The 56720-nt window shown below is 62.7% G+C and carries 51 protein-coding genes and 1 pseudogene (1 of these 52 running past the window's edge); 26 read left to right on the forward strand and 26 right to left on the reverse strand.

Translation table 11 applies throughout. The features are described 5' to 3' along the window. Positions 1–129: 129 nt before the first annotated feature. The gene (locus JJB74_RS33535; RefSeq protein ID WP_407672439.1) at positions 130–510 is read left to right on the forward strand and encodes a transposase; all 381 of its coding nucleotides are present in this window, start codon (positions 130–132) and stop codon (positions 508–510) included. 281 nt (positions 511–791) lie between these two features. On the opposite strand, the gene JJB74_RS28330 is transcribed toward JJB74_RS33535, so the two are convergent. After that, entirely contained in the window at positions 792–1598 is an 807-nt protein-coding gene (locus JJB74_RS28330) for a PulJ/GspJ family protein (RefSeq protein ID WP_234484942.1), read from the reverse strand. A 303-nt stretch (positions 1599–1901) separates the two neighbouring features. Between JJB74_RS28330 and JJB74_RS28335 the strand changes: the two genes are divergently transcribed. The 4 genes from JJB74_RS28335 (at position 1902) to JJB74_RS28350 (ending at position 5846) form a co-directional block, all read left to right on the forward strand. Beyond that, the gene (locus tag JJB74_RS28335) at positions 1902–3812 is read left to right on the forward strand and encodes a hypothetical protein (RefSeq protein ID WP_200597871.1); all 1911 of its coding nucleotides are present in this window, start codon (positions 1902–1904) and stop codon (positions 3810–3812) included. Between the two features lie 131 nt (positions 3813–3943). After that, positions 3944–5071: a methyltransferase gene (locus JJB74_RS28340; RefSeq protein WP_200597873.1), complete on the forward strand. Its 1128-nt coding sequence runs from the start codon at positions 3944–3946 to the stop codon at positions 5069–5071. Positions 5072–5136: 65 nt separating this feature from the next. Beyond that, the gene (locus JJB74_RS28345; RefSeq protein ID WP_200597975.1) at positions 5137–5355 is read left to right on the forward strand and encodes a hypothetical protein; all 219 of its coding nucleotides are present in this window, start codon (positions 5137–5139) and stop codon (positions 5353–5355) included. A 275-nt stretch (positions 5356–5630) separates the two neighbouring features. Further along, a complete protein-coding gene (locus JJB74_RS28350) occupies positions 5631–5846 on the forward strand; it encodes a hypothetical protein (protein ID WP_200597875.1) in 216 nt (71 codons plus the stop codon). Here JJB74_RS28350 and JJB74_RS28355 read toward each other — a convergent pair. Continuing rightward, a complete protein-coding gene (locus tag JJB74_RS28355; protein WP_200597877.1) occupies positions 5836–6792 on the reverse strand; it encodes a methyltransferase in 957 nt (318 codons plus the stop codon). The genes JJB74_RS28350 and JJB74_RS28355 overlap by 11 nt on opposite strands. Positions 6793–6875: 83 nt before the next feature. After that, positions 6876–7577: a DUF599 domain-containing protein gene (locus tag JJB74_RS28360; RefSeq protein WP_200597879.1), complete on the reverse strand. Its 702-nt coding sequence runs from the start codon at positions 7575–7577 to the stop codon at positions 6876–6878. A gap of 158 nt (positions 7578–7735) precedes the next feature. On the opposite strand from JJB74_RS28360, the gene JJB74_RS28365 reads away from it, so the two are divergent. Next, positions 7736–7930 carry a hypothetical protein gene (locus JJB74_RS28365; protein ID WP_200597881.1) on the forward strand — a complete coding sequence of 65 codons (195 nt, stop codon included), beginning with the start codon at positions 7736–7738 and terminating at the stop codon, positions 7928–7930. 63 nt (positions 7931–7993) lie between these two features. Here the strand turns inward: JJB74_RS28365 and serC are convergent, their stop codons facing one another. Continuing rightward, positions 7994–9073, reverse strand: coding sequence for a 3-phosphoserine/phosphohydroxythreonine transaminase (gene serC, locus JJB74_RS28370; protein WP_200597883.1), 1080 nt, complete (start codon positions 9071–9073; stop codon positions 7994–7996). Between the two features lie 138 nt (positions 9074–9211). Then, a complete protein-coding gene (locus JJB74_RS28375; protein WP_200597884.1) occupies positions 9212–9652 on the reverse strand; it encodes a hypothetical protein in 441 nt (146 codons plus the stop codon). Between the two features lie 331 nt (positions 9653–9983). Between JJB74_RS28375 and JJB74_RS28380 the strand changes: the two genes are divergently transcribed. Then, positions 9984–10922: a YihY/virulence factor BrkB family protein gene (locus tag JJB74_RS28380; RefSeq protein WP_200597886.1), complete on the forward strand. Its 939-nt coding sequence runs from the start codon at positions 9984–9986 to the stop codon at positions 10920–10922. On the opposite strand, the gene JJB74_RS28385 is transcribed toward JJB74_RS28380, so the two are convergent. The 9 genes from JJB74_RS28385 to JJB74_RS28425 all read right to left on the reverse strand — a co-directional run bounded on the left by JJB74_RS28385 (position 10917) and on the right by JJB74_RS28425 (position 17779). Beyond that, positions 10917–11513 carry a nucleotidyltransferase family protein gene (locus tag JJB74_RS28385; RefSeq protein WP_200597888.1) on the reverse strand — a complete coding sequence of 199 codons (597 nt, stop codon included), beginning with the start codon at positions 11511–11513 and terminating at the stop codon, positions 10917–10919. The genes JJB74_RS28380 and JJB74_RS28385 overlap by 6 nt on opposite strands. After that, positions 11513–11683: a hypothetical protein gene (locus JJB74_RS28390; RefSeq protein ID WP_200597977.1), complete on the reverse strand. Its 171-nt coding sequence runs from the start codon at positions 11681–11683 to the stop codon at positions 11513–11515. The genes JJB74_RS28385 and JJB74_RS28390 overlap by 1 nt, the downstream gene beginning before the upstream one ends. Before the next feature lie 205 nt (positions 11684–11888). After that, positions 11889–12632 carry an acetoacetyl-CoA reductase gene (phbB, locus tag JJB74_RS28395; protein WP_200597889.1) on the reverse strand — a complete coding sequence of 248 codons (744 nt, stop codon included), beginning with the start codon at positions 12630–12632 and terminating at the stop codon, positions 11889–11891. A gap of 64 nt (positions 12633–12696) precedes the next feature. Further along, complete coding sequence (locus tag JJB74_RS28400) at positions 12697–13872, reverse strand: acetyl-CoA C-acetyltransferase (protein ID WP_200597890.1); 1176 nt, start codon at positions 13870–13872, stop codon at positions 12697–12699. A 307-nt stretch (positions 13873–14179) separates the two neighbouring features. Beyond that, positions 14180–15058 (reverse strand): KPN_02809 family neutral zinc metallopeptidase, encoded by an 879-nt coding sequence (ypfJ, locus tag JJB74_RS28405; protein WP_200597891.1) that lies wholly within the window; start codon positions 15056–15058, stop codon positions 14180–14182. Positions 15059–15130: 72 nt separating this feature from the next. Continuing rightward, the gene (gene cuyB, locus JJB74_RS28410; protein WP_200597892.1) at positions 15131–15844 is read right to left on the reverse strand and encodes a cysteate racemase; all 714 of its coding nucleotides are present in this window, start codon (positions 15842–15844) and stop codon (positions 15131–15133) included. Continuing rightward, positions 15841–16839 (reverse strand): D-cysteate sulfo-lyase, encoded by a 999-nt coding sequence (gene cuyA, locus JJB74_RS28415; protein WP_200597893.1) that lies wholly within the window; start codon positions 16837–16839, stop codon positions 15841–15843. The genes cuyB and cuyA overlap by 4 nt, the downstream gene beginning before the upstream one ends. Positions 16840–16891: 52 nt before the next feature. Next, positions 16892–17518, reverse strand: coding sequence for an alpha-ketoglutarate-dependent dioxygenase AlkB family protein (locus JJB74_RS28420; protein WP_200597894.1), 627 nt, complete (start codon positions 17516–17518; stop codon positions 16892–16894). A 45-nt stretch (positions 17519–17563) separates the two neighbouring features. Continuing rightward, positions 17564–17779, reverse strand: coding sequence for an RNA-binding S4 domain-containing protein (locus tag JJB74_RS28425; protein WP_200597896.1), 216 nt, complete (start codon positions 17777–17779; stop codon positions 17564–17566). Between the two features lie 267 nt (positions 17780–18046). On the opposite strand from JJB74_RS28425, the gene JJB74_RS34040 reads away from it, so the two are divergent. From JJB74_RS34040 to msbA, 3 genes are all read left to right on the forward strand, one after another. Then, positions 18047–18442 (forward strand): hypothetical protein, encoded by a 396-nt coding sequence (locus JJB74_RS34040; protein WP_325170193.1) that lies wholly within the window; start codon positions 18047–18049, stop codon positions 18440–18442. Between the two features lie 164 nt (positions 18443–18606). Further along, a complete protein-coding gene (locus JJB74_RS28435) occupies positions 18607–19779 on the forward strand; it encodes a YbfB/YjiJ family MFS transporter (protein WP_200597898.1) in 1173 nt (390 codons plus the stop codon). A 159-nt stretch (positions 19780–19938) separates the two neighbouring features. Then, on the forward strand, positions 19939–21678 hold the full coding sequence (gene msbA, locus JJB74_RS28440; RefSeq protein ID WP_200597899.1) for a lipid A export permease/ATP-binding protein MsbA: 1740 nt from the start codon (positions 19939–19941) through the stop codon (positions 21676–21678). Positions 21679–21779: 101 nt separating this feature from the next. Here the strand turns inward: msbA and rng are convergent, their stop codons facing one another. The 8 genes from rng to JJB74_RS28480 form a co-directional block, all read right to left on the reverse strand. Beyond that, positions 21780–23243: a ribonuclease G gene (gene rng / locus JJB74_RS28445; RefSeq protein WP_200597900.1), complete on the reverse strand. Its 1464-nt coding sequence runs from the start codon at positions 23241–23243 to the stop codon at positions 21780–21782. Next, a complete protein-coding gene (locus JJB74_RS28450; protein ID WP_200597902.1) occupies positions 23240–23860 on the reverse strand; it encodes a Maf family protein in 621 nt (206 codons plus the stop codon). Before JJB74_RS28450 ends, rng begins: the two co-directional genes overlap by 4 nt. Before the next feature lie 71 nt (positions 23861–23931). Continuing rightward, on the reverse strand, positions 23932–24408 hold the full coding sequence (gene rlmH, locus JJB74_RS28455) for a 23S rRNA (pseudouridine(1915)-N(3))-methyltransferase RlmH (RefSeq protein WP_200597904.1): 477 nt from the start codon (positions 24406–24408) through the stop codon (positions 23932–23934). Between the two features lie 12 nt (positions 24409–24420). Further along, positions 24421–25029: a ribosome silencing factor gene (gene rsfS / locus JJB74_RS28460; protein WP_200597906.1), complete on the reverse strand. Its 609-nt coding sequence runs from the start codon at positions 25027–25029 to the stop codon at positions 24421–24423. Then, entirely contained in the window at positions 25029–25682 is a 654-nt protein-coding gene (locus tag JJB74_RS28465) for a nicotinate-nucleotide adenylyltransferase (protein WP_234484943.1), read from the reverse strand. Before JJB74_RS28465 ends, rsfS begins: the two co-directional genes overlap by 1 nt. Beyond that, complete coding sequence (gene hemF / locus JJB74_RS28470; RefSeq protein ID WP_200597910.1) at positions 25670–26584, reverse strand: oxygen-dependent coproporphyrinogen oxidase; 915 nt, start codon at positions 26582–26584, stop codon at positions 25670–25672. Before hemF ends, JJB74_RS28465 begins: the two co-directional genes overlap by 13 nt. Before the next feature lie 217 nt (positions 26585–26801). Further along, positions 26802–28076, reverse strand: a complete 1275-nt coding sequence (gene purD / locus JJB74_RS28475; protein ID WP_200597912.1) for a phosphoribosylamine--glycine ligase — start codon at positions 28074–28076, stop codon at positions 26802–26804. Between the two features lie 71 nt (positions 28077–28147). Then, on the reverse strand, positions 28148–28873 hold the full coding sequence (locus JJB74_RS28480) for a YebC/PmpR family DNA-binding transcriptional regulator (RefSeq protein WP_200597914.1): 726 nt from the start codon (positions 28871–28873) through the stop codon (positions 28148–28150). A 221-nt stretch (positions 28874–29094) separates the two neighbouring features. On the opposite strand from JJB74_RS28480, the gene JJB74_RS28485 reads away from it, so the two are divergent. The 4 genes from JJB74_RS28485 to JJB74_RS28500 all read left to right on the forward strand — a co-directional run bounded on the left by JJB74_RS28485 (position 29095) and on the right by JJB74_RS28500 (position 32112). Beyond that, positions 29095–30000 carry a DMT family transporter gene (locus JJB74_RS28485; RefSeq protein WP_200597916.1) on the forward strand — a complete coding sequence of 302 codons (906 nt, stop codon included), beginning with the start codon at positions 29095–29097 and terminating at the stop codon, positions 29998–30000. Between the two features lie 8 nt (positions 30001–30008). Next, on the forward strand, positions 30009–30788 hold the full coding sequence (locus tag JJB74_RS28490) for an SDR family oxidoreductase (RefSeq protein ID WP_200597917.1): 780 nt from the start codon (positions 30009–30011) through the stop codon (positions 30786–30788). A gap of 184 nt (positions 30789–30972) precedes the next feature. Beyond that, a complete protein-coding gene (locus JJB74_RS28495; protein ID WP_200597919.1) occupies positions 30973–31947 on the forward strand; it encodes a quinone oxidoreductase family protein in 975 nt (324 codons plus the stop codon). A 6-nt stretch (positions 31948–31953) separates the two neighbouring features. Beyond that, the gene (locus JJB74_RS28500) at positions 31954–32112 is read left to right on the forward strand and encodes a hypothetical protein (protein ID WP_234484944.1); all 159 of its coding nucleotides are present in this window, start codon (positions 31954–31956) and stop codon (positions 32110–32112) included. 119 nt (positions 32113–32231) lie between these two features. Here JJB74_RS28500 and JJB74_RS28505 read toward each other — a convergent pair whose 3' ends face one another. Together JJB74_RS28505 and JJB74_RS28510 are read right to left on the reverse strand one after the other, a co-directional pair. After that, on the reverse strand, positions 32232–33935 hold the full coding sequence (locus JJB74_RS28505) for a bifunctional protein-serine/threonine kinase/phosphatase (protein WP_200597921.1): 1704 nt from the start codon (positions 33933–33935) through the stop codon (positions 32232–32234). A 100-nt stretch (positions 33936–34035) separates the two neighbouring features. Further along, positions 34036–35250, reverse strand: coding sequence for a nitrate/nitrite transporter (locus JJB74_RS28510; RefSeq protein WP_200597923.1), 1215 nt, complete (start codon positions 35248–35250; stop codon positions 34036–34038). 366 nt (positions 35251–35616) lie between these two features. On the opposite strand from JJB74_RS28510, the pseudogene JJB74_RS34250 reads away from it, so the two are divergent. The 6 genes and pseudogenes from JJB74_RS34250 to JJB74_RS28540 form a co-directional block, all read left to right on the forward strand. After that, positions 35617–36822 (forward strand): annotated as a pseudogene (locus tag JJB74_RS34250) (NAD(P)/FAD-dependent oxidoreductase); the annotation flags it as partial. After that, a complete protein-coding gene (locus tag JJB74_RS28520; protein ID WP_200597927.1) occupies positions 36822–39620 on the forward strand; it encodes a nitrate reductase in 2799 nt (932 codons plus the stop codon). The pseudogene JJB74_RS34250 and the gene JJB74_RS28520, both read left to right, overlap by 1 nt. 472 nt (positions 39621–40092) lie before the next feature. Further along, positions 40093–42627 carry a nitrite reductase large subunit NirB gene (nirB, locus tag JJB74_RS28525; RefSeq protein WP_200597929.1) on the forward strand — a complete coding sequence of 845 codons (2535 nt, stop codon included), beginning with the start codon at positions 40093–40095 and terminating at the stop codon, positions 42625–42627. 18 nt (positions 42628–42645) lie between these two features. After that, the gene (nirD, locus tag JJB74_RS28530) at positions 42646–42987 is read left to right on the forward strand and encodes a nitrite reductase small subunit NirD (protein WP_200597931.1); all 342 of its coding nucleotides are present in this window, start codon (positions 42646–42648) and stop codon (positions 42985–42987) included. 73 nt (positions 42988–43060) lie between these two features. Further along, a complete protein-coding gene (locus JJB74_RS28535) occupies positions 43061–43873 on the forward strand; it encodes a formate/nitrite transporter family protein (RefSeq protein WP_200597933.1) in 813 nt (270 codons plus the stop codon). Beyond that, positions 43839–45647 (forward strand): bifunctional protein-serine/threonine kinase/phosphatase, encoded by a 1809-nt coding sequence (locus tag JJB74_RS28540; protein WP_200597935.1) that lies wholly within the window; start codon positions 43839–43841, stop codon positions 45645–45647. The genes JJB74_RS28535 and JJB74_RS28540 overlap by 35 nt, the downstream gene beginning before the upstream one ends. A 937-nt stretch (positions 45648–46584) precedes the next feature. Here JJB74_RS28540 and JJB74_RS28545 read toward each other — a convergent pair. Then, complete coding sequence (locus JJB74_RS28545; protein ID WP_200597936.1) at positions 46585–47667, reverse strand: extracellular catalytic domain type 2 short-chain-length polyhydroxyalkanoate depolymerase; 1083 nt, start codon at positions 47665–47667, stop codon at positions 46585–46587. A gap of 186 nt (positions 47668–47853) precedes the next feature. Between JJB74_RS28545 and JJB74_RS28550 the strand changes: the two genes are divergently transcribed. Continuing rightward, on the forward strand, positions 47854–49479 hold the full coding sequence (locus tag JJB74_RS28550) for a tannase/feruloyl esterase family alpha/beta hydrolase (RefSeq protein ID WP_200597938.1): 1626 nt from the start codon (positions 47854–47856) through the stop codon (positions 49477–49479). 236 nt (positions 49480–49715) lie between these two features. Here JJB74_RS28550 and JJB74_RS28555 read toward each other — a convergent pair whose 3' ends face one another. Further along, complete coding sequence (locus tag JJB74_RS28555) at positions 49716–50906, reverse strand: cyanophycinase (RefSeq protein ID WP_200597940.1); 1191 nt, start codon at positions 50904–50906, stop codon at positions 49716–49718. Positions 50907–51232: 326 nt separating this feature from the next. Between JJB74_RS28555 and JJB74_RS28560 the strand changes: the two genes are divergently transcribed. The 5 genes from JJB74_RS28560 to dctA all read left to right on the forward strand — a co-directional run. Next, positions 51233–52030, forward strand: a complete 798-nt coding sequence (locus JJB74_RS28560; protein ID WP_200597942.1) for a substrate-binding domain-containing protein — start codon at positions 51233–51235, stop codon at positions 52028–52030. A gap of 12 nt (positions 52031–52042) precedes the next feature. Then, positions 52043–53338: an MFS transporter gene (gene tcuC / locus JJB74_RS28565; RefSeq protein ID WP_200597944.1), complete on the forward strand. Its 1296-nt coding sequence runs from the start codon at positions 52043–52045 to the stop codon at positions 53336–53338. Between the two features lie 43 nt (positions 53339–53381). Beyond that, a complete protein-coding gene (locus tag JJB74_RS28570) occupies positions 53382–54365 on the forward strand; it encodes a porin (protein WP_200597946.1) in 984 nt (327 codons plus the stop codon). A 120-nt stretch (positions 54366–54485) separates the two neighbouring features. Further along, a complete protein-coding gene (locus JJB74_RS28575) occupies positions 54486–55412 on the forward strand; it encodes a LysR family transcriptional regulator (RefSeq protein WP_200597948.1) in 927 nt (308 codons plus the stop codon). 87 nt (positions 55413–55499) lie between these two features. Beyond that, positions 55500–56720, forward strand: the 5' portion of a protein-coding gene (gene dctA / locus JJB74_RS28580; protein WP_200597950.1) for a C4-dicarboxylate transporter DctA. Its footprint extends 42 nt past the window's final position; 1221 of the gene's 1263 nt are visible here — the first part of the coding sequence; its start codon is at positions 55500–55502; the stop codon falls past the right edge of the window.

Here is a 56720-nt window from a genome sequence, read left to right on the forward strand (position 1 = left end):
GTTGCTGGATGGCGTGCCGTTCAGGGATGGCATCCCGGTGCAAGACAATCCGCCGGAACAACAGAAACTCGCCGCCTGATATTCCTATGCTTCAGACCGGCCATACACCAGAATTGACATTAGCTCGCGCTGTCCTGTACCGGGCTCGATGCCGTCATGTCGGTGGATGGCGCCACCGATACGGCGGTGTTCCGGGCCTATGTGGAGCAGGTGCTGGTGCCCACGCTGGTGCCTGGCGATATCGTCATCATGGACAATCTCAGCACGCATAAGGTCAGCGGCATCCGGGAGGCCATTGAAGCTGCTGGAGCGACTCTGCTTTACTTGCCGCCATACTCGCCGGATTACTCGCCCATCGAAAGCTGTTGGTCCAAGCTCAAAGCCAGTCTGCGAAAAGCCAAAGCCCGCACGCGCACCGCCCTCGACGAGGCGCTCAAACAAGCTATTGACCACATTACCGAGTCCGATGCCAAAAGCTGGTTCCAGCTCTGCGGTTATACCCTACATTAATTCGACAACCGCGCTAGGCATGAAGGCGATGTCGTCTCGCTTTATCGTTTTCACGCTGCTCTCCCGCATGCCAATGCTTTGTGCGCTGCACGCCGTTGCCGCTCGCGGCACGGATTCCAGCTCGGCAGCTAACGTCGTGATGCTCTCGGCAATACACTTTAAGCTCTGATCACTAAGTCCTTCGATTTCCTCCAGCGCCTTTAGTATCATGCCAAGGCGGTTTTCTAGCTCGCGGCCAGCACGACATCGCCGCTGTGTCCGCCGGCCACAAGCCTCGTCTCTCAACTCGCGCCTAAAAGAAAAACCTTAACCATTCTTGCATCCGCCGCGCGCGCCATCTGCAGCGTAACCTCCAGCCCAGTAATCGGCTGGCTAGGATTGTTGAGGTTGCCGGGTGTAATCGCTTGCGTAACCTGTGCAGGAGGAGAGCTCGCTACTGATGGAAATATTTGTGGCGAGTTGATATCAACAGTTTGCCAAGCGTTAGCGTTGCTTTGCCAGAAACGCAAACTCATTTGACTGACGCCGTTTTCAAGTGCGACTTCCTGTTCGTTATTCGTTACTCCGCCTGCTTGCCATGCCAGATCAATCGTGGCGAGATCCCGAGTCGGAATCGATTCTCTTCGATAAAGTATTCCATTGCTTATTCGATAACTAACAACTTGTAGGCGCAGTGTCTGGTTTTCGGCGAACACTTTCCTGATAAACAGCAATCGCCCTCCGCCAGCACTCAGTGGTGGACGATTCGGCAGTAAGTCTTGCGACGCTAAATTCGCCGCATCCCTTTGCATCTGGGCGAAGGCGATTTGTATCCCGCGCGTGCGTTCCATCTCTTGAGTCAGTGCAACGCGGCTGCGGACGATGCCATCCAAGCCTCGCCAGCCAAGAACGGCGACGACTGCTAGCACGGTAATGGCCACAAGCAACTCGATCAAGGTAAGACCCGAGACGGTTTTGCTGCGGCGTGGCTTGAATGCTTTGGAAAACGAGGTCATGAGCGTGATCTGATAAGCGCGACGATGGACATGAAGTCCATGTCGAAATGTAGACGGCATTTTAGCTCGCATGGCATGGGAAGATGTCGTCATTGCCTTTCGGACGATGCGCTTGTCTTGACTAGCACGGATACGCCCCGCACCACCACTTCGCCAAAGGAACCTCATCCGGTCGATGTGTTTCACAAAAGGTAAAAGTTGGCACGAGAAAAGATGTTGCAATTAGCAAGTTCTTGGTGCGCCCGTTGACACATAGGAAGAACTTCCATGCCTTCAACATACTTCGATAGGCCAATCCGTTCGAATTTTTTCTGTGAAATCGAAAAGTTCTAAGCGGATCTGCAGGATTTTTTAGTCAACGCAAATTCGCAGGAGAAAAAGTATTCTCTCCGGGCAATGACGAAGCGGGAAATAGATGCCAATGGCAATGAATGTGTCACTTATTATTTATTTAAAAGAGATGGCACGGAAAGTTTTCTTCAGAAGATAATTAACTGGTATTACCAGGATGAGCAACGTAAAAATGCTCGAGAAGCAATTAAAGCTGGGTTCCATTTTTTGAACATAGATCAAAAAAAAGATTTTGATAGTGAAATAGATAGTCTACAGCACTTGCTTCCAGGAAAAGGCCTAGGGGAAATATTGTGTCGACGTCAGTTGAAACTCGATGACCCGGACTATCCTTACGGCACACCAGGCAAGTTGATTGAAGAGAAGAATGTGGATCGTAAGGATTCATCTTTATGTAAAAAAATACTGTTTGATTATAAATTGTCCTCGCCAGATAGAAGTGTTAAGTCGTACATGGAAAAAGGCACAATTTCGGAAAGTGTCGCCGTTGGAAACGTATCGACTGAAAAGGCCTGTAGAAAAGATAACTCATCCAACCATGCTGGTGAACCGGGCGACATTGTCGTAACTTATTCTTCAGTTGTGCCGTGCTCTGTATTTCCGAACGCGAGCCTTCACGAAAAGCAGAAGTCACTAGTAAATAAGTTCTCTTTGCAATCCATGTTCGAATCCATTGCGCCGTTCGCAAGGTCAAATCGAAATGGAGGAAAGCCCGCTCTTTCGAAGGCGGCTGGCACAGTAGCGAGATTTGTGGGGCAAGCAAAACAGCGGCAGACAAGCCGTGATACCAGTGCGGTGCCCAATAAGGCACTACCTGTTGCGGAGCCGAGCGGTAACTACCGTCCATCGAGAGCGCGGTCCATCAAGGCAATCGAAGTAAAGCATATGACAGATCTGGACGTACAGGACTTGCATCCTTCGGTCGCGGTACTGATGCGAAATACTGATGACCATTTCGCAATGACAAAGGAATGTCGCGCGTGGCTACAAAGAAGGGGAAGACAAATTCCTCAGGGTCCTCGAAGCATTCAGAACGGCAAGGTCACGGTTATAGAAAGCGGCGACAATATTGCTTATCTTGCTCCTCATGCTGAAAGTGATCCGAACAGGAAAAATTTCAGGAAACATCTTGCTGGAATCGCCTCCATTTATAAGCAGATCATTGATGATGCGGTGGCAAATGGGCGCCCGATTGTCTTGACGCCCTTGTTCCATTATGACGATAAGACGATCGATCAATATCTCAGCGCCATGCTGCGTCCGGTATATGCACATTTGAAAGCGAACAAGGACCTCAGGTTGGAAATAAGAACGACTTGCCAGCGAACCGCCGCCGCTCTCGAAAAATATCAGAGACAGTACCCGACTAGCCCACTCACTGAAAAAGGGAAGCCTGTTCCTCAATTCAGGAGTCGTTTGCATGAGGCAGACCTGGCATTGGAAGGAATGATCATGATGACGCCGGAAATTCTCGATCTGGCTGGCAAAAGGTCACGCAAGATTTTAAGTGAAGCAGGCGCACGTTTCAGCGCCGACCCAAATATGGAAAGAGTTCAACCACGAAAACGCCTCGCGCAGGATGCTTTCTCGAAGTGCTATTTTTTCTCGGACAACGTTTCCGAAGGTCCCGATCAAGAGAAAACGCGAGCTTCCAGGCAGGGAAATGCATCGAAATTGGAATCGGCGGACGCCGCTGCAATACAGGGAATCACAAATGACATCGCCGCGTCCTATCGCGCTGCATTTGTGGCTGCACGCGAAAATGATTGCCGGTTCCTTACATTGCCGTCGCTCGAAAAGCGCTTCGGTGCAATGCTAAGTGAAGAACTTGCCGCCGTGCAGCTCCTTGGTATTCTCAGGAAGCTTAAAGCAGAGTTTCCGGATGTCTGCGTTACTGTCTTGTCGAAAAATCCGCATATCAGGGCAAATTTCGCCTTGCTCGCAAGCGCGGGCTGACGCTCGCTGTGCAGGGCGCTGTGCTCAGGCGCCAATTCAAACAGGGCGTTCCAACATGTCGCGCCTCGCCAGAGCGGCTGCGACCGGCTACCATGGCGGTTTTCGCAGCGAGCGCGTTTTCATTCATATCGATGCAACAAGAGTTTCCCCTGGTCCGATGGACCGAAGCCGATGCCGAACATACTGCGCGCTGGCGTTCGCAGGCCGGTAATCCGCCGCCGAAGCGCATCGTGATTGCGGACGATCGCATGAAGGCTGACGCAGCTTTTCGCCTGGCTTCGGAAGGTACCGCGCTGCTCTGGCGCGGCGATTTTCAGAATGCCAGGCAATTGCTGCAGGCCATGGCACGCCGGACCGAGCGCCGGGTGCGCAAGCCGGCGGCGACAGCACGTGACGCTTTCAATCAGCATCGACAGGGGCAAGCGCAGCGTGCCCGAACGCTGGGCATGTTGCTGATTCCGTTCGAAGCCGGACACCGCATACCCTTGCGCCGCGCACCAGAAGTCAGCGGGGCCTGCGAAGAGGTTTATGGCACGGCGAACGAACCCTATATCACTTCCCTGCGCGAATTGCAGGGCTTGATCGGCGCCCATGAGTGGCGGCGCAAGGGCGTACCGATAGCAGCGCTCGGCGGCGAGCGCATTCATCCGCATTACGGCGTGTTTTCTCCTGTGCGCGGCGAGTATGTGCGCCTGGTTGCCGATGCGCCGCTGCCGTCAACCGCATTGGCTTTCGATGTTGGCGTTGGCACGGGTGTACTCAGCGCGGTACTGGCGCGGCGCGGCGTGGCGCATGTCGTTGCCACCGATCAGGATGCGCGCGCGCTCGTTTGCGCCCGGGAGAACATAGACCGACTGGGTTTGTCAGCGCGCATTGAACTGCGGCAAGCCGACCTGTTTCCTGAAGGACGAGCGCCTTTGATCGTCTGCAATCCGCCATGGTTGCCGGCGAAGCCCAGCTCTCCGCTCGAGCATGCGGTGTACGATCCGGATAGTCGCATGCTGCGCGGCTTTCTCGGCGGCGTGGCTGCACACCTTGAGCCGGGCGGAGAGGCCTGGCTCATTCTGTCCGACCTGGCCGAGCATCTTGAACTGCGCAGCCGTGATGATCTGCTGGAGTGGATCCGGAACGCCGGCTTGCGGATTGTCGCGCGCATGGACACCAAGCCCCATCACCCGAAAGCCGTCGATCCGGACGACCCGCTGCATGCAGCAAGAAGCCGGGAAACCACTTCCTTATGGCGACTCGCGCTTGCGTGAAGCGCCGCCGGTGTGCGGCAGGCTCGCGTATCATGCCTGCCTTTACCTTTCGCATAGATAAAAACATGGCTGCCAAACCCGCTCGCTTCCTGACCTTCAAATGCAAGCAGTGTGGAAAACCGGTGCAGGTTCGCTTGCAGCAGGTTTCCGCGTGCTCGCATATCCAGCCTTATCAAGGCATCTGCAAATGCGGCGAAGTCATGCGCCACGCTACTGGCGATAAGGAAGCAGTTGCTGCTTTCCTGGAATCGCCGCTTGGGTCCTGGACGCATCATCACCACTAAGTCAGGAAAATGTAAGCAGGCGTAATAAGCCGACACTTTTCAGCGTCAGCCCGCTCAAAGCATCATGGACTTTTGCGCGAGGACCGCAATGAAACGCCTGCTGCTGCCACTGGCAGTGTGCGCCGCGCTTAACGGATGCGCTGTTTATGACAGCGGCTATCCGTACTACGACGGCGCAGCTTATTCCGCTGCTCCGGTATATGGTGCGCCTGTCTACCCCGCGCCAGTTTATGCCGCACCGCCCGTCTATGCGCCTCCGGTTTTTGGACTTGGCTTTGGTTACAGTTCCGGTTGGGGGCATGGCCATGGAGGCGGTTGGCAAGGTCACGGTGGCGGAGGCGGTTGGCAAGGTCACGGTGGCGGAGGCGGCTGGCAAGGTCATGGTGGCGGAGGTGGATGGCAAGGTCATGGCAGCGGAGGCGGATGGGGCGGCGGCGCCATGCCGGCGCCGCGTCATGGGAGCGGCGGCTGGCGTGGGCGTTAGCCCATGACTGCGCAACGCTGCGCGCGGACGGCTTCCAGGCCCACCGCGGCGATGCGATCCGCATCGTGATACGCCGCTTGCTCCAGTTCCTCGCCAAATACATCCGGATCAATTTCCGTATAGCGCCATGCACAGCCGGCCTCGTCGAGCAGCATGCGCATCTCTTCCAGAAAACCATCCACGCCATCGACGATTGCCACGCCTGTGTAGAGCAGCAGGCGCCCGCCCGGCGCAAGGCGGCGCAGCGCCGATTCGGCGATGCGTACGCTGAGTTCACGCCCCAGCCGGCTGCCGCCATGCCGGTAAGTGCGTTCCGACGCGTCCACCAGGTACGGCGGATTGGCGATGATGCAATCGAATTCGCCACCACGATCGGCAGTGCCATCGCCCTCGAGAAATTCCGCCGCAATGCCCGCCGCGCGCGCATTCACCGCGGCCAGTCGCAAGGCCAGTGGATTGATATCGTTTAGTACCGGGCGGGCGCCATGCCTGGCCAAGGCCAAGCCGCCAGCGCCGCTGCCGCAGCCGATGTCCAGGATGCGCGCTTGCGGCGGCAGCGGATGCCTCTCCACCGCATCCTGCATGAAGCGCACGAAACGATAGGTATCGGGACCGAAAAAGACAGCGTCCTCGGCTTCGGTTGGATACCCCGAGTGCAACAGCAGCGCATCATCCAGACTCGATACCCGCAGCAGACTCTTCGCCAGGCCATCCCGTTCCAGCAGGATGCCGGCGCGTCGCATCACGGCCAGTATTTCCTCAGGCAACACTTGCGGCGCGAAAGTCATGTTCCAGCCAAAGACATCAGCCAGGCTGCGCGCATTGCTTCGCTGCGCCAGCACGCGCGCATGGGTCGCCGGCGTAACAGTAATGTGGCGATAGCCATGTTGCCTGAGCAGGATCAGCAGTTCGAGCAGGGCGTTGTCATCGAGATGGGATGCGGCTGGCGTCATGGAAATAGTCGTTGGAATAATGAAAACCGTAACTTACGCCAGCCGCCCGCACATCGCATGGCGCAAAAGCGAAAAGCTTGCGTTCAAGCGCCATCGGTCATGGCGCGCAGCGCGCTGGAATGGAATTCCCGAAAGTACAGGATCAGCACCACGACCGAAGTTGCCAGCATGTAAGCCAGCGGCTGCACGAACCAGGTCAATGCGGCAATGGCGAAGTAATAGCCGCGCAAGCCATCGTTGAAACTCTCGCCGGCCAGCGCGACCAGCTTGCCGGTGCGGTTGGCGAAATCAATGCGGGCCGATTCCGGCAGCTTCAGGAAATCCTGCATGTTGGGCGCCGAGCCGATCATGATCGAGCAGAAATTGAATTGCCTCAGCGCCCAGGTGAAACGGAAGAAGGTGAACACGAATATGCACACCATGACGATGATCTTCACGTTCCAGACTTCCTCCGGCACATCGACGGCGAATGGAATCTCCTGCACCACGTGCACCACCTTGCTGGTAGTGCCGAGCATGGCAAACAGGCCGCCGATGACAATCATCGTGGTGGAAGCGAAAAACGTTGGAGAGGAAGACAGATTCGCCATCAGCGCCACATCGGCAATGCGGTTTTCGCGGAAGGTCAGCTGATACATCCAGTCGCGCCGCGCCAGATTCACCCGGTGCAACATGCTCGGATGACTACGGGCGCGCAGTTCGGCGAAGCGGTCATAAGCGATCCACATCACGAGGAACCAGGCGAGGGCCAGCCAGTCGAGCGGGGAAAGGGTCATGGAGCGCATGCGGGTAGCCGGAATGCGCGTAGTGTAGCCGCAGAGTGGTCTTGCGGAGAAGCATGAAGCCGGGAACGTTTCAGGGGAGGGCGGTTACGCAGCGGCCGGGTGTACCGAAAAAAGGTTTGAGCCCATTCAATCATTGAATCAAGCAATGGAGCAAAGAAATGCGCAAATCCACACTGATCGCAAATCGGGATAATCGCCGCCTGGACGACGCCGAGCTGGCCGGCATCACCGGCGGCAAGCTTCTGGTCAGCGATATTGATTGCCTGGAGCAGGAAATCAATCGCTGGACCGAACTGATTCCCACCGAGGAGCGGATTCCGCTCGTACCGCTTGAGCCAGCCAGGCAGAAGTAAGCAGGCAAAATGAAAAGGCCAGGCATGATGCCTGGCCTTTTCACTTCCGCGCGGCTACCCGCTTCAACCGTGGCTGCGCTCGAATTCCTTCATGTATTCCACCAGCCGCTGCACACCTTCGATCGGCATCGCATTGTAGATCGATGCGCGCATGCCGCCGACCGAGCGATGGCCTTTCAATTGCACCATGCCGCGTTCCTGTGCGCCCTGCAGGAAGGCATCATCCAGGCTGGTATCAGCGAGGCGGAACGGGATGTTCATGCGCGAGCGGTCTGCCTTTGCCACCGGGTTACTGTAGAACGCGGTCTGGTCCAGATAGTCGTACAGCAGATTCGCCTTGGCGATGTTCTTCTGCTCCATCGAGGCCAGTCCGCCCTGTTCCAGCAGCCACTCGAACACCAGGCCGGCGATGTAAATGCCATAGGTCGGCGGCGTGTTGAGCATTGAATCGTTTTCCGCCTGCAGTTTCCAGTCGAAGGCAGAAGGCGTAATGGCCAGCGCGCGACCGAGCAAGTCTTCGCGCACGATCACCAGTGTCACGCCGGCCGGGCCGATGTTCTTCTGCGCGCCGCCATAGATCACGCCGTACTTCGACACATCCACCACCCGCGACAGGATATGCGAGGACATGTCCGCCACCAGCGGCACAGCGCCGGTGTCCGGCACCCAGTGGTATTCGACGCCGCCTATGGTTTCATTCGTGCAGATGTGCACATAGGCCGCGTTCGGATCGAGCTTCCATACAGACTGCGGCGGCACATAGGTGAAATCGCGGTCCTCGGCGCTGGCGGCGACATTGACCTTGCAATACTTCTTCGCTTCCTTGATCGACTTCTTCGACCACTCGCCGGTATTCACATAATCGGCGCCGGTCTTGTCCCCCAGCAGGTTCATCGGAATCAGCGCATTCTCGGCCATGGCGCCGCCCTGCAGGAACAGCACACGATAGTTGTCGGGAATGGCCATCAGCGTACGCAAATCGGCCTCGGTCTTCTGAGCGATGCTGATGAATTCCTTGCCGCGATGGCTCATTTCCATGACCGACATGCCGCTGCCGTGCCAATCCAGCATTTCATCCGCGGCGCGCCGCAATACCTGTTCCGGCAGCACCGCCGGTCCGGCGCTGAAATTGAATACTCGCATGGGTGATTCCAGAAGGGGAGGGTCGATGTGGGCGGACATTATGACGGAATGGACAAGCGCTGTGCAAGAACGCAAGATTCCGGCGCTGAAAGAGACCAATGCCGGCCGGCGCTAGCCGGCCTGCGCTGCAAGCCCCGCTCAGGAAGATTTGCCCTTGCCGCCTTTCTTCGCTTTGGCCTGCTCGATCTCCTTGTCCAGGGCCGGGCTCGATGCCTTGGTGTCCAGCGAGCGGTTCTGATGATCCTCATGCGCATTGATCGGCTCCGGCGCCTTTTCGATGCGGGTAATGCTGTTCGGATCCAGTGAGACCGGATCGCTCGCGGGGAAAGTCATTTCCACGGCGCTGTCGATCAGGCCTTCCTCGGCCTGCTCCTTCGCGGATACCTCTTCCTTGGGCATGCACTCGGCCACCGGATCGCTGGCCGGGAACGTCGCTTTCAATGCATGATCGAGCGTCTTTTCATCTTCCGCTTCACGCGCAGGACTCTGGCTTTCCTGCGAGTAGCGGTCATCGTGTCCGTATTTGCCGGTGTCCTGCGGATCCTTGGTGCCTTTGCTGCCTTTCTTGCTGGTAGTCATGCGCGAACTCCTCAATCTCATCGAACTCCAAGTCAGACAGCGACGTTGTGGAATCATTCCTTGCCGACGGTTTGCAAAGGAACGAAGCTTAGTCCGCGACAAGCCATGGCCATGCGCCTGCGTGCTGCGTGCGTTGCCGAACCGAAGCCGCTAGCGCGATCGCCTATGGTTGAGCCAGGCCAGAAGCCATCATCCCAGCCGGCATGCGGCGATGCCGCCATACTCTTCTTTCCACGGGAAGCAATCATGCAGACAAAGCAGATAGAGAAAGCGCAGCATGTGCATGCAATGGAATGAAGCGACCAGGGGAAGTTGCCGCGCCTAGCCTGCCATGCCACCTCAACCCAGCCCAGCCGACGGCCTGCGCCTGATTGCGCATCAGGCGCGTTATGTGCTCCGAAATCCGGGGCGCTTCATGCTGCAGACCATCAAGGCCTTCCGGGCCAACCAGGGGCTGCTCCTGGCCGGCGCAGTGGCCTACTATGCGCTGCTTTCCATCGTGCCCTTGCTGATTCTGTTCATGATCGCGCTGTCGCATGTGATCGACGAACGCGAACTGCTGACCACGCTCGGTCGCTACCTCGAGTGGCTGTTGCCCAGCCAATCGCATGCGATCCTGCAGGAATTGGCCGAGTTCATGGCGCATCGGGACGTGGTCGGCTGGCTGGTATTCGGCACCATGCTGTTCTTCAGTTCGCTTGCCTTCACTGTGCTCGAGAACGCGATGTCGGTAATCTTCGTGCATCGCGTCGCGATACGGCGCCGGCATTTCCTGGTATCGGCGCTCATGCCTTACTGCTACATCCTGTTTCTCGGCATGGGCCTGCTGATCGTGACCGTCGTGGCCGGCGCGCTGCAGAGCGTAGGGCAGGAGAACGTGGCAGTGTTCGGCTACGTGTTCTCGCTGCACGGCGTATCCGGCGTGCTGCTGTACCTGCTGGGCGTGCTCGGCGAGATCCTGCTGCTGACCTCCCTGTACATGGTGATGCCGGTCGGCCGTCTGTCATGGCCGCATGCGCTGCTGGGCGGCGTGACGGCGGCGCTGTTATGGGAAATCACGCGGCATCTGCTGTTCTGGTATCTGTCCACGCTGTCGCAGGTGGCCGTGGTTTATGGTTCGCTGACTACGGCGATCGTGGTGCTGCTGAGCCTGGAGCTGGGGGCGGCGCTGCTGCTGTTCGGCGGCCAGGTTATTGCCGAGTTTGAGCGCGTGGCCATCGATGGCGAACAATGCGAGCCGGAACCCATGCAAACAACCGAGCCCTTATAGATGCAGATCCTGCGGCGTATCGATATCGCGCAGCACTCCCGGATCATCGACTTCGATGGCCATCACCGGATGCGTGGCAAGCAGCGCGCGTGCCCCGGCATCGCCGGACAATGCGCGAAGGGCAGGGAGATGCACGCGGGAGAAGCCGACCGGATTGCCACGCCTGCCTTGATAAAACGGCGCGACGATTTGCGCGCCCGCCGCAAGTGCTGCGGCCAGACGCTGCACAGTGGCGAGGTGGATATGCGGCATGTCGGCCAGCGCGATGATCCAGGCATCGGCATGCGCTGCATACACGATGGCATGCGCAAGCGAGGCACCCATGCCTGATGCGGCTTCAGCACAGACGGTGATGTCGCAGCCGGCCGCTGTAAGCTGCTCGGCGAGGGAATCGCTGCGCGGCCGCAGGACCGCAATGACTTGGGGAAGCGCCGCGCACATCACCTCTGCGGCCTGGAGCGCTACCGGCTTGCCATGCGGTAGCGCCTGCAAAAGCTTGTTGCGCTTGCCGGTAGGATCGAAGCGCGTGCCACTGCCTGCGGCAAGCAGTATGCCGGCGCAATGAAAAGCCTGCGCCGCGTCTTCAGGCATCAGAACAGCTCTTGCTTATTGTTGCGCAGCTCGCGCGCATCCTCGAGCATGCGCCGCGCGCGGATGCGCTTGCGGTTGATTTCGGCGTGCCGTTCCGCCGTCATCGGCCTTGCGGTCATCAATTCCTTCAGCTGTGCATGGTTCTGGAGATCTTTTGTTTGCTTGCCCAAGATAACCCCTTTGTTTCGTTATTGATTGTTAATGGTAACCGGCATCGCCGATGCCGTGGCGTCCAGCTTGACGCATGAACGAGCGGCTGTCCATAAAGCATGGATCGCGACAGCCGTGTTGAGGCAACGCAGATAAAGCTTCTGTCCCTGAAAAAAAGCCGCGCCGGAACGATCCGGCGCGGCTCCTCTTCGCAAAGCGCTGCGTTCAGAACATGTGCTGACCGCCGTTGATGGCAATGTTGGCGCCGGTGAGGAAGGCAGCCTCGTCCGAGGCGAGATAGGCAACCAGGCCGGCCACTTCTTCCGGCTTGCCCAGGCGCGCCATCGGAATTTGCGGAATGATCTTCGACTCCAGCACCTCGCTCGGAATGGCCATGACCATGCGCGTGCCGATATAGCCCGGCGAAATCGTGTTCACCGTCACGCCGCGCCGCGCCACTTCCAGCGCCAGCGCCTTGGTAAAGCCATGCATGCCGGCCTTGGCCGCCGAATAGTTGGTCTGGCCGAACGCGCCTTTCTGCCCATTGACCGAAGAGATGTTGATGATGCGGCCCCAGCCGCGCTCGACCATGCCATCGCACAGCGGCTTGGTCATGTTGAACACCGAGTCCAGGTTGGTACGGATCACCGCATCCCAGGCGCTCTTGTCCATCTTCTTGAAGGTCATGTCGCGCGTGATGCCGGCATTGTTGACCAGCACGTCGACCGGGCCGAGGTCGGCTGTGATCTGCGCGATGCATGCCTGCGCTGAATCGTAATCGCCCACGTCGCACGGATAGGCGCGGAACTTGTATCCCTGGTCTTCCATGCTCTTGAGCCATTCCGCGGACTTGGTGTTGCCCGGCGAATAGGTCGTCACCACCTGATAACCCAGCGCCGCCATCTTGATGCAGATCGCTTCACCAAGTCCGCCCATGCCGCCGGTGATCAATGCAATTCGTGCTGCCATCTCTCTCTCCTCGTAGTGCGCCCGCGGCGCGCATGACACGCCGGGGCTCATTCGTTCGCGTTGATTACCGTTCCACTGCCAGCGCCACGCCCATGCCGCCGCCGATGCACAGGCTCGCCAGGCCGCGCTTGGCATCGCGGCGAACCATTTCATGCAGCAGGGTGACAAGGATGCGGCAGCCCGAAGCGCCGATCGGATGGCCAATGGCAATCGCGCCGCCATTCACATTGATCTTGCTGGTGTCCCAGCCCATCTGGCGATTGACTGCGATCGCCTGCGCGGCGAAGGCTTCGTTGATTTCCATCAGGTCCAGATCTTCATGGGTCCAGCCAGCCTTTTCCAGGCAGCGGCGCGTAGCCGACACCGGACCCATGCCCATGATCGACGGATCGAGGCCAGCCGAAGCATAGGCGCGGATGCGCGCCAGCGGTTTCAGGCCGAGCTGCTCGGCTCTTTTCGCGGACATCATCATGACTGCAGCCGCGCCGTCATTGATGCCCGATGCATTGCCGGCAGTCACGGTGCCGTCTTTCGCGAATGCCGGACGCAAACCGGAGAGCGATTCGAGCGTGGTGCCGTGCTTTGGATATTCGTCGGCATCGAAGGTGATGGAACCCTTCTTGTGCGGAATCTCGAGCGGAACGATCTCATCCTTGAACTTGCCTGCCTTCTGCGCCGCCTCGGCCTTGGCCTGCGATGCAAGCGCAAATTCGTCCTGCTCCTGGCGCGACACCTCATACTTCCTGGCGACGTTTTCGGCGGTCACGCCCATGTGATACTGGTTATAAACGTCCCAGAGGCCGTCGACGATCATCGTATCGACCAGCTTCGCGTCGCCCATGCGGAAGCCATCGCGCGAGTTGTTCAGCACATGCGGCGCGGCGCTCATGTTCTCCATGCCGCCAGCGATGATGATGTCGGCGTCACCGCACTTGATCGCCTGCGCGGCAAGATGAGTCGCTTTCAGTCCGCTGCCGCAGACCTTGTTGATGGTGAAGGCGGGAATCGCGTCGGGAAGTCCGCTCTTGATGACTGCCTGTCGCGCCGGATTCTGACCGACGCCGGCGGTCAGGACCTGACCGAGAATGGCTTCGTTGATGCTGGCTGGATCGACGCCGGTTTGCTGGATCAATGCCTTGATCACGCTGGCGCCGAGTTCGGCGGCGGGAATCTTGGAAAGCGTGCCGCCGAATTTGCCGACCGCTGTTCTCAATGCTGAAACAATAACGACATCGTCCATTTCAAGTCTCCATGGGGTACGGCAGAGAAAAGCCGCGCATCCGAAAAGCGGGCGCAACAGGCCTAGCGGCGGGCGCGGTTGTAACTATGATATCCCCAGCCTCAAGCCGTAGAGAAGCGATTTTTAATGAGGCAGGTCATAACCCGGAGTAACTTCTCGTGTATGTGCCGGGTGGCAAGGCGTGCCTTTGCGCGAGGCATCGACAAAGCGAGAAGATGTGAAGATGGCTGAAAATTACCATCCTGAAATTTGGAACGATCGTGCGGGAACGATGCGAACGACGGCGTGCGAGCCGTCTCCCTAGAAATCAGAGCGATGTCGCCTCGAAGGTATTGCAGGCATTGACCTGACCGCTTTCGAGACCGCGTCGGAACCAGCGGACCCGCTGGGCCGAGGTGCCGTGGGTGAACGAGTCCGGTACCACATAACCCTGCGCCTGCTTCTGCAGAGCGTCGTCGCCAATCGCGGTGGCGGCGTTGAGCGCGGTTTCCACATCGCCCTGCTCGAGTATGCTGCGGGCGCGGTCCGCATTCTTCGCCCAGACGCCTGCGAAGCAGTCGGCCTGCAATTCGACCCGCACCGACAGCGCATTGGCTTCGCGCTCGCTGGCACGCTGTCGCGTCGCGTCGACCCGGTTCATGATGCCCATCAGCGTCTGCACATGGTGTCCGACTTCATGCGCGATCACATAGGCTTGCGCGAATTCGCCGGATACATGAAAGCGCTGCTGCATCAGCCGGAAGAAGTTGAGATCGATATAGATCTTCTGATCGCCAGGGCAATAGAACGGGCCGGTCGCGGTCTGGCCGGTGCCGCAGGCGGTTGGCGTGCGGCCGGAGAAGATCACCAGCCTTGGCTTCACATAGTTTTGCCCCGCCTTCTGGAAGATCGCGCTCCAGGTGTCTTCGGTGTCGGCCAGCACGGTGCGCACGAAGCGGGTCTCGCGGTCTTCGGTTTGCGGATTGGGCGGTGGCGCGGTCTGCGTCGTTTGCGGCGCCGGGCCGCCGCCATTGAGCAGGCCGATCACGGTGCGCGGATCGACGCCGAAGAAATAGGAAGCGACCAGCGCGATGGCGATGGTGCCGATGCCGATCGAGCGGCCGCCGATGCCGAACCCGCCGCCACCGCCGTCAGCGCCGCGCCGATCTTCCACATTGTCGCTTTCGCGATTGCCTTCCCATTTCATGTCGACTCTCCAGCTCTCTCATCCTCGTACGCAAGTCTAGCCGGCCTTGGCCGCGCCGCTCGGTACGCCATGTCACATAGGCCCTTGATCATTCCAATGGGCGATGCAGGCGCGCGCCAGCTCCAGCGTCGGATCGATGCACAGCGGCAGCACCGCCGAGCCGATATGCTCGAGCCCGACCGGCACTTCGGTGCAGGCGAGGACCAGCCGTTTCGCGCCGCGCGCCATCAAAGCGTGCGCCGCGCGCTCGAGCAGCATGCCGCCTTCCTTGAGTTGGCCGCGCTTGATTGCATAGCAGCCGGGCACGAAGAGTCGGTCCGTTTCCTGCGCATCACTGACCAGGCACGGGATGCCCGCCGGCTCCAGCAAGTCCTGGTAGAGCCGCGCGGCGATGGTGCCATGCGTGCCGATCAACCCGACCGCTTCATCGATGCCGTCGCGCTGCAGCGCCGCCAGCGTCAGCCGGGCGATATGAAAGATCGGCGCGGCGCTGTCAGCCTGCAATTGCGCATGCCAGTGATGCGCAGTGTTGCAGGCGATCGCGATGCGCGTCGCACCGGCATGGTTCAGCTGCGCAATGCCTTCGCGCATTGCCGGCAGCGGCGAAGGACCGCTGCTGGCCAGCGCCTGTTGCCGGTCGGGCACCTGCGGCACATTCCATACCACCATCGGCACATGGTCCTGGTCGCGCGCGGCCGGCGTTTCCAGGATGATCTTGCGCATCAGGTCGGCGCAGGCCAGCGGGCCCATGCCGCCGAGAATGCCGATCAGGCGGCCCGCGCTCATGGCGCGAAAGTGCCGCGGTAGCCGAAGAGGCCGGCCGAGCCGCCGGTATGCACGAACACCAGGTTCTGGCCTTGCTTGAATTCGCCGCGACGAATCAGGTCGATCAGTCCCGCCATGCCCTTGCCGGAGTAGACCGGGTCGAGCAGGATGCCTTCCAGCCGCGCGAGTATTTCCACCGCTTCGATCATGCCCGGCGTCGGGATGCCGTAGCCATCGCCGACGTAATCGCAATTGGCGCGCACCGTTTCGCGCGCCGGCTCGCCGGGCAGGCCCAGATGCTCCCACGTCTGTTTCAGGAGCGCGTGCACATTCGCCTCCTGCTTTTCGCGCGGCGCGCGCACGCCTATGCCCAGGACCGGGATGCCGCTGTTCATGCCCAGAAGGCCGGCGAGCAGGCCGGCCTGGGTGCCGCAGCTGCCGGTGGCATGCACGACGTGATCGATGCGCAGCCTGCGCTCATTGGCCTGCATCAGCAGTTCCTGCGCGCAGGCGACATAGCCGAGCGCGCCGATCGCGTTCGAACCGCCGCCCGGAATCAGGTAAGGCGTCTCGCCGGCCGCCGACAGGCGCTCGCCGACGGCGACCAGTTCCTGGTTCATGTCCAGCCCGGCGGGCCGCGTCTCGAGCGCGCAATCGAAGAGGCGGTCGAGCAGCACATTGCCGTTTGCATAGTATTCCGGCGCCGCATCCGCGACCCGGGTCTCGAGCAGCGCGGTGCAGCGCAGGCCGAACTTCGCCGCGGCGGCCGCGGTCTGGCGCACATGGTTGGATTGCGTCGCGCCCTGCGTCACCAGATGCGTCGCGCCTTTCTCGAGCGCATCGCCGAGCAGGAATTCCAGCTTGCGTGTCTTGTTGCCGCCGCTGGCAAGGCCGGTGCAGTCATCACGCTTGATGAAAATTTCGGGGCCGCCCAGATGGCGCGACAAGCGCGGCAGGTGCTCCAGCGGCGTGGGTGCGTGGCACAGAGTGACGCGGGGAAAGCGGGACAGATGCATGATGTTCGAAGCCTCTCGTTGAATCGAATGAAAAAGGAATCGGCGCGGCCGATCAAGGCCGCGCCGCGATAAGCCGGAAAGTCAGGTTGATGCGCGGCCCGCGCTCGCCACGCTCCTTGGGCACTGTATGTTCCCAGTGGCGTTGAGTCGAGCCCGCCATCAGCAGCAGGCTGCCATCAGTGAGTTGAATATCCACCGGCGCATGCAGGCGGCGCTTGTGCCGCAGCCGGAACAGCCGCGTCTGACCCAGCGACAGCGACGCGATCGCTGGCGTTGGGCCAAGCAGCGCTTCATCGTCGGCGTGCCAACCAACGCTGTCATTGCCGTCGCGATACAGGTTGAGCAGCACCGAGTTGTACGCATGACCGGTCGCGGCTTCGATATCGCGCCGCATGCGCGACAGTGTCGGCGTCCATGGATGAGGATCGAGGCGGATGCCGGAATACGCGTAATCGGCGCCGAGGTCGCCATGCCAGGACGTGAGCCGCGGCTGCCAGCGCATCTCTCCGGCAATGCGGATGCGCTCCTGGCGCCATGGCGTCTCCTCGAGCAATGCCGCCATCAACGTGGCCGCTTCATCGCGTGTATAGAAGCCATGGGCAAAGCGCAGATCCGCATCGGGCACGGCAAGAGCCTGCAGTTCACGCGGCGAATCGAACAGATCAAGGTTCGCGCTCATGCGATGTGAGCCTCGTAATGGACCTTCGCATTGCCGCGCAGGCTACTACGCATGCACCCGGATGCGTACATCGCCAAGGCCCACTTGCTGACCCGCGCGTATCTTGCAGGTCTTGCGCAATTCGGTCTTGCCATCGACCTGCACTTCGCCGCTTGCTACCAGCATCTTGCCGGCGCCACCGCTGTCAACGATACCGACCAGCTTCAGCAACTGGTTCAGTTCCACATATTCGCCTTCGAGGCGGAAGTCTATTGTTTGCATCGCGCGATTATAAGCCCCTGCACGCGCGGGGCAGCGGCATGAAGAGACGCCACGGTGACGATGCGCAGTTGCACGATCGATATGGTTGTGTTCGGTATCGCACTGACGCTGCCGTGCCGCAAGACTATTCTGACAACTCGAGTTGGACGGTTGTTCATCACGCACTTCCGGATCAGCACGCCGCGTTCATCCCGCCTTCGCGATGTCGAAAGTCAACCGAAGACAAGGACGCGGCATCCTGCAAATCAATCAAAAAAGGAGTCTTCCATGAAGAACCTGCGCAACTTGCTGTTGGCCGCTTCGGTCGCCGTTATTTCTTCCGCCGCCATGGCTCAGGCCAACCAGGCGCCGAATCCGGTTGGCCCGCCGACCACCGGCACTGGCGCCACCACCACGCCGACGCGCGGCAATGGCGCGCCGCTGTCGGCCCCGAACGAAGTGAACCGCACCGCGGTGCAGAGCTCGGGCCAGTCCAACGATCCGTACGTGCAGAAGCGCCAGTCCGATTCGGAAGCCAAGGCTGAGTACAAGGCCGAAAAGAAGGCGATCAAGAAGCGCGCCAAGGCGGCAAAGAAGGAAGCCAAGGCTGACCTGAAGGCCGAGAAAGCGACATCTACCGCCGAGCGCAATGATGCGCTGGCGCCGGCCGCGACCGTGAAGTAATCCACGCATGCGCCAAGGGCCCCGCGCGGCCGCCATTTTTGGCGGCGGCGCGGGGCCTTGTCGTTTATGGATGCAGCACAGAGCTGAAGAACCCGATCAACGCGAAGAGTGCAGTCATGCCATGATGTCGTTCCCGCAAAGAACAAGAACCCGAGACATCCTTCATGCATGATGCAACCCCCCGGGCGCTGCGCGCCTGGCTGCCACTGGCCTTGGCCGGCTGGTGCGCCACCCTGGCCGGCATAGGCATCGGCCGCTTTTCCTATGTGCCGCTGTTGCCCCTGATGATCGACGCTGGCTGGACGAGCCCGGCTGGCGCTGCCGGGCTCGCTGCGGCCAATCTGCTCGGTTACCTCGCTGGCGCGCTGGCGGCGCATCCGCTGGCACTGCGTATTGGCGCAACGCGCGCGATACGCTTTTCACTCCTCGTGCTGCCGCTGTCCTTCCTGGCCTGCGCTCTGCAGCCAGCCTTCGCCTGGATGTGGTTCTCGCGCCTGGCTGCCGGCGTGGCCGGCGGCATGCTGATGATCATCGCCGCGCCCTATGTGCTCACGCGCGTGCCGGCGGCCTTGCGCGGCAAGGCGGTAGGCATCGTGTTCGCGGGCATCGGCGTGGGCATCATCGCGGCTGGCTTGGGTGTGCCCGCCGCCGGAGCGGTGCATCTGCGCGCGGCCTGGCTGGCGCTGGCCGCATGCGGTTTTCTTGCGCTGGCTTATGCCTGGCCGAAGTTTGCCGGCGACGACATCCACGTGGCTGCCGAAGCGGGGCCGCTGCTGCCGCGCGGCCCGATGCTCGCGCTGGCCTGCGCCTACGCACTCGATGCGATCGGCTATCTGCCGCACGCGGTGTTCTGGGTCGAATACCTGGTCCATGGCATCGGCTTGCCAATGTCCATAGGCGGCGTGTCCTGGGCCGTGTTCGGCGTTGGCGCCACGCTTGGTCCGCTGATTGCCGGTTACGCTGCCGACCGTTTCGGCTTTCGGCTTGCGCTGGTGGGTTCGCTGGCGGTGAAGGCGGCCGCGGTGGCGCTGCCGCTCGCCTCCTCTTCGGTTCCTGCGCTGCTGCTGTCAGCCTTCTTGGTCGGCGCGCTCACGCCGGGGCTGGTGGCGGTGACTTCGGGACGCGTGGTCGAGATCGCCGGCGCTGCCGCGCATCGGCGCAACTGGGCAATGCTGACCTTTCTCTGGGCGCTGCTGCAGGCAGCAGGGGGCTATGCGATGACGGCGCTGTATGCCGCCCTGCATTCCTTCAGCCTGCTGTTTGTGATCGGCGCCGCGGCGCTTTCACTGGCCGCCGTCATCGCAGCCGGCGCGACAAATGCCAAGCCATTGCGGTGATGTTGCTGTTGCAGGAAGGCACATGCACCGGGATGTGGCGCGCGCGATCCACTATAATCCCCGCTTCGCGCCGCGCCTCTTCCCGCCGGCATAGGCATTTCCTCACGCCTTCCCTCTTTCTGACCGAGCCTTCCTTCCCATGACCTGCCGAGTTTTTTCATGAAGCTGCCACCGCATTTCCGGCGCGCTCTCAGCATGTTTCATCCGTATCGCGGCCGCCTGGCGCTGGCCCTGATCGGCATGCTGTTTACCGCCGCCACCGAGCCGATGTTCCCGGCAGTGATGAAGCAATTGCTCGACCGTGGCTTCATCGGCAAACCGACGCTGCAGCTGTGGATGGTGCCCGTAGCCGTCATCGGCATCTTCGTGTTGCGCGGCATGTCGACCTTTCTCACCAATTACATGATGACCTGGGTGACGAGCACGCTATTGAACGAGATGCGCGGCAAGATCTTTTCCCGGGTGCTGGCGGTGCCGTCCTCGTTCTATGCCAACAGCACCGTGGGCAAGGTGATCAACTCGATGATGTTCGAGACGCAGATGATCATCGACATGGTGCGCAACGTGCTCACGTCCGCCATCCGCGACACGCTCACGGTAACCATGCTGCTCGGCTTCCTGTTCTGGCTGAACTGGAAGCTGACCTTCATTGCGCTGGTGCTGCTGCCGCTGACGGCTACCGTGATTCGCATCACCGGCAAGCGGGTGCGCAAGCTGAACCGGGATTATCTCGAAGTGAACGCCGAACTGACCCGCGTGATCGAGGAAACCGGCCGCGGCCAGGCAGTGATCAAGATCTTCGGCGCGCAGCACTACGAGCTCGACCGCTTCCAGCAGCGCGCCTCGGCGCTGCGCCGCTTCACGATGCGCATGAACATTTCCACCGCCGCCATGGTGCCGGTCACCCAGTTGATGGCGGCGACCGCGGTGGCGATCGTGATCGTGATCGCGCTGGTGCAATCCTCGCGCGGCGAATCCACCGTCGGCGACTTCGTTTCCTTCATCACCGCGATGCTGATGCTGCTTACGCCATTGAAGCATCTGGCGGAAATGGCCGGACCGATGCAGCGCGGCCTGGCTGCTTCCGAAGCAGTGTATGCATTGCTCGATACCGAACCTGAAAGAACGGGCGGCCGTACGCTGGAAAAGCGCGCCGTCGGCCGGCTCGAATTTCGTGATGTGAGTTTTGCGTATCCAGGGCACAAGGAGTTCGCGCTCACCGACATCAGGCTGTCGATCGCGCCGGGTGAAACCGTGGCTTTCGTCGGCATGTCTGGCGGCGGCAAGTCGACGCTGGTGTCGCTGGTGCCGAATTTCTACTCGGTCACCGAAGGGGACATCCTGCTCGATGGCGAGCCTATCGAGAACATTTCCCTGAAGAGCCTGCGCGCGCAGATGGCAATGGTGAGCCAGAACGTGGTGCTGTTCGACGACACCGTTGCCGCCAATATCGCCTATGGCGACAGCAATCCGGATCCGGAACGCATCGAGGCCGCGGCGCGTGCCGCGTACCTGGAGGACGTAATACGCGCGCTGCCGCAAGGCATGCAGACACGCATAGGCGACAACGGCAACCGGCTCTCCGGCGGCCAGCGCCAGCGCATGGCAATCGCGCGCGCCATTTACAAGGACGCGCCCATCCTGATCCTGGATGAAGCCACATCGGCGCTGGATACCGAGTCCGAGCGCGCAGTGCAATCAGCGCTCGAGGTGCTCATGCGCGGCCGCACTACGCTGGTCATTGCGCATCGCCTGTCCACCATCGAGCGCGCCGATCGTATCGTCGTGCTAGCCGGCGGCAAAATCGTGGAAGAGGGCTCGCACCAGGAACTGCTGGAGCGTAATGGCGCGTACGCCGGGCTGTATCACTTGCAGTACGGCGGGGAAATTCCGGCGTAGACCTGCTGGCGTTCTCGTAGGTTGGGCTGACAAGCCCAACGGAAGCCCGATCCCGAGCGGTCTCCCGTTGGGCTTCCTTCGTCAGCCCAACCTACCTACCATCACATCAGGATGATGTCGTACTGCTCCTGCTGATAGCCGCTATCCACCTGCAGCGAAATCGTCTTCTTGATGAAGTCGCCGAGCTGCGCCAGGTTGTGCGACTCCTCTTCGAGAAAGAGGTCGATCACCACTTGCGACGCAAGGATGCGGAATTCCCGTGGATCGAATTGCCGCGCCTCGCGCACCAGCTCGCGCACGATCTCGTAGCACACCGTGCGCGCCGTCTTTACCTGGCCCTTGCCGTGGCAGGCCGGGCAGGGCTCGCACAGCACATGGGCCAGCGATTCCCGGGTGCGCTTCCTTGTCATCTCCACCAGTCCCAGCGTGGAAAATCCCGACACCGATACCTTGGTGCGATCGCGCGCGAGCGCCTTGTGCAGCTCGGCCAGCACCGCGCTGCGATGCTCGGCATTGTCCATGTCGATGAAGTCGAGAATGATGATGCCGCCGAGATTGCGCAGCCGCAGCTGGCGCGCAATCGCCTGCGCCGCTTCCAGGTTGGTCTTGAAGATGGTGTCGTCGAAATTGCGGCCGTGCACATAGCTGCCGGTGTTGACGTCGATCGTCGTCATCGCCTCGGTCTGATCGATGATCAGGTAACCGCCAGACTTCAGGTCCACGCGGCGACCGAGCGCCCGCTCGATTTCTTCTTCCACGCCATACAGGTCGAACAGGGGACGCTCGCCGCTGTAATGCACCAGCTTCGATGACACCGAGGGCGTATAGGTCGCCGCGAATTCCTGCAGCTTGACGAAGTTTTCGCGCGAGTCGACCTGTATCGTCGTCGTGTCGTCGCCGGCGAAGTCGCGCAGCACCCGCTGCGCCAGGTTCAAGTCCTGGTACAGCAGCGTCGGCGCCGGGTTGCCCTTGGCTCGACTGGTCACCGTGGCCCAGGTGGTGCGCAGATAGTCGACATCCATCTGCAGATCGGTTTCGGAAGCATCCTCGGCCATGGTGCGGATAATGAAGCCGCCGCGTTCTTCCGGCGGCAGCAGCCGCTGCACCGTTTGCCGCAGCGCGTCGCGCTCGGCGCTGTTCTCGATCTTTTGCGAAATGCCGATGTGCGGGTCCTGCGGCAGATACACCAGCATGCGGCCAGCGATAGAGATCTGCGTCGACAGCCGCGCGCCCTTGGTGCCAATCGGGTCCTTCACCACCTGGACCATGATCGACTGGCCATCGAAGAGCAGGCGCTCGATCGGCTTGGGTGGCGCATTGCCGCCGTCATGCGGCCGCGCTTCCCAGATGTCGGCCACGTGCAGAAAGGCCGCGCGTTCCAGGCCGATGTCGATGAAGGCCGACTGCATGCCTGGCAGCACGCGCACTACGCGGCCGAGATAGACATTGCCGGCATAGCCGCGCGCCACCGTGCGCTCGATGTGGAGTTCCTGCACTGCGCCCTGCATGATCAGCGCGACCCGCGTTTCCTGGGGGGTGATGTTGATGAGGATTTCGCTGCTCATAAGGTCCGGATCCCGGCCTGTTGCAGCAGTTGCGCGGTTTCGAACAGCGGCAAGCCCATGATGCCCGAGTAGCTGCCCGCGATATGGCGGATGAACTGCGCTGCATGGCCCTGGATCGCATAGCCGCCGGCCTTGTCATAAGGCTCGGACAGCCCGCAATACGCGCGTATCGTGTCGTCCGACAGCGGCGCGAAGCTGACGTCGGAAGTTTGCGTGGCCTGCCAGTGCTCGTGCTGGCTCATCACCACTACCGAAGTCATCACCTGGTGGGTTCGGCCCGAGAGCGACCGCATCATCGCGATCGCTTCATTGACGTTTTCCGGCTTGCCGAGGATGCGAGTATCGATGGTCACCGTGGTGTCCGCAGTCAGCACCAGCCGCTGCGGCAGGCGGCGCGACAGCATCGTCTGCACCGCCGCCTCGGCCTTTTCGCGTGTAACGCGCTCGACATAGGTCAGCGCGGATTCGCCGGGCTGCACCAGCTCCGGCACATCGGGGCCGCGCGCGGTGTTTTCGCGCAGCAGCATCAATTCGAATTCAATGCCGATCTGGCGCAGCAGCTCGCGCCGGCGCGGGCTCTTGGATGCCAGATAGATTTTCTGGTCGGAGGCTTTCATTGGCGTTTGCGCTTTCGATTCCGGGCCATTTGGTGCATGGCTCCACTGGTCCATTAGTCCATACAGGCTCGCTACAGCGACGCCCGGTGATAAGGATGATTCTGCGTGATCGACCAGGCGCGATACAGCTGCTCGGCCAACAGCACGCGGACCATGCCGTGCGGCAGCGTCAGGCTGGACACGCGCAGCAGCAAGCTCGATCGGCGCTTGAACTCGGCGTCCAGCCCATCCGCGCCGCCGATGACGAATGTTACATCAGTCCCGCCTTGTTGCCAGCCGGTTAATTGTCGAGCCAGATCCATCGTGGTCAGGTCGCGGCCATGCTCATCCAGCGCTACCACCTTCGAGCCTTTCGGGATCACCGCTTCGATGCGCTCGCGCTCCATCGCCATCACGGTTTCGGCGCTGCGGCTGCCGGAGCGGTCGACCGGCTTGATTTCCTTGAGCACGAGCCGGCATTCCGGCGGCATGCGCTTGGCGTATTCGGCATAGCCGGTTTCGATCCAGCCCGGCATTTTGTGTCCGACCGCGGCAATGACGAGCTGCATCCGGCGTCGCGCTTACGCTGCCTTGGCGCGCTTGGCCGCGGTCTTCTTCGAAGCCGTCGCGCTCTTGCTCGATGCGACCTTGACTGTCTTGCCTACGGGCGTCTTTGCGGCGGCGGTCTTCTTCGCGGCGACCTTCCTGGCGGGGCTCTTCTTGGCCGCGACCTTTTTTGCCGCCGGCGCTTCGGCGTCCGCGCCGCTCTTCAGTGTGCCGCGGCGCGCAGTCTTCTTCGGCGCTTCTTCGTCGGCAGCAGCGGCCTTTTTCGCCGCTGTCTTCCTGACCGCAGCGCCGAACTTCACCTGCTTGTCGCCCCAGATTTCTTCCAGGCGGTAGTAGGCGCGGATCGCGGGCTGCATGATGTGCACGATCATGTCGCCCAGATCGACCAGCACCCATTCGCCGGTGTCTTCGCCTTCCAGGCTCAGGATCTCGCCGCCGTTTTGCTTGACTTTGTCGCGCACCGAAGCGGCGAGCGCCTTGGTCTGGCGGTTCGAGGTGCCGGACGCGATCGCGATGCGGTCGAACAGGCTGGTCAGGTGCGTGGTGTCATAGACCACGATGTCCTGGCCCTTCACGTCTTCGAGAGCGTCGACGACCACGGCTTGCAGTTTCTTGATATCCATTAGGTTCCGTACAGGTGATGTTGTTCAATAAAGTCTAGCACTGGCTCTGGCAGATCCCGCAACGGCCGCTGTCCATGCGCGAGCGCATCCCGTATCCCGGTAGCTGAGACATCGATGGCAAGATTCAGTGCCAGCAACATGAGGCCACAGGGCGACTCGCGCAATTGCGCGGCGCTCGCCTGCCGACGCTGCAGCTCGCGCGCGACGGCGCTCGGCAGCGCGGTGATGTCAAAGCCTGGCCGTGATACCGCCAGGATATGGGTCAGGCCGAACAGGTCCTGCCAGCGGTGCCAGGTGTCGAGTTTCAGCAATTGGTCGGCGCCGATCACAAACACCAGCGAGACCTCCGGCCCAAGCTCGTCGCGCAGCTCGCGCAGCGTGTCAACGGTATAGCTGGCGTCGTTGCGATGCACTTCGCGCTCATCGATGACTACGGGCACCGGCTGATGCGCAAATGCCAGCCGCAGCATCGCAACCCGATCCGCGCCCGAGGCCACCAGGCCGCCTTTCTGCCAGGGATTGCCAGCGGGCAGGATACGCAATTCTTCGGGTCCAAGCAGCTTGACCGCATGGCCCGCCAGCGCCAGGTGCGCATTGTGGACCGGGTCGAAGCTGCCGCCAAGAAGCGCGATGCAATGCCTCACGCGGTCCAATCCTTGTGCACCAGAAAATCGCTATAAAGCCGGGCTTCCGGCGTGCCGTCTTCGGGATGCCAGTTGTAGCGCCATTTCACGACCGGTGGCAGCGACATCAGGATCGATTCGGTGCGCCCGCCCGACTGCAGGCCGAAATGCGTGCCGCGGTCGAACACCAGGTTGAATTCGACATAGCGGCCGCGCCGGTAAGCCTGGAAGTCGCGCTCGCGCTCGCCATGCGGCATGTCCTTGCGACGCGTGAGGATGGGCAGATAGGCGTCGAGGAAATGATCGCCGACGCTTTGCATCATGCCGAAGCTGTGCGTGAAGTCGCGCTCGTTGAAGTCGTCGAAGAAGATGCCGCCGACGCCGCGCGGCTCCTGCCGGTGCTTCAGGTAAAAGTATTCATCGCACCAGCGCTTAAAGCGCGGATGCAGGTCGTCGCCAAAAGGCGCAAGCGCCTCACGGCAGGTGAGATGGAAATGCCTAGCATCCTCTTCGAAGCCGTAATAGGGCGTGAGATCCATGCCGCCGCCGAACCACCACACCGGCTCCAGGCCTTCGGCCAGCGCGGTGAAGAAGCGCACGTTCATGTGCACTGTCGGCGCATAAGGGTTGCGCGGATGCAGCACCAGCGACACGCCCATCGCTTCCCAGCGCCGCCCGGCGAGCTCGGGCCGGTTGGCCGCGGCCGACGGCGGCAGATTGCGGCCAGTGACATGCGAGAAGCCGACGCCGCCGCGCTCGAGCACATTGCCTTCTTCGATCAGCCGCGAAATGCCGCCACCGCCTTCCGGGCGCTGCCATACATCCTTGATGAATGGCTTGCCGTCGATGGCTGCGAGCGCCTCGACGATGCGCGACTGCAGGTCGAGCAGATAGGTCTTGACGTCGCTGAGGGAGGAATCGGGCTTGGACACGGCGGGCTTGGCGAGAATGGCAAGCCGCGATTGTACCTTGCCGGGTGGGCATAGGGAAAAGCGCGCCGCGGTGGCGGGCGAGTGGCATTTGATTTCTTGTATTGCACCTGCGGCGCCGCCATGTGTATCGCAAGATACGAAACGCGAGCCCAAAAGCATCGCGCCCGTGCTGCGGGATCGCCGCAGCACGGGCGCGAACGGAAAGAAAAAAGGAAACTCAGCCGTGCCGCTTGATCGCGCGCCAGCCGATATCGCGCCGGAACTGCGCGCCATCGAAATGAATGCGTTCCACCGCGGCATACGCGGCCTTCTGCGCCATCTTCACGCTGTCGCCCAGGCCAACGACGCACAGCACGCGGCCGCCGCTGGTGGTGAGCGTGTTGCCGTTGAGCGCGGTGCCTGCATGGAAGGTCACGCATTCGGCACTCTCTTCCGGAATGCCGGCGATCACATCACCCTTGCGCGGCGCGTCCGGATAACCGGCCGCGGCCATTACCACGCCGAGTGCTGTGCGGCGGTCCCATTCGAGCTTGACCGTGTCCAGCGTGCCGTTGACCGCATGCTCCATGACCGAGACCAGATCGGTCTTCAGCCGCGCCATGATCGGCTGGGTCTCGGGGTCGCCCATGCGGCAGTTGAATTCCAGGGTTCTTGGATTGCCTTCCTTGTCGATCATTAGGCCGGCGTACAGGAAGCCGGTGAACGGGATGCCGTCATGCGCCATGCCCTGCACCGTGGGCACGATGATCTCGCGCATCACGCGGCCATGCAGTTCGGGCGTGATGATCGGCGCCGGGGAGTAAGCGCCCATGCCGCCGGTGTTGGGGCCGGCGTCGTGATCGAGCAGGCGCTTGTGGTCCTGGCTGGTGGCCAGCGGCAGGATGTTCTTGCCGTCGACCATCACGATGAAGCTGGCTTCCTCGCCATCGAGGAATTCCTCGATCACCACGCGCGCGCCGGCGTCGCCCAGGCGATTGTCCGACAGCATCATGTCGACCGCGGCATGCGCTTCTTCCAGCGTCATCGCCACCACCACGCCCTTGCCGGCGGCCAGGCCGTCGGCCTTGATCACGATGGGCGCGCCGCGCTCGGTGATGTAGGCGTGGGCGGCATCCAATTCGGAGAAGGTTTGATAGGCGGCGGTAGGAATGCCGTGGCGCTGCATGAATGCCTTGGCGAAATCCTTCGAGCTCTCCAACTGCGCGGCTTCGGCGGTCGGTCCGAAGATCTTCAGGCCGCGCTCGCGGAACACATTGACGATGCCCGCGGCCAGCGGCACTTCGGGCCCGACCACGGTCAGCGCCACATGCTCCTTCTGCGCAAAGTCGGCCAGCTGGGACGGATCGGTCAGCGGCACGTTCCTCAAGCGCGTATCGAGCGCGGTGCCGCCATTGCCGGGCGCGACATACACCAGCTGGATACGTTCGGACTGGGCCAGTTTCCAGGCCAGCGCATGTTCACGGCCGCCGGAGCCTACGACAAGAATTTTCATGAAAGCTGTCTTTTGGTTGATGCGCAATGGCGGCATGCCGGTTGGCGCCGCCGGGTTCAGGCCGGTCTTGCTTATTCCTCGATGACCGCGTTCGTATAGACTTCCTGCGTGTCATCAAGGTTCTCGAGCGCATCAAGCAGTTTCTGCATCTTCACTGCATCTTCGCCGGTGAACACGGTCTCGGTGGAGGGCTTCATCGTGATCTCGGCCACCTCGGGCTTGAAGCCGGCCGCTTCCAGCGCATCCTTCACCGTGGCGAAATCGTTAGGCCCGGTCAGCACTTCGAAGCCGCCTTCCTCGTCGGCCACTACGTCTTCGGCGCCGGCTTCGAGCGCAGCTTCCATCAACTTGTCTTCGTCGGTGCCGGGCGCGAACAGCATCTGGCCGCAATGCGTGAACAGGAAAGCCACCGAGCCTTCGGTGCCCATGTTGCCGCCAAACTTGGAAAACGCATGGCGGACTTCGGCCACGGTGCGCACGCGGTTGTCGGTGAGGCAGTCGACGATGATGGCTGCGCCGTTCAGGCCATAACCTTCGTAACGGATCTCTTCATAGTTCGCGCCTTCCAGGCCGCCGGTGCCGCGCTGGATCGCGCGGTTGACGTTGTCCTTCGGCATGTTGGCGTCGGCCGCCTTTTCCACCGCCAGGCGCAGCCGCGGATTCGCATTGACGTCGCCGCCACCCATGCGCGCGGCGACCGTGATTTCCTTGATCAAACGCGTCCAGATCTTGCCGCGCTTGGCGTCAGTGGCGGCCTTCTTGTGCTTGATGTTGGCCCATTTGCTGTGTCCTGCCATGGTGCTTTCCAGATGAGGTTGGTGGATGGCGGTGCGCGGCGTCGCGCTGTGCTTGTGGTGGTTTTCAGCCCGTCCGTCCGGGGAAAAATGCCGGCGATTTTACCATACGGCCCACTTGCCAAAATCCCTGCCATGGGCGCTTGCCACATCCCGCTGCTTCTGCGGCAGAAGGCATTTCCATATTGAAAACAGAACGTTCGAAATTTCATTACAATCCGCCGATGACTTCTTCCGCATCGCCGCTGTCGCGCCAGGCCTATCTTTCCGGACTGGCGATCGCCATCGTCGGCGCCATCCTGTTTTCCGCCAAGGCCATCGTCGCCAAGCTGATCTATCGTTACCCGGTTGACGCGGTGACCCTGATCGGCTTCCGCATGCTGTTCGCGCTGCCGTTTTTCGCCGTCGTTGCGGTGTGGAAGATGCGCGGCGCCGCGCCCTTGTCCTGGCACGACCGCATGCGCGTAACGATTCTGGGCCTGCTCGGCTATTACCTGTCGAGCTTTCTCGATTTCCTCGGGCTGCAGTACATCACCGCCGGCCTGGAACGGCTGATCCTGTTCCTGACGCCATCCTTCGTGCTGCTAATCTCGGCGCTGTTTCTCGGCAAGCGCATCGCGCGCCTGGAATGGCTGGCGCTGTGCGTGTGCTATGCCGGCACGGTGCTGGTGCTGCTGCATGACGCGAAGACTGGCGGGTCGAATGTGCCGCTGGGCGGCGCCTTCGTGCTCGCCAGCGCGGTATCGTATGCGGTCTATCTGCTGATGTCGGGCGAGCTGGTGCGCCGCATCGGCGCGCTGCGGCTGGTGGCCTATGCCATGTGCGTTTCCAGCGCGGCGTGCATACTGCAGTTCCTGCTGCTGCGTCCGGAAGCGCTGGCGCAGCCGGGCGCGGTGTACGGGCTGTCGGTATTCAACGCGGTGGTATGCACCGTACTGCCGGTGTTCCTGACGATGATCGCGGTGGAGCGCATCGGCGCAGCCGGAGCATCGCTGTCCGGCATGGTCGGCCCGGTGTCGACGTTGTTCCTCGGCGCGCTGATCCTCGGCGAGCCGATCACCGCGATACAGCTCGCGGGCACGGGGCTGGTATTGGCCGGTATTTATTTGCTATCGAAAAAGAAAGGGTAGAGGACGACATGGATCTGGGAATACGTGGCAAGAACGCGCTGGTTTGCGGCGCGAGCAAGGGATTGGGGCGCGGCTGCGCCGAGGCGCTGGCCGCCGAGGGCGTGAACCTGACGCTGGTGGCGCGCAACGCCGAGCAGCTCAATGCGACCTGCGACGCGATTCGCGCGAAATACGGCGTGACGGTCAATGCAGTAGCGGCCGACATCACCACGCCCGAAGGCAGACAACAGGCGCTGGCCGCCTGCGGCGAGCCGGACATCCTGGTGACCAATGCCGGCGGACCGCCGCCCGGCGACTTCCGCGACTGGGGCCGCGAGCAATGGATCGCCGCGATCGACGCCAACATGCTGACGCCGATCGAGCTGATCAAGGCCACCGTAGACGGCATGATGGCGCGCGGCTTCGGCCGCATCGTCAACATCACCTCGAGCGCGGTGAAGGCGCCGATCGATATCCTTGGCCTGTCCAATGGCGCACGCTCGGGTCTGACCGGTTTCGTCGCCGGCATCGCGCGCAAGACCGTGGCAAAGAACGTGACCATCAACAATCTCCTGCCCGGTCCCTTCGACACCGACCGCCTGGCCGCGACCATGGTCGGCGCGGCGAAAGCCTCCGGCAAGAGCCTGGAAGAAGTGATGGATGCGCGCCGGCGCCAGAACCCGGCGCAACGCTTCGGCACCCCGGCCGAATTCGGCGCGGCCTGCGCATTCCTGTGCAGCGCGCATGCCGGCTACATGACCGGGCAGAATGTGCTGCTCGACGGCGGCGCGTATCCGGGGACGTTTTGATCGTAGGTTGGGCTGATAAGCCCAACGCGAAGGTCGAGTCACTGGCGGCCAAAGCGATGTTTCAAACCGGGGCAATTGCCGTTGGTTGATCGAGCTTCACGTTGGGCTTCCTTTCGTCAGCCCAACCTACGCCCCAAGCCATGTGATCACAAGAAGACTGCAACCCAACCACAGCGAGGCACTCATGAGCAAGGCAATCAGAATCTCCCGCACCGGCGGTCCGGAAGTACTGGAGTACGTGGATGTCGAAGTCGGCGAACCCGGCCCCGGCCAGGCGCGCGTCAAGCAGCATGCCTGCGGCATCAATTACATCGATGTGTATTTCCGCACCGGCCTGTATCCGCAGCAGCTTCCGGCCGGCATCGGCATGGAAGGCGCGGGCGTGGTCGAAGCGGTGGGCGAGGGCGTGACGCATGTGAAGCCGGGCGACCGCGTCGCTTATGCCGGCCATCCGCCGGGCGCGTATGCCGAGTCGCGCGTGATGCCGGCGGCGCCGCTGGTGAAGCTGCCGGACGACATCGACTTCGAGACCGGCGCAGCGATGATGCTGCAGGGCATGACCGTGCAATACCTGCTGCGCCGTACCCACGAAGTGAAAGCCGGCGACACCATCCTGTTCCATGCGGCCGCCGGCGGCGTCGGCCTGATCGCCTGTCAGTGGGCGCGGGCGCTGGGCGTGAACCTGATCGGCACCGTGGGTTCGGATGACAAGGCCGAACTGGCCAAAGCCCATGGCGCGGCGCACGTGATCAACTACAAGACGGAGAACTTCGTCGAACGCGTCAAGGAAATCACTGGCGGCAAAGGCGTTCCCGTGGTCTACGACTCGATCGGCAAGGACACCTTCACCGGCTCGCTCGACTGCCTGTCGCCGCTGGGCACGATGGTGTCCTTCGGCAGCGCGTCCGGCCCGGTGCCGCCGTTCTCGCTGCAGGAACTGGCCTCGCGCGGCTCGCTGTTCATCACGCGGCCGACGCTGTTTACCTACGTCGCCAAGCGCGAAGACCTGGAGTCCACCGCGAAGGACCTGTTCGACATGGTTTCGAGCGGCAAGGTCAAGATCGAAGTCAATCAGCGCTATGCGCTGAAGGATGCAGCCCAGGCCCATATCGATCTCGAGGCGCGCAAGACCACCGGCTCGAGCATTCTGCTTCCGTAGGAGGTGATGATGGACGCGCCGCATGGCAATCCGATGAACCATCCCGAAGAGCAGCCGACCGGCACCGACGGCACGCCGAAGTTCGGCCGGCTGCTGATCGTGCTGCTGCTGGTGGTTGTGTTCATCGCCCTGATCACCTGGGCTTCGGAGGCGTATTACAGCTGACGGGGCGCGTCACTGCACTTGCGCTGCCTGCGCAAGCGCGGCGACGACTCGTCGGTTCAGATGCTTGCTCACTGCTGACTGGGCGCGCGGTTTACTAGCATCGCCGCCCGGCCCATCTTTCACTTCACCACCAACACATAAACCAGCAGCAGATTCAACACCATCGACACCAGCGCCACCCCGCGCCACAGTAGCGCCGGATCGCGTTGCGCCAGCGGCAGCGGCGCCGGCGCTGCCAGCGGCCGGCTGGCGCCGCGTTCCAACGCGAGCAGGAATTCCTCGGCGGTTTCGAAACGCTGCGCCGGATCACGCGCCACCGCTTTCAACATAACGTTCTCCAGCCACAGCGGCAAATCGGGCCGATAGCGCGTTGGCGGCACTGGCTCGCCGAAGCGCGGCCGCTGGAAGGGCTCGATCTCGCCATACGGATAATGCCGGGTCAGCAGCAGATACAGCGTCACGCCGGCCGCATAGATATCGGTCTGGCGCGACGGCGGCGCATGGCCGAACTGTTCCGGCGCCAGGAAGGAAGGCGTGCCGGCCTGCGGCGCATTGTTGCCATCCTCGGGATTGATGCCGGACTGGGCCACGCCGAAATCGAGCACGCGCAGCTCGCCATCGGCGCCCAGATGTACATTGGCCGGCTTGATGTCGCGATGCAGGATGCTGCGCCGGTGCAGCGCGCCGATGGCCCGCACCAGCCGCATGCCTTCAGCAACCGCTTCCGGCGCCGTGAAGTGGCGGCCGGCATCGAGATGCTGTTGCAGCGTCGCGCCTTCATGCCAGGTCGTCAGCAGATAAAGCCAGTTGCGCTGCGCCGGCGTGAGCACCTGCGGAAAGAAGCGCGCCACCGCGCGCCGCGCCAGCCACTCCTCGTGCGCAAAGGCAGAGCGCTCGGCTTCATCATTGCCACGCTCCGGCTGCAGCGTCTTCAATACCAGTTGCCGGCCGCTCTCGGCATCCTTTACCCGGTACAGCACCGTAGCGGCCGACGCATGCAGCTGCGCTTCGACTTCGAAGCCGTCCAGCGTTTGCCCGGGTTTGAGCAGCGGCGGCAGCGGCAGATGCTGCAAACCCGATACCGCGTCGCGCAAACTGGTGTCCGGCAAGGCGTCGATTCTGAGCGTCAGCGCGCTGGCATTGTCGGCGCTGCCGGCCGCCAGCGCCGCTTCGGCCAGGGCTGTTGCGCAATCGGCCGCGTCGCGCTGCCCCAGGGCCAGCTCGGACAACAGCCGGTTGATGTCGTACTCAGGCAGCGCCGCCCACACGCCATCGGATGCGAGCAGGAACACATCGCCTTCGCGCAGCTCGCCCATGCCATGGTCGAGATGCAGCCGCGTATCCAGGCCGATGGCGCGCGTGAGCACATGCTGCATCTCGGGCCGGTCCCATACATGGTCGCTGGTGAGCCGCGACAGCACGCCGGCGCGCAACAGGTAAAGCCGCGTGTCGCCAACATGCGCGAAGTGATAGAAGCGGCCGCGCAGCACCAGCGCCGTGAGCGTGGTCGCCATGCCCGCCAGCTCGGGACGCGCCGCGCCCTGGCGCTGCACCCAGCTGTTGATGGCCTGGATCACCCGCTCCAGACACTGCGTCATCGGCCAGGTGTCAGGCGTGGCGTAGTAATCGGCGAGCAGGCCGCGCACCGTGTATTCTGCCGCCTCGCGTCCGCCTTCATTACCGGAAACACCGTCGGCGATCGCGGCCAGCAAGCCCTTGGATGACAGCTCCGGCTCGTTTGGCGTGACCATGCCGACGAAGTCTTCGTTGCGTGCACGCTTGCCGGTCGCGCTTGCATGTCCGGTGGTGACGGTCAGTGGCATCCGTTGCCCATGGAAGAAAGATGAAAAACAGCCCGGCTGCGGCCGGGCTTGCGAAAGAAGGGGAGCATGGCATGCATCGCGCCGCCATGCAAAGCCGGCATCAGACCTTGGCGCTGGTCATCGCGGCGCTGCCCCAGGTGGTGCGCCAGCGGGTTTTCACCAGTGACAGGCCGATCAGGGCCAGCAGGGCCAGCGCGGCAAAGATCAGGAAGCCGGTCTGGTAGCTGCCGGTGGCCTGCTTGGAGAAGCCCAGGCTCGAAGCGAGATAAAAGCCGCCAACGCCGCCGGCCATGCCGACCAGGCCAGTCATCACGCCGATCTCGCGCTTGAAGCGCTGCGGCACCAGTTGGAACACCGCGCCATTGCCGCCGCCCAGCGCCAGCATCGCGGCCATGAACAGCAGCAGCGCCGTTACCGATGAGGCCGGGCCGAAACTGATCACGAACAGCAGCAACGCTGCGGCAAAGTACATCATCGACAGCGTACGGATGCCGCCGATGCGGTCGGCCAGGCGGCCGCCGAGCGGGCGCACCATGGAGCCGGCGAAGACGCACAGTGCGGTGAAGTAGCCGGCGGTAACCGGCGGCAGGCTGTACTGACCGTTGAAATAAATCACCAGCGAAGAGGCCAGGCCCGAGAAGCCGCCAAAGCTCACGCTGTAGAAGAACATGAACCACCAGGCATCCTTGTCCTTCAGCACCTTGAGGTACTCCATCGCCGATTTCGCCGGCGGTGCCGAAGGCGCGTCTTTAGCCAAGACCAGGTAGACCACGAAGGCCACGGCCAGCGGCACCAGGCACAAGCCGAAGACATTGTTCCAGCCGAAGGTGATGGCAAGCGTCGGCGCAAACAGCGAAGCCAGCACGGTGCCGGAATTGCCGGCGCCGGCGATGCCCAGCGCCGTGCCCTGATGCTCGGCCGGATACCAGCGCGAAGCCAGCGGCAGCGCGACGGCAAAAGCCGCGCCGGCCATGCCGAGGAAGATGCCCACGATCAGTAGCTGCGTATAGTTGTGCAGCCCACCGAGCCAGGCCCAGGCCAGGCCGGCCATCACGAACACCTGGCCGATGATGCCAGCCTTCTTCGGTTTCAAATGATCGACCAGCACGCCCATGACGATGCGCAGCATGGCGCCGGCCAGCAGCGGCGTGGCCACCATCAGGCCCTTCTGCGCAGCCGACAGGCCGATGTCCTTCGATATCTGCACTGCCAGCGGGCCGAGCAGCACCCAGACCATGAAGGAGAGGTCGAAATAGAAGAAGGCGGCGAACAGCGTCGGCTTATGGCCTGCCTTCCAGAATGAAGTCTTTTGCATGATGGCCCTAGGAAGTGAGTGTGCACGCCGGCAATGCAAGCGGCGTGCCACGGGCTGCGGGCAGTCGTGGAAGGTGGGCATATCGTAGGGTGGGCGCAGCCCACGCGGTCCATCGTCGGTCCGGGTATGACCGCGTGGGCGCAGCAGGCCCTACGAGGCGACGATGGGCCGCGCTGGTGCGAACAACCGTCACATGCACCGCAATGCGCAGTCCGGCGCACAGCCAGGGTGCGCTTCGCATGGGATGCGGTGTCGCATTGGTGAACCCGCCATTCTTCTCCGATGGCATCGCTCTTGCATAAAGCACTCGCATGTTGACAGGCGCGCTCGCAGGCACGAGCCGCCGGCAAGAGCAAAGGAGCAGGAATGAAGAAGCTGAAGCTGGTCGTGGTTGGCAATGGCATGGCGGGCGTGCGCACCATCGAGGAATTGCTGAAACTCGCGCCCGAAGCGTATGACATCACGGTCTTCGGCGCCGAGCCGTATGCGAATTACAACCGCATCCTGCTCTCGCCAGTGCTGGCAGGCGAACAGGGCATCAAGGACATCATGCTCAACGATGTCGACTGGTATGCACAGCATGGCATTACGCTGCATCTCGGCAAAAAGGTCGCGCGCATCGATCGGGTGCGCCGCATCGTCGTCACCGAAGACGGCATCGAAGCCGCATACGACCGCCTGCTGCTGGCCACCGGCTCGCAGCCTTTCATGCTGCCGGTGCCGGGGCGCCAGCTCGACGGCGTGCTGTCCTACCGCGATATCGGCGACACCAACGCCATGATCGAAGCGGCCAGCCGCTATACCGATGCAGTAGTGATCGGCGGCGGCCTGCTCGGCCTGGAGGCAGCCAATGGACTGAAGCTGCGCGGCATGCGGGTGACGGTGGTGCATCTGCCGCAATGGCTGATGGAGCGTCAGCTCGATCCGGTCGCTGGCGGCATGCTGCGTGAAACGCTGGAAGCGCGCGGACTGCACTTTGCCCTTGGCAGGAACACGAAGGCGCTGCTCGCCGATGATGCCGGCCGGGTGCGCGCGGTACAGTTCGAAGACGGCGGCGAGATCCCGGCGCAACTGGTGGTGATGGCCGTGGGCATACGACCCAACACGGCATTGGCCGAAGCCGCCGGCCTGTTCTGCCAGCGTGGCATCGTCGTCAACGACACGATGCAGACCTATGACCCGCGCATCTACGCGGTCGGCGAATGTGTGAACCATCGCGGTACGGCATATGGCCTGGTGGCGCCGCTGTTCGAGATGGCGCAGGTCGCGGCGAATCATCTCGCCAGCTTCGGCGTCAAGCGCTATCGCGGCTCGGTCACCTCGACCAAGCTGAAGGTCACCGGCATCGATCTGTTCTCCGCCGGCGAATTCATGGGCGGAGAGGGCGCCGAGGAAATCCTGCTATCCGACCCGGTCTCGGGCGTCTATAAGAAGCTGGTGATCAAGGACGACAAGCTCATCGGCGCCTGCCTGGTCGGCGACACCGTCGATGGCGCCTGGTATTTCCGCCTGCTGCGCGAGGGGCAAAGCATCGCCGATATCCGCGACAGCCTGATGTTCGGGGAGGCAGCATGAATACGGTCACGATTTCCCCCTTGCGGAAAAAGCCGATCGAGACGCGCGCCACCTGCTGCTATTGCGGCGTGGGCTGCGGCGTGATTATCGAGAGCGATGGCGCGCAGGTCACCGGCGTGCGCGGCGACCCGGAGCATCCGGCCAATCTCGGCCGCCTGTGCACCAAGGGCAGCACGCTGCATCTCGCCGCCGCGCCCGAGCTGCAGGCGCAGGCGCGCGCGCTTGTGCCCGAGCTGCGCGCGCGGCGCGACGAGGAAAGAAAACCGGTCTCGTGGGCCGAGGCGCAGGACCAGCTCGCGCGCCGCATTGCCGACACCATCCGGCGCCACGGTCCCGACAGCGTCGCCTTCTACATCTCGGGCCAGTTGCTGACCGAGGACTATTACGTCTTCAACAAGCTGGCCAAGGGCCTGATTGGCACCAACAACATCGATACCAATTCGCGGCTGTGCATGTCTTCCGCGGTGGCCGGCTACAAGCGCACGCTGGGCGCGGATGCGCCGCCAGCCTGTTATGAAGACCTGGAGCTGGCCGACGTGCTGTTCATCGCCGGCTCGAACACGGCCTATGCGCATCCGGTGCTGTACCGGCGCATCGAGGAAGCGCGCCGCCGCAATCCGGCCATGCGCATGATCGTCGCCGATCCGCGCGTGACCGATACCGCGCGCGACGCCGACCTGCATCTGCCCATCCTGCCCGGCACCGATGTCGCGCTGTTCAACGGCATGCTGCACCTGTGCATCGAGGAAGGCACCATCGACGCTGCCTATATCGATGCGCATACCGAGGGTTTCGACGCGGTGAAGCGCCGCGTGGCCGACTACACGCCGGCATTCGTTGCCGCAACCTGCGGTATCGCCGAGCGCGACCTGCTGCAGGCGGCGCGCTGGTTCGGCCAATCGCGCGCGGCGCTGTCGCTGTATTGCCAGGGCCTGAACCAATCTGCGTCCGGCACGGCGAAGAATGTCGCGCTGGTCAACCTGCATTTGGCCACCGGCCAGATCGGCAAGCCGGGCGCGGGGCCTTTCTCGCTGACCGGCCAGCCGAATGCAATGGGCGGACGCGAGGTCGGCGGGATGGCGAACCTGTTGTCGGGGCATCGCGACCTGGCCAATGCCGAGCATCGCGCCGAGGTGGCGCGGCTGTGGGGCGTGGACGCGGTGCCGGCCGCGCCGGGCAAGACCGCGCTGCCGATGTTCGAGGCGGTCGCGAAGGGCGAGATCAAGATCCTGTGGATTGCCTGCACCAACCCGGCCCAGTCGCTGCCGGACCAGAAGCTGGTGCGCGAAGCGCTGCAGCGCGCGGAACTGGTCATCGTGCAGGAAGCCTATCGCCATACCGCCACCGCCGACTATGCCGATGTGCTGCTGCCCGCAACGACCTGGGGCGAGAAGGAAGGCACGGTGACCAATTCCGAGCGCCGCATCACCCGCGTGCGCGCCGCGCTGCCCGCGCCTGGCGAGGCGCGTCATGACTGGCGCATCGTGGTCGAGGTGGCGCGCCGGCTGGAAAGCCTGCTGGGCCGCGAGCGCAGCCTGTTTCCGTATGAAGGGCCGGAAGCGATCTGGAACGAGCACCGGGAAACGACGCGCGGCCGTGATCTCGATATCACCGGGCTGTCGTGGCGCATCCTGGAACAACGCGGTCCGCAGCAATGGCCTTATCCGGAAGGCGCGCGGACCGGTCTCAAACGGCTCTATGAAGACGGCATATTCCCGACGCCGAGCGGCCGCGCGCGCTTCGTCGACGCTGCGTATGAGCCCGTGGCCGAGCCTACCGATGCGCGCTATCCGTTCCGGCTCAATACCGGAAGGCTGCGCGATCAGTGGCACGGCATGAGCCGCACCGGCACCGTTGCGCGGCTCTATGCGCATGCGCCCGAGCCCGCGGTGGCGATGGCGGCGGCGGACATGCAGCGTCATGGCCTGCGCCAGGGTGACCTGGTGCATGTGACCAGCCGGCGCGGCTCGCAGATAGTCCCGGCGCAGTCGAGCGAAGACATGAAGAGCGGGCAGGTGTTCATCGGCATGCACTGGGGCGAGGAATTTCTGTCCGGGCGTGGCCCCGGCGGCGCGGGCAGTCATGGCGTGAATGCGCTGACGCTGCCGGCGCTGGATCCATATTCCTTCCAGCCGGAGTTGAAACATGCGGCGGTGAAAATCCTGAAGGCCGAGCTGCCATGGCGTTTCCTCGTCTTTGGCTGGGTCGACGCCGCGCGCGCGCTGCAGCTGCAGGCGGCGCTGCGGCCATTCATGCGGCGTTTCGCCTATGCGTCATGCACGCTCTTTGGCCGCGAGCGCGTTGGCGTGCTGCTGCGCGCGGCCGACGACTACGCTGCCGATGCGCAGCTGCTGCATGATATCGAACTGCGCTTCGGTATCGATGGCGCGCAGGTGTTGCGCTATGACGATGCGAAGCGCGGCATTGCGCGCCACCTGCGCATCGAGGATGGCCGCCTGGCCGCAGTGTCCCTGGCCGGCGATATCGCGGCCGAAGCGTGGCTGCGCGATTACCTCGAGAACGAGCAGCCGGTCGCGTCGCTGGGGCGCATGCTGCTGTCGCCTTCGGCAAAGGCGCCGCAGGGTGTGAAGTCGCGCGGCCGCATTGTCTGCAACTGCCTGAACGTGGCGGCATCCGAGATCGATGCGGCGCTGGAGGCGATGCTGGCCTGCGAGCCGCGTGAAGCGCTGGCTGAGTTGCAGGGCAAGCTGCGCTGCGGCACGAGCTGCGGCTCCTGCGTGCCGGAGTTGAAGCAGATCGTGATGCGCATGGGGAATCGGGCGAAGGCGGCGTAGGTTGGGCTGACAAGCCCAACATCAGGCGCTTGCGGGCCGCGAACATGTTGGGCTTGCAGCCCAACCTACGAGCCCAAAAACCGCTGTTCCGTAGGGTGGGCGCAGCCCACGCGGGTGTTCAATAAACGCGTGGGCTGCGCCCACCCTATGAAGCCATTTGCAGATCAGGCCAAGTCGCTCTTGCACGCGCATCGCCGTGTCGGCTGCCTGGATGCATTCACCCTCCGCTTGCACGCCCCATCCTGGCGCACCTGCGCGGTGCGCCGCCTCATGATCGCCCCCCGCTGTGAGGCATTCGCCCTTTGCCGCGAAACCGGGCCCCGCTTTTCCGCCCAGCCATGGCGCTTTACGCGTCTTTCCAGTGCAAAACCCCTTGGCACGCCGATTGCAAAGCAGATGCATGAACAAACCGCATACACAGCGGCTCAGGATGATTCGAAACCCGCGCCTCAACTGACACCGGATAGCCCCAATGAAGATCGTCGTTATCGGCCATGGCATGGTCGGCCACAAATTCCTCGAAGGCCTCGATGAAGCCGGACTCTCCGGCGCACAGGTGACCGTGCTCTGCGAAGAGCCGCGCGCTGCCTATGACCGCGTGCATCTGTCCGAATACTTTTCCGGCAAGACCGCCGAAGACCTGTCGCTGGTCGCGCCTGGTTTCTTCGAGCGCGACAACCTGCTGTTGAAGCTCGACACCCGCGCCACCGCGATCGACCGCGCCGGCAAGACCGTCACCCTTGCCGATGGCGATGTCCTTGCCTACGACAAGCTCGTCATCGCCACCGGATCCTATCCGTTCGTGCCGCCGGTGCCCGGTCGCGATCGCAAGGACTGCTTTGTCTACCGGACCATTGAAGACCTGGAAGCCATGCTCGAATGCGGCAAGCGTTCCGAGAGCGGCGTCGTGGTCGGCGGCGGTCTGCTGGGCCTGGAATGCGCGAAGGCGCTGCATGACATGAAGCTGCAGACCCATGTGGTGGAATTCGCGCCGCGCTTGATGACGGTGCAGGTCGACGAAGCCGGCGGGCGCATGCTGAAGAAGAAGATCGAAGATCTCGGCGTGACCGTCCACACCGGCAAGAACACGCTGGAAATCGTCGACGGCCGCACCGCGCGCCATCGCATGGTCTTCGCCGATGGCAGCCATCTCGAAACCGACATGATCGTCTTCTCGGCCGGCATCCGTCCGCGCGACGAGCTGGCGCGGCAATGCCATCTGACGCTGGGTCCGCGCGGCGGCATCGCCATCGACGCGCAGTGCAAGACCTCGGATGCCGACATTTATGCGATCGGTGAATGCGCAGCCTTCAACGGCCAGGTGTTCGGCCTGGTCGCGCCGGGCTACGAGATGGCGCGCATCGTCGCACGGCAGCTCGCCGGCGAAGAGCAGGCGTTCAACGGCGCCGACATGAGCACCAAGCTCAAGCTCATGGGCGTGGACGTGGCCAGCATCGGCGATGCGATGGGCGCAACTGCCGGCAGCCGCTCGTATCAATTCACCGACGAGCGCAAGCAGGTCTACAAGAAGATCGTCGTTTCCGACTGCGGCAAGCGCCTGCTCGGCGCGGTGCTGGTCGGCGATGCCGCCGAATACGGCACGCTGCTGCAGATGATGCTGAATGCAATGGAGCTGCCGGCCGATCCGGAATTCCTGATCCTGCCGCAAGCCGATGGCAAGGCCAAACCGGGCCTGGGCGTGGACGCGCTGCCGGCATCGGCGCAGATCTGCTCGTGCAACAACGTCTCCAAGGGCCAGATCTGCGACGCGGTCGCGGGGGGCGTGACCAACATCGGCGAACTGAAATCCTGCACCAGGGCCGGCACCTCGTGCGGCGGCTGCGTGCCGCTGGTCACGCAGATCATGAAGGCTGAGATGAAGAAGCAGGGCATGGCGGTCAACAACCATCTCTGCGAGCACTTCCCGTATTCGCGCCAGGAGCTGTTCCATCTGGTGAAGGTCGGCAAAATCAAGACCTTCGATGCGCTGATCTCCGCGCATGGCAAGGGCATGGGCTGCGATATCTGCAAGCCGGTGGCGGCCAGCATCTTCGCCTCGGTCTGGAATGACTTCGTTCTGAAACGCGAACATGCCAGCCTGCAGGACTCGAACGACTATTTCCTCGGCAACATCCAGAAGGACGGCACCTATTCGGTGGTGCCGCGCATGGCCGGCGGCGAAGTCACGCCGGACGGGTTGATCGCGGTCGGTCAGATCGCGAAGAAATACGGCCTCTACACCAAGATCACCGGCGGCCAGCGCGTGGACATGTTCGGCGCGCGTGTCGAGCAGTTGCCGGCGATCTGGGAAGAACTGATCGCCGCCGGCTTCGAGTCCGGCCATGCGTATGGCAAGTCGCTGCGCACCGTGAAGTCCTGCGTCGGCTCGACCTGGTGCCGGTATGGTGTGGATGACAGCGTTGGCCTCGCGGTTGAATTGGAGAACCGCTACAAGGGCTTGCGCGCGCCGCACAAGATCAAGTTCGGCGTGTCCGGCTGCACCCGGGAATGCGCGGAAGCGCAGGGCAAGGATGTCGGCGTGATCGCCACCGAGAAGGGCTGGAACCTGTACGTTTGCGGCAACGGCGGCATGAAGCCGCGCCATGCCGAGCTGCTCGCGTCCGATCTGTCCAAGGCGGATCTGATCCGCTACATCGACCGCTTCCTGATGTTCTACGTGCGTACCGCCGACCGGCTGCAGCGCACCAGCGTCTGGCGCGACAACCTCGAAGGCGGCCTGGACTATCTGAAGGATGTCGTCGTCAATGACCGCCTCGGCGTTGCCGCCGAGCTCGAGGCCGATATGCAGCATGTGGTCGATACCTACGAATGCGAATGGAAGAACGCGGTCACCGATCCGGCCACGCGCAAGCGCTTCCGCCAGTTCGTCAACAGCGATGCGACCGATCCCAACGTCGTCTTCGTCGAGGAGCGCGGCCAGATCCGCCCGGCCAGCGTGGAAGAGAAGAAGTCCGTGATCCCGATCGCCATCGCCGAAACCGTCTGAACGCCAAAGGAGAGCAACATGAAAAACGACATCACCTGGTCCGCCGTCTGCGACATCGATGACATCCTGCCCAACACCGGCGTGTGCGCCCTGGTGAAGGACAGGCCCGTGGCGATATTCCACCTGGCCGGCGCCAACGAGGCGCTGTATGCGATCGATAACTTCGATCCGAATGCGAAGGCCAATGTGCTGTCGCGCGGCCTCATCGGCAATCTCGGCGAACGCATCGTCGTCGCCTCGCCGATCTACAAGCACCACTTCGATCTGAAGAGTGGCGAATGCCTGGAAGCGCCTGAGAACTCGGTCAATGCCTATCCGGTGCGCGTCGAAGGGCGACGGGTGCTGGTGGCGGTGCACTGAAGAAGAGTCAACGAGCGGCGCGGCAAGACGCCGCAGTCGCAACAGAATTCATAGCAATAACGAAGGGAGTAGCATGGCTTATCTCGCGCCCGCCGAATTCGTCACCAAGATGGTCGACGCCGGTGAATCCAAGATCTACATGTCGACCAGGGACACCCTGATCCGTGCCTACATGGCAGGCGCCATCCTCGCGCTGGCCGCGGTGTTCGCGGTCAGCATCAATGTGCAAACCGGCCAGCCGCTCCTCGGCGCGGTGCTGTTCCCCGTCGGCTTCTGCATGCTGTACCTGCTGGGCTTCGACCTTCTGACTGGCGTCTTTACCCTCACGCCGCTGGCCTATATCGACAAGCGCCGCGGCGTCACCATTCCCGCGATTCTCAAGAACTGGGGCCTGGTCTTCATCGGCAACTTCGCCGGCGCCCTGACCGTGGCGCTGCTCATGGCCATCATCTTCACCTACGGCTTTTCCACCGAGCCGAGCAAGGTCGGCCAGGTGATCGGCCAGATCGGCGAATCGCGCACCCTCGGTTATGCGAAATACGGCGCGGCCGGCATGCTCACGCTGTTCATCCGCGGCATGCTGTGCAACTGGATGGTGTCCACCGGCGTGGTGGGCGCGATGATCTCGACCCATGTCAGCGGCAAGGTCATCGCGATGTGGATGCCGATCATGCTGTTCTTCTACATGACCTTCGAGCATTCGGTGGTGAACATGTTCCTGTTCCCGTCGGGCCTGCTGCTGGGCGGCCATTTCTCGCTGATGGATTACCTGATCTGGAACGAGATCCCGACCGTGCTGGGCAACATGGTCGGCGGCCTGGCTTTCACCGGCCTGACCCTGTATGCCACCCATGTCCGCACCGCACCGAAGCGCAGCTTCAACTGAGGCGGCGCACCCCGGTGCGGCGCATCGCGCCGGGGATAATGCCGCTGCCCATTCCGGCCTGAGGGTCAGCCTCGGCCAGCATTCCGAGCGCGGCCGCAAGGACGTCAACCAGGACTTCCACGGCGCGCTGGTGCCCGGCGAACCGCAGCGCACGTCCAAGGGCATTGCGCTGGCGATCGCCGACGGCATCTCCAGCAGCGCCGTCAGCGATGTGGCCAGTGAGACTGCGGTGTCGGGGTTTCTCGCCGATTACTACTGCACCTCGGATGCCTGGTCGGTCAAGACATCGGTCGAGCGGGTGCTGGCCTCAATCAATTCCTGGCTGTATGCGCAGACCCGCGCCGGCGAAGGCCGCTTCGACCGCGATCGCGGCTATGTCTGCACCTTCAGCGCGCTGGTGCTCAAGTCCGCGAGCGCGCATCTGTTCCATGTCGGCGATGCGCGCATCTACCGCTTGCAGGGAAAGACCCTCGAACAGCTCACGCGCGACCATCGGGTATGGGTATCGCCGCAGACCAGCTTTCTCGGCCGCGCGCTGGGCATAGACACGCGACTCGACATCGACTACCGCGTGCTGCCGCTGGCCCTGGGCGACATCTTCCTGCTGGCCACCGATGGGGTGTATGAACACATCGATGGCGCACGCGTCGCCGCTGCGATCGATGCCTGCGACGGTGACCTCGATGCCGCGTCGCGCGCCCTGGTGCAGGAAGCCTTCACGCGCGGCAGCGCCGACAACCTCACCGCGCAGCTGCTGCGTATCGACGCGTTGCCGGCGCCGCAGGCCGGAGAGATGCGCCGGCGCTTCGCCGAGTTGCCGTTCGCGCCGCCGCTCGAGCCGCGCATGGACATCGATGGCTGGCGCATCGTCCGGGAAGTGCATGCAAGCAGCCGCAGCCATGTGCATCTGGCGATCGATGAAGCCAGCGGCAGGCCGGCGATCATCAAGACGCCCTCGGTCGATTTGCGCGAGGACCCAGCCTATCTCGAGCGCTTTCTGATGGAGGAATGGATTGCGCGGCGTATCGACAGTCCCTTCGTCGCCAAGGCCGGACCGGCGAACCGGCAGCCCAGTTGCATCTATACCGTCCTCGAATACATCGAAGGCCAGACGCTGGCGCAATGGATGCTTGACCATCCGAAGCCGGACCTGAGCGCGGTGCGCAAGCTTATCGAGCAGATCGCGAAGGGATTGCGCGCCTTTCACCGGCTGGAGATGCTCTATCAGGATTTGCGCCCGGAAAACATCCTCATCGATGCCACCGGCACGGTGAAGATCATCGACTTCGGCGCGGTGCGCGTGGCCGGCGTCGTGGAAGCCGGCGGCAGCGAAGACACAGTGCCGGGCGAGCTGGCTTATGCCGCGCCGGAATACTTCACTGGCGACGCGCCGAGCGTGCAGTCGGACGGTTATGCATTAGGCGTTTTGGCCTATCAGATGCTGACCGGCAGAACGCCCTATGGAACCCGGGTACCGCAGGCAACCAGCCGCGCGGCGCAACGCAAGTTGACTTATGCATCGGCGCGCGATGTGCGTCCGGATATTCCGATCTGGGTGGATGGCGCGCTGCGCAGAGCGGTGCAGATCGATGCGGGGAAGCGCTACGCCGACCCCGATGAATTCGTGCATGACTTCACGCATCCGAACATGGCTTACCTGACCGGCGGGCGCGCGCCGCTCATTGAGCGTAATCCGGTCGCGTTTTGGAAGAGTTTGAGTGCGGTATTGATCGTGTTGGTGGTGAGCTTGCTGCTGAGGCTGAATCTTGGGTGAGGCGCATTTGCAGTCGAAATTGCAGTTGCCGTTGCAGTTGCAGTTGCAGTTGCAGTTGCCGTTGTAGTTGCCGTTGCCGTTGCCGTTGCTTTTAACCCCCGTTGATTGCGCCGTGACGGCGATGCCCGGAGCGGGAAAAGGTGCGGCGTCTGTTTGAGCGAAGCGCAGCGTAGCGAGTTTAGCCGCGCCCCGCTCCGGGCGTCGACGGCACGGGGACCCCGCGTAGCGGGGCGCAATCTCCGGGGGCGCCTTTTCTTGCCTACTTCTTTTGGCGCGCAAAAGAAGTAGGCCGGCTGCCGGGCCGGGACCCGGCTAGGTCGAGAGGGAGCTGAAGGTATTGCATCACCGGAGTGATGTCGTTGAGGGGGCAGGCTCTTGCCTTAGTCGTCGTCGCGTTGATCGAAGCTCGGATTGAAAGGCCCGCCCGGTCGAAATCTGAGGCCCAGTGACCCAAAACGGCCATCCCACTTGGCGAGCTAGCCGGGTCCCGGCCCGGCAGCCGGGTCACTTCTTTTGCTTCGCAAAAGAAGTAACCAAGAAAAGGCGACCCGGAGATCGCGCCCCGCTGCGCGGGGTCCCCGTGTCGCCGGACCCTGAAGCGGGGCGCGGCTAAACTCGCTACGCTGCGCTTCGCTCAGACAGACGCCGCACCTTATCCGCTTCAGGGCCCGGCGCCACGGCGCGATCAACGGGATTAAAAGCAACGGCAACGGCAACGGCAACGGCAACGGCAACGGCAACGGCAACGGCAACGGCAGGATCAATATCAGTACGTAAGCCGCCTCCCTATACCTGCAGACTTTGCCTGCTGCCGAACGCATTAAACCTGAACGTCCCGTACCTTGGCCGTAGCGTTGCGCCCCTGCAGCGTAGTGCCATTACAGGCTATGCAGGGGTTACCGCGCGGACCTTGAAAGAGCTGGCTAGCCAGCTCAGCCTACGGCCGCCCCGTCACCCGCTGCACCATCGCATACAGCACCGACATCTGCGCGCCGCTCTTGAGCGCGTAATTCGGATCAACTCCATTGGAATAGCCCCACCAATCGAAGCAGGCATTCGGGTTGGTCGGTCCCGGCGCGGACGAGGCAATCGTGTCGGGATATACCACCACAAGCCGGTTCGTGTCGGCCCATTCATTGATGCCGGCCTCTGTTACCCAGCGATTGCCGATCAGCGCCGCCTGTTGCAGACAGCCATGCATGGCGAGCACCAATCCGCAGGTCTTGCCCTGCGCGCAGGCCTTGGGCACAAAGACGCTGCCGGTCTGGCTCATCGACACATTCTGTGAGGCGCCGAACTCGGTCTGGTCGAAGGCGGACAGCGTGCCCGACAGTTTTCCGTTGTTGCGCGGGCTGAGCGGGCCGAGGAACATCGTCAGCCAGGTCTTCACCGAGTCGTACGCGGCGCCGTTCGTCGAGCAGTTCACCATGTACGGGCTGCCCTGCGTGCCGCATGCCAGCTCGCCATCCGGCGATTCCCAGCCATGCGCGGCCGGATAGCCATTGTCGAAACGCACCCTGGCGCCGTAATGCAGGTATTCCGCATTGAGGTCGGCCATCTCGAGCGGATTGACCACGGTGTCCTTGGTCCCAGACCAGAGATAGACGGGTTGCCCGCTCAAATTCGATGCCGGATCGATGGTGCCGAGAGCAGATTGGGTATCCAGGTAGGTTTCCGATGCCGCGAGCGTGCTGTTGTACGAGGCCTGGTTCGTGGGCAGGGTTTCGCCGCCGCAGTTGGCCAGCGCTGTGGCGGCGCCGCCAGTGCCGGCGCACCAGTAGACGCCGCCCGCATAGACGGCGGCGCCCTTGAAGGTGGAGGAATGGGCGACGTGCATTTGCACCGCGGCGAAACCGCCGGAGGAAATGCCTGCAACGAAGACCTTGTTCGGGTCGATCTGATACTGCTGGAGTTTGGCGATCGGCGCCGCTGTCGTGCCGGCATGGGAATTCGTGCCGGCGGCGAGGGCAAGTGCGAAAGCGAGCGGTAATACCGCGCGGAAATGCGATGTCCTGATCATGTTGTCCCCTTATGTCAGCCAACGGAAAACACATTGCGGTTCATGCTGCACCGCGTGCGTAGAGGAAGCAACTTGCCTGCCTCTCCTTGTTGATCCGGAACAGCATTCTCGGGCGACATTGTTCTAATCTGGAAATGCGCATGACCTTGCGCAGCATGAACAGATAACGACAAATCAGGAGACAACATGAGATTGCGAACTTCGTGCCTCGCCGTTGCGAGCGTACCGCTGCTTCTTGCTGCCTGTGGCGGCGGCAGCGACGACAACAATGGCGGCACGACCGCCGCGCCCGTTGCCCGGGTGGAAGCCGAACGCTGCGCCGCGCTCGCCCAGGCAGCCTTGCCCGAATCCTCGACGGTAATATCGGCGACCTACAATGCCCAGCCGGTGACCGTGAGCGGCACCAGCGTCACGGTGCCGTTCTGCCGCATCGTCGCCGCGTCCAAGCCGACCGCGGATTCCAATATCGGTTTTGAAGTCTGGCTGCCGCCGGCAGCGAGCTGGAACGGCAAGTTCCAGGGCGTCGGCTCCGGGTCGTCCGCCGGCTCGATCGGCACGGCCGCCATGCTGGTGGCCTTGCGCGACGGGTATGCGGTCATGGCGACCGACAATGGCCACGTGACCGATGCCAGCCAGCCCAACGGCGCGGCCGAACAGACCTGGGCTCTGGGACATCCGGAAAAGATCATCGACTTTGCCTATCGCGCCCAGCATGTGAGCACCGTCGCCGCGAAGACGCTCACGCAACGCTTCTACGACAAGGCCGCCGACAAGTCCTACTTCGTCGGCTGCTCGCAGGGCGGCCACCATGCATTGATGGAAGCTTCGCGTTTTCCGGATGATTACGATGGCATCGTCGCCGGAGCGCCGGCCTGGCAATGGGCGAATCTGATGGTGGCCGAGCTGTGGAACAGCATGCCGAACCTGCAGAATCCCGGCGCCATCACCGCGGCCAAGATGACGCTGCTGAACAATGCGGTGATCCAGGCCTGTGATGCGCAGGACGGCGTGACCGACGGCGTCGTCGACGATCCGCGCCAGTGCAACTTCAATCCGGCGATACTGCAATGCAGCGGCGCGGATGCGCCGAACTGCCTGACCGCCCAGCAGGTGGATGCCGCGAACCGCATCTACAGCGGCGCGCGCAAGTCGACTGGCCAGCAGATATTCCCCGGCTACATGCGCGGCAGCGAACTCGGATGGACCGGCCTGTACACGGGCGCCACGCCAGGCGGCAGCGGATGGGATTTCTTCCGTTACTCGGTGTTCCAGAACGCGAGCTTCAACAACGCCACGTTCAACTTCGATACCGATCCCGATCGCGCCTTCAACACCCTGGTATCCGGGCAAACCGTCGCTTCGGTCTACAACGCCACACCGAACCTCGCCGCCTTCCGCGCTAGAGGCGGCAAGCTGATCATGTACCACGGCTGGGCGGACCAGCAGATCACGCCGCTGAGCAGTCTCGATTACTACCAGCAGGTCCAGACAGCGCAGGGCGGAGCGGGAACCGACAGCTTCCTCAAGCTCTACATGTTGCCGGGGATAGGCCATTGTTCGGGTGGACCGGGCGTGGCCAATATCGGCGGCAGCACCGGCACGGCAGCGGCAGCGGATCCGCAGCATGACGTGGTTCGCGCTCTCGACCAGTGGGTTGCCCAGGGCACGGCGCCATCCACTCTGATTGGTACGCGCGTGGCAAACGGCGCGGCCAACCGGACCCGTCCGCTGTGTCCGTATCCGCAGGTTGCCAGGTACAAGGGCAGTGGCAGCATCGACGACGCGGCCAGCTTCTCCTGCGCGAACCCCTGAGCGTCTGAGGCCAGCATTCAAGGTCAGGAGAAATCGCTCGGCACGCGGTCAATGGTTGAACCCTGCCGTGCATGGCTCGGGACAACAGTTATCCGATCGTGCAATGAAGTTGTAGGGTGGGCGCAGCCCACGCGGAACGGTGTCTCAACCGCCGACCGCGTGGGCTGCGCCCACCCTACGAGATTGAAACGTTTGCTGCGCTCTTCCGGCTACTGCTCCCGTATGCCTGGCAGCGCTCAATACGGCGAAGCGCTCAACTGGCCCGCCACGGCGTCCACCGTCTTGTAGATCGGCAGGCCCGACCAGTCCGACAGGTTGAACGTGGCGTTGGAATCGGCAAGCTTGCGGATCTCCACCGAGTACATCGCCAGCGGCGTCTTTGCTGCGCAGCTCGACGGCGCAACCGACGGGCGGACAAAATAGACGGCGCTTTCCGTGGTGGTAGAGGGATTGGTGATGCGCCTGGCTGTCACTGGTCCGCCGTTTCCATTTCCCTGCACCAGCAAGGCCGTCTCGACATCGACACCAATGCCGCGCGCCGCATTGCCGGCGCTGCCCGCAGGGAGGATGCCGCCGGCGCAGCCGGTGTTGCCGCTTTGCGCGACGAGCCGCGCGGTAAAGGCAACCAGGCGGCCCATGCGGTCGCGCGTGTCGAGATGGGTATCGGTAATCGTGTAGGCCAGTGCCGCAGGGGTGATGAAGCCGCGGCCGGCAAGCGGGTTCGGATCCAGCGTCATGTATTTGTTGAAGGGATCCGACAGAGCCTGGCTGGTGGTGACTGAGCCATTCAATGCGGCGTAGTCGAACTGTCCCAGCACCGCGAGCCCGGCGCTGGTGCCGCCCAGTGGCACGTTCTGCGCCATCAGCCGGTTCAGCGTCGCTTCGAGCTTGGTGCCCTTCCAGAACCGGATGTAGTCGCTTTGATCTCCGCCGGCGATGAATACCGCATTGGCGCGGCCGACGATGCTGTTGACGAAGTCATCGTTGGCGGCCGATACGCTCGGAATCACCAGGGTCTCGACGGAGCTCACGCCGAGCGCGGCGCCGCCTACCCAGCCGTCGGCCGCCGTGCTTGATGTCGTCGATGCGGCATCGCTGTAATAGATATAGGGATCGTAGGCATCGGTGCCGGTCGCGCGGATGATCACGATACGTCCGCCGCTGCCGGGCTTGATGCCGGCGCGCTCGATCATCCAGCGAAAGGCGCTATCCACATCGGGACCGCCGCCCATCAGCACGAAGGAAGGCGCGGAGGGCGCCGGCACCGAGACCGGCGCATCGGCATTGCCGGTGACGTAATAGCTGTACGGCTTGTTGCCGGCCTGCGCAGCGCCGGCGCTGGCGAGCGCGATGCCGAGCATGACGCAGGCGTTCGCGTGGCGGAGCTGCAGGGCGTAGCGGCGTGGTTTCGGGGGTGATGCTTTCATCGGCTGGGCTCCGGGACAGTGAAAGATTATGCGAAGACGCGGTCGATTCTCGCACGACCAGAATGTCGGCCCCAGTGCAATGCGGACCAAAAGGTGAAAAGCAGCCGACTGGCGGAGCTGCGGCGATGTGTGCCGCCTGGTGGCAGCAGCAGCGACGGTGCTGCGCGGCTTTCGTTTCCGAATAGAAAATCTCGATGATGGTTCTTCGGGGACATGATTCGAATCGATGCAATCCCTGCATTGATCAATAAAAACAATGCAATTTACTTATCCATTCTTCTCGCTGATGATCTCGCCCCATTACACAGACAAAAATGGAGACATGCATGACGCATTGTTTTTCAACTCGCAGAAGCGCAGCCTGGCTGCTCGCTGTCTGCTCCTTTCTCTTCGCCACCCAGGCGCTGGCCGCTGAAGTCCACGTCGTCAGCTCGGGCGGTTTTGCCGAAGCCTATCGCCGCCTTGCGCCGGAGTTCGAGCGGATGACCGGCAACACGCTGGTGACCGGATGGGGCCCATCGATGGGCGACACGGCCAACGCCATACCGAACCGGCTGCGTCGCGGCGAAGCGATCGATGTGGTGATCATGGTCGGCAGCTCGCTCGACAAGCTCGCCGAACAAGGCAAGGTCAAGCCCGACAGCATGGCGCTGCTGGCGCGCTCCAGCATCGGCATGGCGGTCAAGGCTGGCGCGCCCAAGCCCGACATCTCGAACCTGGAAGCCTTGAAGAAGACGCTGCTTGCGGCGAAGTCGATCGCCTATTCCGACAGCGCCAGCGGCGTATATCTCGAGAACGTACTGTTTCCACGCTTGGGCATTGCTGACGCGCTCAAGGGTAAGGCCCACATGATCCCGGCCGAGCCGGTCGGCCAGGTCGTGGCAAGGGGCGATGCTGAAATCGGCTTTCAGCAGATCAGCGAACTGATGCCCGTGCCCGGCATTACCCTGGTCGGCGCGCTTCCCGCCGAAGCCCAGCATGTGACGCTGTTTTCCGCGGGCGTCGTTGCAGGCACCAAAGAACCGGAGGCGGCGCAGTCACTGATCCGATTCCTTTCCTCCCGTGACGCTGCCGGCGTCATCCGTGCAACTGGCCTGGAAGCGCCGGATGCCGTCCGTCATTAATCAGGATCCACCATGAGCACTGTCAACTCTGTACCTGCCTCCAGGATGGCAACGGTTTTCCGCGTCACCAGCGGCAACTTCCTGGAGATGTTCGACTTCTTCCTGTACGGGTTCTATGCAACTTACCTGTCCAAGGCCTTCTTCCCCGCCCACAACGAGTACATCTCGCTGATGATGACCTTCGTCACCTTCGGCGCCGGCTTCCTGATGCGGCCGCTGGGCGCGGTGATCCTGGGCAGCTATATCGACCGCATCGGCAGGCGCAAGGGCCTGATCGTCACGCTCGGCATCATGGCATGCGGCACGGTGCTGATCGCCTTCGTGCCTTCCTACAATACGATCGGCATCCTCGCGCCCATCCTGGTATTGACCGGGCGCCTGCTGCAGGGCTTTTCCGCCGGCGTGGAACTGGGCGGCGTGTCGGTCTATCTGGCCGAGATGGCCACGCCGGGGCGCAAGGGTTTTTACGTGAGCTGGCAATCCGCGAGCCAGCAGGTGGCGATCATGTTCGCCGCGATGCTCGGCTTCCTGCTGAACCAATGGCTGGCGCCAGCGCAGCTCGATGCCTGGGGCTGGAGGATTCCGTTCTTCATCGGCTGCTCGATCATTCCCTTCCTGTTCATCATTCGCCGCTCGCTGCAGGAGACCGAAGAGTTCCTGGCGAAAAAGCATCACCCGAGCTTTGGCGAGATCCTGCGCTCCATCGCCGACAACTGGCGCATCGTTCTGCTCGGCATGATGCTGGTGGTGATGACGACGGTTTCCTTCTACCTGATCACCGTCTACGCGCCCACCTTCGGCAAGAGCGTGTTGAAGCTCAATGCCCGGGACAGCCTGCTGGTGACCTTCTGCGTCGGCCTGTCGAACTTCTTCTGGCTGCCGGTGATGGGCGCGCTGTCGGACCGCATCGGCCGCTGGCCGCTGCTGGTCGCCTTCACGGTGCTGTCCATCTTCACGGCGCATCCGGTGTTGTCCTGGCTGGTCGCCCATCCGAGCTTCGGCAACATGCTGATCGCCGAGCTCTGGCTGTCCTTCCTCTATGCCAGCTACAACAGCGCCACCATCGTGGCATTGACCGAGGTGATGCCGGCGCATGTGCGCACCGTGGGCTTCTCGCTTGCCTACAGCCTCGCGACCGCGATCTTCGGTGGCTTCACGCCGGTGGTCTCGACCTGGCTCATCGAAGTGACCGGCGACAAGGCGGCGCCGGGATACTGGATGAGCATGGCTGCGGCCTGCGGCCTGCTCGCCACCCTGCTGCTATTCCGCAAGCGGCCGGCCAGACAGGGCGCACGCGTGGTCGCCTGAGCGGCGTCCACGCCAACAACAATCATCAAAAAAGGGAGGAGATATGAAAGCCAGCATACTGGCAGGCATCGTCACGGCCATAGGTTGCCAGGCGGCCTGCGCCCAGAGCAGTGTCGAACTGTACGGCATCATCGACAGCGGCATCGTCATCGGCCGGGGCGGGCCGAAAGGTTCAGACCTGAAGCTCGAAGGCGGCGTTTCCAATGGCAGCCGCCTGGGCTTCCGCGGCAAGGAAGACCTGGGTGGCGGCGCGTCCGCGATCTTCGTCATGGAGTCGGGCCTGCTGAACGACACCGGCGCACTGGACCAGGGCGGCCTGCAGTTCGGGCGCCAATCCTACGTCGGAGTGAACGGCGCGTCGGGCAGCCTGACGATGGGCAGGCAATACACGCCGATCTACACGACGCTCCTGATGGCCGATCCCTTCGGCAACAATTTTGGCGGCGCATCCGGCCAGCTGATGTCCGGGGAAAAGGCCGGCGTCCGGATGAACAACACCGTGATGTATGGCAGCCCGGTCGTCGGCGGCTTCAATGCCCAGCTTGCCTATGGCTTCGGCGAGGTCGCTGGCGACGCTTCGAAATCGAGGCAGCTCGGCGCGGCGCTCGGCTATGCGAATGGCCCGTTGTCACTGCGCGTCGGCTACAACCGGCAGAACAATGCCACCTCGACCGACGCCGCGCGCAATACGCTGTTCGCGGCGAAGTACGACTTCGGCAGCGTCATTACGACGCTTGCCTGGGGCAGCAATCGCGGCATCGGCGCCATCGACAGCAGGGATGTATTGGCCGGCATCTCAATTCCATTCGGGGCGAACCTTCTCATGGCCAGCTATATCCACAAGAGCGACCTGTCACCGTCGCATGCGGCCGACGCCCACCAGCTTGCACTGGCCTGCACCCATGCGCTGTCGAAGCGGACCGCCCTCTATGCCGCCGTTTCAGGACTGAGCAACACGCACTTCACCACCACCAAGTTCGCCAGCGGCAGCCGCGAACTCGACCTCGGGGTCCGGCACACCTTTTAAGCGGCGCGCGGCGGCATCCCGGCATCGCGGCATCGTGCCAGCGGCCGCCGCTTGTACCATCCGGGAAAGCATGGCGCTCGTGAGAAAATGCCGCTTTGCTCAACTCCTGGTGGTCAGTGCATGAATCGGATCGATGTCGACATGGGCGACCTTTACGCCTTCGTCGCCGTAGCGGAGAAGCTGCATTTCAAGGCCGCGGCCGAAGAGCTCTTCATATCGCAGCCCGCGCTGAGCCGCCGCATCGAAAAGCTGGAAGGCGCCACCGGCGTGCGTCTTCTCGACAGAAGCAGCAGGCGGGTTGCGCTGACCGAGTCCGGACGCCTGTTTCTGCAACATGCGCATTCCATCATTGGCGAGCTGGAAGCCGCCGTGCATGGCGCTTCCGACAGCATGCGCCAGCGCGCAGCGCTGGTGACGGTCGCATGCGTGCCCTCCGTGGTTCACAACGTGCTGCCCAGACTGCTGAAGACCTTTGCCCAGCAGTTTCCAAAGACCCGGGTGCATATCATCGATGAGCGTGGCGAGGAAGTGCTGCACAGCGTGGTCTCCGCCGTCGCCGACTTCGGCATCAACTTCACCGGCGCGCAGGAAGCCGATATCGATTTCACGCCTATCTACGGCGAGCGCTATGTCCTGGCCGCGCGCAAGGATCATCGCCTCGCCCGGCGCAAGTCGCTGGCATGGAAGGACCTGGTCGACGAAACCTTCATATCGGTGTCGTCGCGAAGCAGCAACCGCATATTGCTCGATCATGCCCTGGCCAAGCTCACAACGCGCCCAACGGTCACCTATGAAGTCAATCACGTGACCGGCGCGCTCAGCATGGTGGTCGCCGGCCTGGGCGTGGCGGCTGTTCCCGCGTTGGCCATGTCGAAGGAGGAATATCCGTCCCTGGTCGGCATCCCGCTCACTCATCCCACGGTCAGCCGCACCCTGGGCATCATCGTTCGCAAGGGCAGCCTGCTAGCGCCGCCGGCACAGGCGCTGCTGGATCTGCTGCGCAGGGAAGCGAAGAACGGTTTTGCCGGCGGACAGGCGCAAGGCTGATGGCAGTGGCGATGGCAGGCATACGCTCCGCGCGCCTGGCGCAGGTCATGCGGCGGCCGACATCCGATATCGAACGAGAGCGCCCGGATGCCGCTTCATAAATCGCTTTACTTCCAGGTGCTGCTTGCCGCGGCCGCTGGCATCGCCGTCGGCCGCTTCTGGCCGGAATACGCTGTCGCCTTGAGACCGCTGGGAGACGCATTCGTCAAGCTCATGAAAATGATGATCGCGCCCATCGTGTTCAGCACCATGGTGCTCGGCATCGCCGGCATGGAAGACATGAAGGGGTTCGGCAAGACCCTGGCCAGGGCCATGGGGCTGTTCTGCCTGCTGACATGCATCGCGCTGGGCACGGGCCTGGCCGCCGTCCTTATTCTGCGGCCCGGCGCCGGGATGCACGTCGACCCGGCGACCCTCGATGCCGGGATCGCGACAAGGTATGTCAACCCCGACGCGCCGCATGGCCTGGTCGCCTTCCTCATGCAGATCATTCCGCATTCCTTCGTCGGCGCCTTCGCCAATGGCGAGGTGCTTCCCGTACTGCTGCTCGCGGGCTTGACCGGCCTGGCGATTCCACGCAGCGGCCTGGGCGGGAAAGCGACGATGGAGGCGCTCGCGTCCTTCTCCCATGTGCTGTTTGCGGCCTTCGGTTACCTGCTCAAGCTGGCGCCGCTCGGCACCTTTGGCGCGATCGCGTTCACGATCGGAAGATATGGAATCGGGTCGATTGCTTCGCTCGGACTGCTGATCTTTACCTTCTATCTCGCCTGCCTGCTGTTCGTGCTGGTCGTGCTCGGCACGCTGGCGCGCCTGCACCGGTTCAGCATGTTCAAGCTGCTGCGCTATTTCGGCGAAGAGATCGTGATCGTGCTCGGCACCTCGTCTTCCGAGTCGGTCCTGCCGCAGATGCTGACCAAACTGGAGCGACTGGGCTGCAGGAAGGGCGTATCGAGGCTGGTGCTGCCGCTGGGATATTCATTCAACCTCGATGGCAGCGCCATCTATCTGACGCTGGCGACGATGTTCATCGCCCAGGCTTGCGATATCCATCTGTCGGCCGGGCGCATGCTGGCCATGCTCGCCGTCATGCTGTTGACCTCCAAGGGCGCGGCCGGCGTCAGCGGCAGCGGCTTTGTCGCGCTGGTGGCGACGCTGAGCACGATGCCCGATATACCGGTCGCCGGCGTCGCCCTGATCGTCGGCATAGACCGCTTCATGTCCGAGGCCCGGGCGCTGACCAGCGTGGTGAGCAATGCGGTGGCGAGCATCGTCGTGTCGATCTGGGAAGGCGCATGCGACCGGGCGATG

This window comes from Noviherbaspirillum pedocola (assembly GCF_016632335.1).
GTDB classification, from domain to species: domain Bacteria; phylum Pseudomonadota; class Gammaproteobacteria; order Burkholderiales; family Burkholderiaceae_D; genus Noviherbaspirillum_A; species Noviherbaspirillum_A pedocola.

Excerpts from the sequence above, each read along its gene's own strand:
- JJB74_RS28330 (WP_234484942.1), bottom strand. The coding sequence starts at position 1,598 with ATGACGACATCTTCCCATGCCATGCGAGCTAAAATGCCGTCTACATTT.
- JJB74_RS28335 (WP_200597871.1), top strand. The coding sequence starts at position 1,902 with ATGACGAAGCGGGAAATAGATGCCAATGGCAATGAATGTGTCACTTAT.
- JJB74_RS28340 (WP_200597873.1), top strand. The coding sequence starts at position 3,944 with ATGCAACAAGAGTTTCCCCTGGTCCGATGGACCGAAGCCGATGCCGAA.
- JJB74_RS28345 (WP_200597975.1), top strand. The coding sequence starts at position 5,137 with ATGGCTGCCAAACCCGCTCGCTTCCTGACCTTCAAATGCAAGCAGTGT.
- JJB74_RS28355 (WP_200597877.1), bottom strand. The coding sequence starts at position 6,792 with ATGACGCCAGCCGCATCCCATCTCGATGACAACGCCCTGCTCGAACTG.
- JJB74_RS28360 (WP_200597879.1), bottom strand. The coding sequence starts at position 7,577 with ATGCGCTCCATGACCCTTTCCCCGCTCGACTGGCTGGCCCTCGCCTGG.
- JJB74_RS28365 (WP_200597881.1), top strand. The coding sequence starts at position 7,736 with ATGCGCAAATCCACACTGATCGCAAATCGGGATAATCGCCGCCTGGAC.
- serC (WP_200597883.1), bottom strand. The coding sequence starts at position 9,073 with ATGCGAGTATTCAATTTCAGCGCCGGACCGGCGGTGCTGCCGGAACAG.
- JJB74_RS28375 (WP_200597884.1), bottom strand. The coding sequence starts at position 9,652 with ATGACTACCAGCAAGAAAGGCAGCAAAGGCACCAAGGATCCGCAGGAC.
- JJB74_RS28380 (WP_200597886.1), top strand. The coding sequence starts at position 9,984 with ATGCCACCTCAACCCAGCCCAGCCGACGGCCTGCGCCTGATTGCGCAT.
- JJB74_RS28385 (WP_200597888.1), bottom strand. The coding sequence starts at position 11,513 with ATGCCTGAAGACGCGGCGCAGGCTTTTCATTGCGCCGGCATACTGCTT.
- phbB (WP_200597889.1), bottom strand. The coding sequence starts at position 12,632 with ATGGCAGCACGAATTGCATTGATCACCGGCGGCATGGGCGGACTTGGT.
- JJB74_RS28400 (WP_200597890.1), bottom strand. The coding sequence starts at position 13,872 with ATGGACGATGTCGTTATTGTTTCAGCATTGAGAACAGCGGTCGGCAAA.
- ypfJ (WP_200597891.1), bottom strand. The coding sequence starts at position 15,058 with ATGAAATGGGAAGGCAATCGCGAAAGCGACAATGTGGAAGATCGGCGC.
- cuyB (WP_200597892.1), bottom strand. The coding sequence starts at position 15,844 with ATGAGCGCGGGCCGCCTGATCGGCATTCTCGGCGGCATGGGCCCGCTG.
- cuyA (WP_200597893.1), bottom strand. The coding sequence starts at position 16,839 with ATGCATCTGTCCCGCTTTCCCCGCGTCACTCTGTGCCACGCACCCACG.
- JJB74_RS28420 (WP_200597894.1), bottom strand. The coding sequence starts at position 17,518 with ATGAGCGCGAACCTTGATCTGTTCGATTCGCCGCGTGAACTGCAGGCT.
- JJB74_RS28425 (WP_200597896.1), bottom strand. The coding sequence starts at position 17,779 with ATGCAAACAATAGACTTCCGCCTCGAAGGCGAATATGTGGAACTGAAC.
- JJB74_RS34040 (WP_325170193.1), top strand. The coding sequence starts at position 18,047 with ATGAAGAACCTGCGCAACTTGCTGTTGGCCGCTTCGGTCGCCGTTATT.
- JJB74_RS28435 (WP_200597898.1), top strand. The coding sequence starts at position 18,607 with ATGCATGATGCAACCCCCCGGGCGCTGCGCGCCTGGCTGCCACTGGCC.
- msbA (WP_200597899.1), top strand. The coding sequence starts at position 19,939 with ATGAAGCTGCCACCGCATTTCCGGCGCGCTCTCAGCATGTTTCATCCG.
- rng (WP_200597900.1), bottom strand. The coding sequence starts at position 23,243 with ATGAGCAGCGAAATCCTCATCAACATCACCCCCCAGGAAACGCGGGTC.
- JJB74_RS28450 (WP_200597902.1), bottom strand. The coding sequence starts at position 23,860 with ATGAAAGCCTCCGACCAGAAAATCTATCTGGCATCCAAGAGCCCGCGC.
- rlmH (WP_200597904.1), bottom strand. The coding sequence starts at position 24,408 with ATGCAGCTCGTCATTGCCGCGGTCGGACACAAAATGCCGGGCTGGATC.
- rsfS (WP_200597906.1), bottom strand. The coding sequence starts at position 25,029 with ATGGATATCAAGAAACTGCAAGCCGTGGTCGTCGACGCTCTCGAAGAC.
- purD (WP_200597912.1), bottom strand. The coding sequence starts at position 28,076 with ATGAAAATTCTTGTCGTAGGCTCCGGCGGCCGTGAACATGCGCTGGCC.
- JJB74_RS28480 (WP_200597914.1), bottom strand. The coding sequence starts at position 28,873 with ATGGCAGGACACAGCAAATGGGCCAACATCAAGCACAAGAAGGCCGCC.
- JJB74_RS28485 (WP_200597916.1), top strand. The coding sequence starts at position 29,095 with ATGACTTCTTCCGCATCGCCGCTGTCGCGCCAGGCCTATCTTTCCGGA.
- JJB74_RS28490 (WP_200597917.1), top strand. The coding sequence starts at position 30,009 with ATGGATCTGGGAATACGTGGCAAGAACGCGCTGGTTTGCGGCGCGAGC.
- JJB74_RS28495 (WP_200597919.1), top strand. The coding sequence starts at position 30,973 with ATGAGCAAGGCAATCAGAATCTCCCGCACCGGCGGTCCGGAAGTACTG.
- JJB74_RS28500 (WP_234484944.1), top strand. The coding sequence starts at position 31,954 with ATGATGGACGCGCCGCATGGCAATCCGATGAACCATCCCGAAGAGCAG.
- JJB74_RS28505 (WP_200597921.1), bottom strand. The coding sequence starts at position 33,935 with ATGCCACTGACCGTCACCACCGGACATGCAAGCGCGACCGGCAAGCGT.
- JJB74_RS28510 (WP_200597923.1), bottom strand. The coding sequence starts at position 35,250 with ATGCAAAAGACTTCATTCTGGAAGGCAGGCCATAAGCCGACGCTGTTC.
- JJB74_RS28520 (WP_200597927.1), top strand. The coding sequence starts at position 36,822 with ATGAATACGGTCACGATTTCCCCCTTGCGGAAAAAGCCGATCGAGACG.
- nirB (WP_200597929.1), top strand. The coding sequence starts at position 40,093 with ATGAAGATCGTCGTTATCGGCCATGGCATGGTCGGCCACAAATTCCTC.
- nirD (WP_200597931.1), top strand. The coding sequence starts at position 42,646 with ATGAAAAACGACATCACCTGGTCCGCCGTCTGCGACATCGATGACATC.
- JJB74_RS28535 (WP_200597933.1), top strand. The coding sequence starts at position 43,061 with ATGGCTTATCTCGCGCCCGCCGAATTCGTCACCAAGATGGTCGACGCC.
- JJB74_RS28540 (WP_200597935.1), top strand. The coding sequence starts at position 43,839 with ATGTCCGCACCGCACCGAAGCGCAGCTTCAACTGAGGCGGCGCACCCC.
- JJB74_RS28545 (WP_200597936.1), bottom strand. The coding sequence starts at position 47,667 with ATGATCAGGACATCGCATTTCCGCGCGGTATTACCGCTCGCTTTCGCA.
- JJB74_RS28550 (WP_200597938.1), top strand. The coding sequence starts at position 47,854 with ATGAGATTGCGAACTTCGTGCCTCGCCGTTGCGAGCGTACCGCTGCTT.
- JJB74_RS28555 (WP_200597940.1), bottom strand. The coding sequence starts at position 50,906 with ATGAAAGCATCACCCCCGAAACCACGCCGCTACGCCCTGCAGCTCCGC.
- JJB74_RS28560 (WP_200597942.1), top strand. The coding sequence starts at position 51,233 with ATGACGCATTGTTTTTCAACTCGCAGAAGCGCAGCCTGGCTGCTCGCT.
- tcuC (WP_200597944.1), top strand. The coding sequence starts at position 52,043 with ATGAGCACTGTCAACTCTGTACCTGCCTCCAGGATGGCAACGGTTTTC.
- JJB74_RS28570 (WP_200597946.1), top strand. The coding sequence starts at position 53,382 with ATGAAAGCCAGCATACTGGCAGGCATCGTCACGGCCATAGGTTGCCAG.
- JJB74_RS28575 (WP_200597948.1), top strand. The coding sequence starts at position 54,486 with ATGAATCGGATCGATGTCGACATGGGCGACCTTTACGCCTTCGTCGCC.